44 protein-coding genes (1 of these 44 running past the window's edge) are annotated in these 57,671 nt (G+C 46.9%); 42 read left to right on the forward strand and 2 right to left on the reverse strand.

The features are described 5' to 3' along the window. Positions 1 to 133 precede the first annotated feature (133 nt). From MUB35_RS21230 to MUB35_RS21410, 37 genes are all read left to right on the forward strand, one after another. Entirely contained in the window at positions 134 to 1,297 is a 1,164-nt protein-coding gene (locus tag MUB35_RS21230; protein ID WP_244806793.1) for an NAD(P)/FAD-dependent oxidoreductase, read from the forward strand. Between the two features lie 64 nt (positions 1,298 to 1,361). Further along, a complete protein-coding gene (locus MUB35_RS21235; protein WP_033139952.1) occupies positions 1,362 to 3,170 on the forward strand; it encodes an aryl-sulfate sulfotransferase in 1,809 nt (602 codons plus the stop codon). 83 nt (positions 3,171 to 3,253) lie between these two features. Continuing rightward, positions 3,254 to 3,925 carry a Crp/Fnr family transcriptional regulator gene (locus MUB35_RS21240; protein WP_033139951.1) on the forward strand — a complete coding sequence of 224 codons (672 nt, stop codon included), beginning with the start codon at positions 3,254 to 3,256 and terminating at the stop codon, positions 3,923 to 3,925. A 229-nt stretch (positions 3,926 to 4,154) separates the two neighbouring features. Further along, positions 4,155 to 7,997 carry a DNA-directed RNA polymerase subunit beta gene (gene rpoB / locus MUB35_RS21245; RefSeq protein WP_033139950.1) on the forward strand — a complete coding sequence of 1,281 codons (3,843 nt, stop codon included), beginning with the start codon at positions 4,155 to 4,157 and terminating at the stop codon, positions 7,995 to 7,997. A 15-nt stretch (positions 7,998 to 8,012) separates the two neighbouring features. Next, entirely contained in the window at positions 8,013 to 11,726 is a 3,714-nt protein-coding gene (gene rpoC / locus MUB35_RS21250; protein WP_033139949.1) for a DNA-directed RNA polymerase subunit beta', read from the forward strand. Positions 11,727 to 11,819: 93 nt separating this feature from the next. Further along, positions 11,820 to 13,118: a glycoside hydrolase family 3 protein gene (locus MUB35_RS21255; RefSeq protein ID WP_244806794.1), complete on the forward strand. Its 1,299-nt coding sequence runs from the start codon at positions 11,820 to 11,822 to the stop codon at positions 13,116 to 13,118. A 182-nt stretch (positions 13,119 to 13,300) separates the two neighbouring features. Next, positions 13,301 to 13,714 (forward strand): 30S ribosomal protein S12, encoded by a 414-nt coding sequence (gene rpsL / locus MUB35_RS21260; RefSeq protein WP_018596937.1) that lies wholly within the window; start codon positions 13,301 to 13,303, stop codon positions 13,712 to 13,714. A 206-nt stretch (positions 13,715 to 13,920) separates the two neighbouring features. After that, the gene (gene rpsG, locus MUB35_RS21265; protein ID WP_206539809.1) at positions 13,921 to 14,391 is read left to right on the forward strand and encodes a 30S ribosomal protein S7; all 471 of its coding nucleotides are present in this window, start codon (positions 13,921 to 13,923) and stop codon (positions 14,389 to 14,391) included. A 14-nt stretch (positions 14,392 to 14,405) separates the two neighbouring features. Further along, complete coding sequence (gene fusA / locus MUB35_RS21270; RefSeq protein WP_033139947.1) at positions 14,406 to 16,526, forward strand: elongation factor G; 2,121 nt, start codon at positions 14,406 to 14,408, stop codon at positions 16,524 to 16,526. 150 nt (positions 16,527 to 16,676) lie between these two features. Next, complete coding sequence (gene tuf / locus MUB35_RS21275; protein ID WP_033139946.1) at positions 16,677 to 17,870, forward strand: elongation factor Tu; 1,194 nt, start codon at positions 16,677 to 16,679, stop codon at positions 17,868 to 17,870. A gap of 322 nt (positions 17,871 to 18,192) precedes the next feature. Then, positions 18,193 to 18,528, forward strand: coding sequence for a nucleotidyltransferase domain-containing protein (locus MUB35_RS21280; RefSeq protein WP_033139945.1), 336 nt, complete (start codon positions 18,193 to 18,195; stop codon positions 18,526 to 18,528). Next, positions 18,521 to 18,928: a HEPN domain-containing protein gene (locus MUB35_RS21285; protein WP_033139944.1), complete on the forward strand. Its 408-nt coding sequence runs from the start codon at positions 18,521 to 18,523 to the stop codon at positions 18,926 to 18,928. The genes MUB35_RS21280 and MUB35_RS21285 overlap by 8 nt, the downstream gene beginning before the upstream one ends. A gap of 371 nt (positions 18,929 to 19,299) precedes the next feature. Beyond that, positions 19,300 to 19,749 carry an RNA polymerase sigma factor gene (locus MUB35_RS21290; protein WP_390425922.1) on the forward strand — a complete coding sequence of 150 codons (450 nt, stop codon included), beginning with the start codon at positions 19,300 to 19,302 and terminating at the stop codon, positions 19,747 to 19,749. After that, entirely contained in the window at positions 19,742 to 20,209 is a 468-nt protein-coding gene (locus MUB35_RS21295) for a zf-HC2 domain-containing protein (RefSeq protein WP_244806795.1), read from the forward strand. Before MUB35_RS21290 ends, MUB35_RS21295 begins: the two co-directional genes overlap by 8 nt. Before the next feature lie 258 nt (positions 20,210 to 20,467). Continuing rightward, the gene (locus tag MUB35_RS21300; RefSeq protein WP_244806796.1) at positions 20,468 to 21,847 is read left to right on the forward strand and encodes an FtsW/RodA/SpoVE family cell cycle protein; all 1,380 of its coding nucleotides are present in this window, start codon (positions 20,468 to 20,470) and stop codon (positions 21,845 to 21,847) included. Further along, entirely contained in the window at positions 21,816 to 23,153 is a 1,338-nt protein-coding gene (locus MUB35_RS21305; protein ID WP_244806797.1) for a penicillin-binding transpeptidase domain-containing protein, read from the forward strand. Before MUB35_RS21300 ends, MUB35_RS21305 begins: the two co-directional genes overlap by 32 nt. 103 nt (positions 23,154 to 23,256) lie before the next feature. Continuing rightward, entirely contained in the window at positions 23,257 to 25,953 is a 2,697-nt protein-coding gene (locus tag MUB35_RS21310) for a protein kinase domain-containing protein (RefSeq protein WP_244806798.1), read from the forward strand. Between the two features lie 131 nt (positions 25,954 to 26,084). Further along, a complete protein-coding gene (locus MUB35_RS21315) occupies positions 26,085 to 26,651 on the forward strand; it encodes an FHA domain-containing protein (RefSeq protein WP_244806799.1) in 567 nt (188 codons plus the stop codon). Positions 26,652 to 26,702: 51 nt separating this feature from the next. Then, a complete protein-coding gene (locus MUB35_RS21320) occupies positions 26,703 to 27,467 on the forward strand; it encodes a PP2C family protein-serine/threonine phosphatase (RefSeq protein ID WP_033139938.1) in 765 nt (254 codons plus the stop codon). Positions 27,468 to 27,589: 122 nt separating this feature from the next. Then, positions 27,590 to 28,933 carry a protein kinase domain-containing protein gene (locus MUB35_RS21325; RefSeq protein ID WP_052099051.1) on the forward strand — a complete coding sequence of 448 codons (1,344 nt, stop codon included), beginning with the start codon at positions 27,590 to 27,592 and terminating at the stop codon, positions 28,931 to 28,933. A gap of 17 nt (positions 28,934 to 28,950) precedes the next feature. Next, on the forward strand, positions 28,951 to 32,313 hold the full coding sequence (locus MUB35_RS21330; protein WP_244806800.1) for an AAA family ATPase: 3,363 nt from the start codon (positions 28,951 to 28,953) through the stop codon (positions 32,311 to 32,313). A 36-nt stretch (positions 32,314 to 32,349) separates the two neighbouring features. Next, positions 32,350 to 33,126 carry a PP2C family protein-serine/threonine phosphatase gene (locus MUB35_RS21335; RefSeq protein WP_244806801.1) on the forward strand — a complete coding sequence of 259 codons (777 nt, stop codon included), beginning with the start codon at positions 32,350 to 32,352 and terminating at the stop codon, positions 33,124 to 33,126. 36 nt (positions 33,127 to 33,162) lie between these two features. Next, positions 33,163 to 34,296 (forward strand): hypothetical protein, encoded by a 1,134-nt coding sequence (locus MUB35_RS21340; RefSeq protein ID WP_033139936.1) that lies wholly within the window; start codon positions 33,163 to 33,165, stop codon positions 34,294 to 34,296. A gap of 37 nt (positions 34,297 to 34,333) precedes the next feature. Continuing rightward, positions 34,334 to 35,707: a protein kinase domain-containing protein gene (locus tag MUB35_RS21345; RefSeq protein ID WP_244806802.1), complete on the forward strand. Its 1,374-nt coding sequence runs from the start codon at positions 34,334 to 34,336 to the stop codon at positions 35,705 to 35,707. A 137-nt stretch (positions 35,708 to 35,844) separates the two neighbouring features. After that, positions 35,845 to 36,414, forward strand: coding sequence for an RNA polymerase sigma factor (locus MUB35_RS21350; protein ID WP_244806803.1), 570 nt, complete (start codon positions 35,845 to 35,847; stop codon positions 36,412 to 36,414). A 1-nt stretch (position 36,415) separates the two neighbouring features. Next, positions 36,416 to 37,612 carry a DUF4179 domain-containing protein gene (locus tag MUB35_RS21355; protein WP_244806804.1) on the forward strand — a complete coding sequence of 399 codons (1,197 nt, stop codon included), beginning with the start codon at positions 36,416 to 36,418 and terminating at the stop codon, positions 37,610 to 37,612. A gap of 108 nt (positions 37,613 to 37,720) precedes the next feature. Then, positions 37,721 to 38,959 (forward strand): MFS transporter, encoded by a 1,239-nt coding sequence (locus tag MUB35_RS21360; protein WP_227209649.1) that lies wholly within the window; start codon positions 37,721 to 37,723, stop codon positions 38,957 to 38,959. Positions 38,960 to 39,029: 70 nt separating this feature from the next. Next, on the forward strand, positions 39,030 to 39,575 hold the full coding sequence (locus MUB35_RS21365) for an FmdE family protein (RefSeq protein ID WP_227246029.1): 546 nt from the start codon (positions 39,030 to 39,032) through the stop codon (positions 39,573 to 39,575). Between the two features lie 474 nt (positions 39,576 to 40,049). Then, entirely contained in the window at positions 40,050 to 41,969 is a 1,920-nt protein-coding gene (locus tag MUB35_RS21370; protein ID WP_148391875.1) for an endonuclease MutS2, read from the forward strand. A 93-nt stretch (positions 41,970 to 42,062) separates the two neighbouring features. Then, entirely contained in the window at positions 42,063 to 42,749 is a 687-nt protein-coding gene (locus MUB35_RS21375) for a response regulator transcription factor (protein ID WP_033139929.1), read from the forward strand. Between the two features lie 105 nt (positions 42,750 to 42,854). Continuing rightward, positions 42,855 to 43,781 carry an ABC transporter ATP-binding protein gene (locus MUB35_RS21380; RefSeq protein WP_033139928.1) on the forward strand — a complete coding sequence of 309 codons (927 nt, stop codon included), beginning with the start codon at positions 42,855 to 42,857 and terminating at the stop codon, positions 43,779 to 43,781. Beyond that, the gene (locus MUB35_RS21385) at positions 43,774 to 44,550 is read left to right on the forward strand and encodes an ABC transporter permease (RefSeq protein WP_244806805.1); all 777 of its coding nucleotides are present in this window, start codon (positions 43,774 to 43,776) and stop codon (positions 44,548 to 44,550) included. The genes MUB35_RS21380 and MUB35_RS21385 overlap by 8 nt, the downstream gene beginning before the upstream one ends. 31 nt (positions 44,551 to 44,581) lie before the next feature. Next, positions 44,582 to 45,484, forward strand: coding sequence for a sensor histidine kinase (locus MUB35_RS21390; RefSeq protein WP_244806806.1), 903 nt, complete (start codon positions 44,582 to 44,584; stop codon positions 45,482 to 45,484). 77 nt (positions 45,485 to 45,561) lie between these two features. After that, entirely contained in the window at positions 45,562 to 46,242 is a 681-nt protein-coding gene (locus tag MUB35_RS21395) for a response regulator transcription factor (protein WP_033139926.1), read from the forward strand. Next, complete coding sequence (locus tag MUB35_RS21400) at positions 46,239 to 47,153, forward strand: sensor histidine kinase (RefSeq protein ID WP_033139925.1); 915 nt, start codon at positions 46,239 to 46,241, stop codon at positions 47,151 to 47,153. Before MUB35_RS21395 ends, MUB35_RS21400 begins: the two co-directional genes overlap by 4 nt. Positions 47,154 to 47,255: 102 nt before the next feature. After that, positions 47,256 to 47,933, forward strand: a complete 678-nt coding sequence (locus MUB35_RS21405) for an ABC transporter ATP-binding protein (protein ID WP_244806807.1) — start codon at positions 47,256 to 47,258, stop codon at positions 47,931 to 47,933. Continuing rightward, on the forward strand, positions 47,930 to 50,491 hold the full coding sequence (locus tag MUB35_RS21410) for an ABC transporter permease (RefSeq protein ID WP_244806808.1): 2,562 nt from the start codon (positions 47,930 to 47,932) through the stop codon (positions 50,489 to 50,491). The genes MUB35_RS21405 and MUB35_RS21410 overlap by 4 nt, the downstream gene beginning before the upstream one ends. Here MUB35_RS21410 and MUB35_RS21415 read toward each other — a convergent pair whose 3' ends face one another. Together MUB35_RS21415 and MUB35_RS21420 are read right to left on the reverse strand one after the other, a co-directional pair. Further along, positions 50,492 to 51,784 (reverse strand): sensor histidine kinase, encoded by a 1,293-nt coding sequence (locus MUB35_RS21415; RefSeq protein ID WP_244806809.1) that lies wholly within the window; start codon positions 51,782 to 51,784, stop codon positions 50,492 to 50,494. An 18-nt stretch (positions 51,785 to 51,802) separates the two neighbouring features. Next, entirely contained in the window at positions 51,803 to 52,504 is a 702-nt protein-coding gene (locus MUB35_RS21420) for a LytR/AlgR family response regulator transcription factor (protein ID WP_244806810.1), read from the reverse strand. Positions 52,505 to 52,694: 190 nt separating this feature from the next. Here MUB35_RS21420 and MUB35_RS21425 point away from each other — a divergent pair, with 190 nt between their 5' ends. The 5 genes from MUB35_RS21425 to MUB35_RS21445 form a co-directional block, all read left to right on the forward strand. Further along, a complete protein-coding gene (locus MUB35_RS21425; RefSeq protein WP_244806811.1) occupies positions 52,695 to 53,450 on the forward strand; it encodes an ABC transporter ATP-binding protein in 756 nt (251 codons plus the stop codon). Continuing rightward, complete coding sequence (locus MUB35_RS21430) at positions 53,437 to 55,506, forward strand: FtsX-like permease family protein (protein ID WP_244806812.1); 2,070 nt, start codon at positions 53,437 to 53,439, stop codon at positions 55,504 to 55,506. Before MUB35_RS21425 ends, MUB35_RS21430 begins: the two co-directional genes overlap by 14 nt. 233 nt (positions 55,507 to 55,739) lie before the next feature. Then, positions 55,740 to 56,696: a winged helix-turn-helix transcriptional regulator gene (locus tag MUB35_RS21435; protein ID WP_331477603.1), complete on the forward strand. Its 957-nt coding sequence runs from the start codon at positions 55,740 to 55,742 to the stop codon at positions 56,694 to 56,696. A gap of 422 nt (positions 56,697 to 57,118) precedes the next feature. Beyond that, a complete protein-coding gene (locus MUB35_RS21440) occupies positions 57,119 to 57,595 on the forward strand; it encodes an RNA polymerase sigma factor (protein WP_054351407.1) in 477 nt (158 codons plus the stop codon). A 4-nt stretch (positions 57,596 to 57,599) separates the two neighbouring features. Further along, on the forward strand, positions 57,600 to 57,671 hold the start of the coding sequence (locus MUB35_RS21445; protein ID WP_244806813.1) for an anti-sigma factor family protein. Its footprint extends 888 nt past the window's final position; only the first 72 of its 960 coding nucleotides appear in the window; the start codon lies at positions 57,600 to 57,602; its stop codon lies beyond the right edge, outside the window.

A 57,671-nucleotide genomic window follows, 5' to 3' on the forward strand; every position in this document is an offset into this window, starting at 1 on the left:
CTAACACATTTATCTCCGGGCGTGGTATCCCAATTAGAAATTCCGTTAGCCAATCACCTTCAGTATAAAAGAAAAGTGAAGGCTGTTAAAACCCTCACTTATATATTACGAATTAGAATAGGAGATGAAAATTATGGAATCTATTTATGATCTGATTATCGTGGGCGGCGGGCCTGCCGGTCTTGCGGCTGCTATTTACGCAGGCAGGTCGGAGCGGAAAACGCTTCTTCTGGAAAAGGGAAGCTATGGCGGACGTATCAATGATACCTATGAAGTCCGGAATTATCCCGGCACGATCGTGGACAGCGGCCAGCACCTGATGGAGCGGTTCCGGGAGCACGCATCCAGCCATCCCACAGTGGAGCTGAAACGGACCACAGCGACGGCGATCAGCAAAGAAGACAATCTTTTCATTGTCAGCACAAAGAGAAGAGGAGATTTCAAGGCACGCAGTGTGATCCTGGATCTGGGCACCCGTCCAAGAGAACTGGGGATTCCCGGAGAGAAAGAGTTTGTGGGCCATGGTGTTGCCTACTGCGCCACCTGTGATGCGGAATTTTTCAAAGGCAAGGAGATCTACGTGCTGGGCGCAGGAGACCAGGCTGTTGAGGAAGCGGATTATCTGACCGGGTTTGCCTCTAAAGTCACGATCATTGTGCTCCATGAGAAAGGCCATCTTGACTGCAACGAGGTGTCCGCAGAACATGCCTATAAAAATCCTAAAATTGATTTCTGCTGGAGCTCCACTGTCCAGGAGATCAAAGGAAAAGACCATGTGGAAGCTCTTGTGCTGAAAAACGTTGAGACCGGTGAGGTCAGAGAAGTTAAAGCGGACGGACTGTTTTTCTTTGTGGGTATGGTGCCTCAGACAGAGCCCGTGCGCCATATGGTCACTTGTGACAGAAGCGGGTACATCAAGGTCAATGACAAGATGGAAACCAGCATCCCGGGGCTTTATGCAGTGGGCGACTGCAGGCAGACATTTTTGCGCCAGGTTGTCACCTCCGCGGCAGACGGCGCAGTGGCTGCGGTGGCTTCTGAGCGTTACGTGAAGGAGCTTGAGCAGATTGAGGGCATTTTAAGCCCGGATTCAGGAAAAATTGCCTTTGTGTTCTACAATCCATACAGCAATGAAGAGATTCAGGCAGTATCAGACCTGGAACAGCAGCTCAGGGGAGAGTGGAAGGTTTACCGTCAGGACATTACACGCCAGAACCTTCTCTATCAGAATCTGAAGATAGAGCACACGGTATCCACTGCGTTTTATGAAAACGGAAAATTATTGGAAGTAAAGTAAGTATTATCAACAGACAGGAACCTATTTAAAAAATATAATGATTAACTTCAGGAGGTAATTGATTATGGGTCAGCCACTTGTTTTTCCACACGGAGTCACTGTTTATAATCCGGAGAAATGCTGGAGCGGATATACGATCGTTCCGCTTATCAACGACGGCGTTCTGCTGTTCGACATGAACGGAAATGAGATCAGACGCTGGAATATGCATGCCATGCCGCCGAAACTTCTTCCGGGCGGGTATGTGATGGGTCTGTCAGGATACCGTCATCCTGATTACGGTATGCAGGACGGTGTCAACCTGATCGAGATTGACTATGACGGAAATATTGTCTGGGAATTTGACCACTTTGAGAACATTGATGACCCGGGCAGGGACCATCGCTGGATGGCGCGTCAGCACCATGACTATCAGAGGGAGGGAAATCCCGTCGGATACTATGTTCCGGGTATGGATGCAAAGCCCCTGGAAGGCAACACACTGATCCTGGTACACCAGACGATCAGAAACCCGAAGATATCCGATAAAAAGCTTCTGGATGATGCCATGATCGAAGTGGACTGGGAGGGCAACATCCTCTGGAAATGGTCCATCAGTGAACACTTTGACGAACTGGGATTTGACGAGGCCGCCAAAAACGCACTGTTCAGAGATCCGAACATGCGCTCCTCAGACGGCGGTGTAGGCGACTATCTTCATGTAAACTGCATGAGCTACCTTGGCCCGAACAAATGGTACGACCAGGGTGATATGCGGTTTAAACCGGAAAATATTATTTTTGACTGCAGGGAGGCCAATATTCTGGCTATCCTTGATAAAGAGACAGGAAAGATCGTATGGCGCATCGGACCTGACTTCAATGCCACACCGGAACTGAAAAAGCTGGGCTGGATCATCGGCCAGCATCATTTCCATATGATTCCGAAAGGGCTGCCGGGTGAAGGCAATCTGATGGTGTTTGACAACGGCGGCTGGGGCGGCTACGGGGTTCCCAATCCATCTGCTCCCATTGGCGTTAAGAACGCTCTGCGCGATTACAGCCGTGTGCTGGAGTTTAACCCGGTAACCCTGGAGGTTGTCTGGAAGCTGACACCAAAGGAACTGGGCCATGCGGTTCCCACCGACGCCAGCAAATTCTACAGCCCCTATGTCAGCAGCGCACAGCGCCTGCCAAATGGAAATACCATGGTTACGGAAGGCTCAGACGGCCGTGTCATTGAAGTGACACCGGATCATGAGATCGTGTGGGAATGGATTTCACCGTATTATACACACAATGAAAAAGGACCGAAGAACAATATGATCTACCGCGCGTACCGTTATCCGTACAGCTATGTGCCGCAGGAGCCGGTTCCCACGGAGGTTCCCATCGCACCCATTGACAATGTGACATACCGGGTACCGGGTGCCGGAGCGTTTGGTGCAAAAAAAGTCATTGATATTGAAGGAACTTTGCCGTATTATCAAGATGTGGCACTTTGTGTGGCCACAGACGACGAAGAAGATGTGACACAGAGGGAGAAAGTCTTTGAGGTGAACAAAGATTTCTTCAAACCGGTGACCATGTCGAGCTGGAATGACGATGTCCTTAAAGTAGAAGGAAAACCGGTGCTTGTGCTCTTCGGTGCAGAGCGCTGTGTACACTGCAAGGCACTTCATCCTGTTCTGGAGGAAGCCCTCACAGAAGAGTATGAGGGAATGTACGAGGTGCGCTATGTGGATGTGGATTCCAACCAGGATCTGCTGGATGCGTGCCATATCGGAGGAATTCCCGTCGTTGTGATCTACAAAAACGGGGAAGAGGTCCAGAGATTTAATGGCGAGAAGGATTATGATGATTTGTGTGATATTTTGGACAGACCATTGGAATAAGCAGAATAAGACGCAGGGAGGAGCTGTTTTGACAGCCCCTCTTTGCGTTTCTTTTTTTGCGGGGAATGTTGGGAGGGGTATAAATGCATAGATTTTTTGAAGATCCGAAGATAAGCTGTCCGGTACCCTTTGCAGATCTCTGTGTGGGAAGCTGCATTTACCGGCCGTATATGAACCGAAAGACATATCAGAGGTCAGAAATCATATATCCTCAGGGCAGTAAGATCAACTCTTTTGGGATTGTGCTGGACGGCATTCTGAAGGCAGTAAGCCATACTGTCAATGGGGATGAGCTCTGCAATGCTTACTTTGAAAAGAATGATATTTTCCCGGAGCTTCTCTACTTTTCCGGTAAAAGGTATTACACCTATACCCTGGTGGCTGCCAAAAAATCCACGGTGGCCTGGATTCCCGTGGAGATTCTGGAGGAGATGCTGGAGCGTGATAATCTGCTGATGTATTCCCTTTTACTCTATATATCACAGCGGGGGCTGAAAGACCAGCTTTATCTCAACTGTCTGAATTACCAGACGATCCGTGAGAGAATTGCCTACTGGATCGTGGGAATGAATGATATTGTGGCGGGGGCGGCCATTCCCATGCCGGTTTCTCAGTCTGTAATGGCTAATATGCTCCATGTGAGCCGGTCATCACTGAACCAGGAATTAAAACTGATGGAAAAAGAGGGATTTTTCAGCATACAGGGCCAGGAAATGCATATCAAAGATGTGGAAAGGCTGCAGGAAATGTTGTGAAATTCGACAGAATATATAAGACAATTGTTCCCAAAAAGCGGGAAAATATTTTAACAAAAAATGGTTGACAGGCTTGACAGGGTGTGTTATAGTGAGAAATGCACTATTATGGCAAGTTATGCCTGTCGTTCTATTTATGATTGAAATTAACCTTATTAAAGGAAACTTTCGGTCAGGGGGCTCAGGTATAAGCATAATAAAATTAAAACATACAAGGGGTGAAACGTCAATGGAGAAAAATAGAATCCGTCCCATTACAACCGGTAAGAGCATGAGAATGACCTACCAGCGCCAGAAAGAGGTACTGGAAATGCCGAACCTCATTGAAGTACAGAAAGACTCTTACCAGTGGTTTCTGGACGAAGGTCTAAAAGAAGTTTTTGAAGATATCTCTCCAATCGCCGACTACAGCGGTAAATTGAGCTTGGAATTTGTTGACTTTACTTTGTGTGAAGATGAGGTAAAATACTCCATCGAAGAATGCAAGGAGAGGGATGCTACTTTTGCAGCTCCTCTGAAAGTAAGGGTAAAATTATACAACAGAGAGAATGACGAAATCAGTGAACATGAAATATTCATGGGTGATCTGCCGTTAATGACTGCAACCGGTACCTTCGTAATCAACGGCGCTGAACGAGTTATTGTCAGCCAGCTTGTACGTTCTCCGGGTATTTACTACGCTATCGCTCACGACAAACTGGGCAAAACCCTTTATTCCTGTACCGTTATCCCGAACAGGGGTGCATGGCTGGAATATGAGACCGACTCCAATGACGTATTCTATGTACGTGTAGACAGAACTAGAAAAGTCCCTATTACAGTTTTGATTCGTGCTTTAGGTATCGGCACGAATGCAGAAATTATAGAGTTATTCGGTGAAGAACCGAAGATTTTAGCCAGCTTTACAAAAGACACTGCTGAGAGTTATCAGGAAGGTCTGCTGGAGTTATACAAGAAAATCCGTCCGGGTGAGCCGCTGGCTGTGGAAAGCGCAGAGAGCCTGATTACCAGCATGTTCTTTGACCCAAGACGCTACGACCTGGCAAAAGTAGGCCGTTACAAATTCAACAAAAAGTTACTGCTGAGAAACCGTATCTCAGGCCATATGCTGGCTGAGGAGGTTGTGGACACCACAACAGGTGAGATCATGGCAGAGGCCGGCACAGTTGTAACAAAAGAACTGGCTGACCAGATCCAGAACGCGGCAGTTCCTTATGTATGGATTCAGGGTGAGGAGCGCAACATCAAAGTCCTTTCAAGCATGATGGTGGATATCACCAACTATGTGGACATTGATCCTTCTTCCGTGGGAGTGACAGAACTTGTTTACTATCCAGTTCTGGCTAAGATCCTGGAAGAGAATGAGGATATTGAGGATATCAAGGACGCAATCCGCCGTGAGATCCATGAGCTGATTCCAAAGCACATTACAAAAGAAGATATCCTTGCTTCTATTAACTATAACATGCATCTGGAGTATGGTCTGGGCAATGATGACGATATCGACCATCTGGGCAACAGACGTATCCGTGCAGTGGGTGAATTGCTGCAGAACCAGTACAGGATCGGTCTTTCCAGACTGGAGCGTGTGGTTCGCGAGAGAATGACAACACAGGATATGGAAGGTATCTCTCCCCAGTCCCTGATCAATATCAAACCGGTTACAGCAGCCGTGAAGGAATTCTTCGGTTCCTCCCAGCTGTCACAGTTCATGGACCAGAACAACCCGCTGGGTGAGCTGACCCATAAGAGACGTCTTTCCGCACTGGGCCCCGGCGGTCTGTCACGAGACCGTGCAGGTTTCGAGGTTCGAGATGTACATTATTCCCACTACGGAAGAATGTGCCCCATCGAGACTCCTGAGGGTCCTAACATCGGTCTGATCAACTCCCTGGCATCCTATGCCAGGATTAACCAGTACGGTTTTGTGGAAGCGCCGTACCGTAAGATTGACAAATCAGATCCGAAGAATCCGCGGGTTACAGATGAAGTTGTCTATATGACAGCAGATGAAGAGGATAATTATCATGTGGCACAGGCCAATGAGCCGCTGGATGAAGAAGGACACTTTATCCATAAAAACGTTTCCGGACGTTATCTGGATGAAACACAGGAGTATGAACGTAATATGTTTGACTACATGGACGTGTCTCCTAAGATGGTGTTCTCTGTAGCTACGGCCCTGATTCCCTTCCTGCAGAATGACGATGCCAACCGTGCGCTGATGGGATCCAACATGCAGCGTCAGGCTGTGCCTCTTCTCACCACGGAGGCTCCTGTTGTAGGAACCGGTATGGAAGTGAAGGCAGCCGTTGACTCCGGCGTCTGCGTAGTGGCGAAAAAAGCCGGTACCATAGAATGCGCAGCGTCAAAAGAGATTGTTATGCGCAATGATGACGGTACAAAAGATACTTACCGCCTGACCAAGTTCATGAGAAGTAACCAGAGCAACTGCTACAACCAGAGGCCTATCGTGACCAAAGGCGAGCATGTGGAAGCAGGACAGGTGATCGCTGACGGTCCGTCCACCTCAAACGGTGAGCTGGCGCTGGGCAAGAACCCGCTGATCGGCTTCATGACCTGGGAAGGTTACAATTACGAGGATGCCGTCCTGTTAAGTGAAAGACTGGTACAGGATGATGTCTATACTTCTGTCCATATTGAAGAATATGAGGCGGAAGCCAGAGATACAAAGTTAGGGCCGGAAGAGATCACACGTGATGTTCCGGGTGTTGGTGATGATGCGTTAAAAGACCTGGACGAGCGCGGTATTATCCGTATCGGTGCTGAAGTCCGCGCAGGTGATATCCTGGTCGGCAAAGTAACTCCCAAGGGAGAGACAGAGCTGACTGCAGAGGAGAGACTGCTCCGTGCTATTTTCGGTGAGAAGGCCCGTGAAGTGCGTGACACTTCCCTGAAGGTTCCTCACGGTGAGTACGGTATCGTTGTGGACGCAAAAGTATTTACGAGAGAGAACGGCGATGAGCTGTCTCCGGGCGTAAATCAGGCAGTCCGTATCTATATTGCCCAGAAGAGAAAAATCTCTGTTGGTGACAAGATGGCCGGCCGTCATGGTAACAAGGGTGTTGTTTCCCGTGTGCTTCCTGTTGAGGATATGCCGTTCCTTCCGAACGGACGTGCACTGGACATCGTACTGAACCCTCTGGGCGTGCCTTCCCGTATGAATATTGGACAGGTGCTGGAGATTCATCTGAGTCTTGCGGCAAAAGCCCTTGGATTCAACATTGCCACACCGGTATTTGACGGTGCCAACGAGAATGATATCCAGGATACTCTGGATCTTGCAAATGATTATGTGAACATGGAATGGGAAGACTTTGAGGCGAAGCATAAAGATACGCTGCGTCCGGAAGTTTTACAGTTCCTTTACGATAACAGAGCTCACAGAGAACTGTGGAAAGGCGTGCCGATCTCCCGTGACGGTAAAGTAAGGCTACGTGACGGACGTACAGGTGAATATTTTGACAGCCCTGTAACCATCGGACACATGCACTACCTGAAGCTGCATCATCTGGTAGATGATAAGATCCACGCACGTTCCACAGGCCCATACTCCCTGGTAACACAGCAGCCTCTGGGTGGTAAAGCTCAGTTCGGTGGTCAGCGTTTCGGAGAGATGGAGGTTTGGGCACTGGAGGCATATGGTGCTTCCTACACACTGCAGGAGATCCTGACAGTGAAATCCGATGATGTGATCGGACGTGTGAAAACTTATGAAGCGATTATCAAGGGCGACAATATTCCGGAGCCTGGTATTCCGGAGTCCTTCAAGGTACTTTTGAAGGAGCTGCAGTCCTTGGGTCTGGATGTCAGAGTCCTCAGAGAAGACATGACAGAAGTGGAAATCATGGAGAATATCGACTATGGCGAGACAGATATGCGCTCCATCATTGAAGGTGATTCCAAACACCGCGGCGAAGAAGATTACGGAGACTACGGATTCTCAAAACAGGAATTCGAGGGTGAAGAATTAGTAGACGTGGAGGATGAGCCGGAAGAGGATGAAGAAGCATTCTTGAGCTTAGATGATGATACTCTTGTCGAGGAGTAAGGAAAGGAGTCCACAATGCCAGAAACAGCAAATAAAGAGGCATATCAGCCAATGACCTTTGATGCCATCAAAATCGGATTGGCGTCCCCGGAGAAAATCCGGGACTGGTCCAGAGGCGAGGTTAAAAAACCGGAAACCATTAACTATAGAACCCTGAAACCGGAAAAAGACGGCCTGTTCTGCGAGAGGATTTTCGGACCGAGCAAGGACTGGGAATGTCACTGCGGTAAATACAAGAAGATCCGTTATAAAGGCGTTGTCTGCGACCGATGCGGCGTTGAAGTAACAAAAGCCAGTGTCCGCAGGGAGCGTATGGGCCATATTGAACTGGCAGCACCGGTCTCCCACATCTGGTACTTCAAGGGTATCCCGTCCAGAATGGGACTGATCCTGGATCTTTCCCCAAGGTCCCTGGAGAAAGTTCTGTACTTTGCCAACTATATTGTTCTGGATGCAGGCACCACGGAGCTGCAGTACAAACAGGTACTGACAGAGAAAGAGTTCCAGGATGCCAGAGAAAAATACGGCGACGGTGCGTTCCGCGTAGGAATGGGCGCGGAGTCCATTATGGAACTGCTGGAAGCCATTGACCTGGAAAGAGAATCCAAGGAGCTGAAAGCCGGCCTCAAGGATTCCACAGGACAGAAGCGTGCTCGTATTGTAAAACGTCTTGAGGTTGTGGAAGCCTTCCGTGAATCCGGAAACCGTCCGGAGTGGATGATCATGACAGTGGTACCTGTCATTCCGCCGGACCTTCGTCCTATGGTTCAGTTAGACGGCGGACGTTTCGCAACATCTGACTTAAATGATTTATATAGAAGGATCATCAACAGAAATAACCGTCTGAAGAGACTGCTTGAACTGGGCGCTCCTGATATCATTGTCCGCAATGAAAAGAGAATGCTTCAGGAAGCTGTGGATGCCCTGATCGACAACGGACGCCGCGGCCGTCCGGTCACAGGACCGGGTAACCGTGCACTGAAATCCCTTTCCGATATGCTGAAAGGTAAATCAGGACGTTTCCGTCAGAACCTTCTGGGTAAACGAGTTGACTACTCAGGCCGTTCCGTTATTGTAGTTGGACCTGAACTGAAGATCTTCCAGTGCGGTCTGCCGAAAGAGATGGCAATTGAGCTGTTCAAGCCCTTCGTTATGAAAGAGCTGGTAAGCAACGGTACTGCTCATAACATTAAGAATGCCAAGAAGATGGTGGAGAAGCTGGAACCGGAAGTATGGGATGTACTGGAAGATGTCATCAAAGAGCATCCGGTCATGTTAAACCGTGCTCCTACCCTGCATCGTCTGGGTATCCAGGCATTTGAGCCTATTCTGGTTGAGGGTAAAGCGATCAAGCTGCATCCCCTTGTATGTACCGCGTTCAACGCCGACTTCGATGGTGACCAGATGGCGGTTCATCTTCCTCTGTCCGTTGAGGCGCAGGCAGAGTGCCGTTTCCTGCTTCTGTCTCCGAACAACCTGCTGAAACCGTCTGACGGTGGTCCGGTGGCTGTTCCTTCACAGGATATGGTTCTCGGTATCTACTATCTGACACAGGAGAGACCGGGCGTTAAGGGTGAAGGCAAGTATTTCAAGAGTGTAAACGAAGCCATTCTGGCTTATGAGAACGGATATATCACACTGCAGACCAGAATCCATGTACTCTGCAGCAAGACTCAGCCGGATGGCACAGTATTGGAAGACATTGTGGATTCCACACTGGGACGTTTCCTGTTCAATGAGATCATTCCGCAGGATTTAGGTTTTGTGGACCGTTCCGTTCCGGGCAATGAGCTGAAGCTGGAGGTTGACTTCCTGGTAGGCAAGAAACAGCTCAAACAGATTCTGGAGAAAGTAATCAATACCCATGGCGCTACCAGAACCGCAGAGGTGCTGGATAAGATCAAAGCCACAGGATACAAATACTCAACCAGAGCTGCCATGACCGTATCTATCTCCGACATGACTGTGCCGCCTCAGAAACCTGAGATGATCCAGAAGGCACAGGATACGGTTGACCTTATCACCAAGAACTTCAAACGTGGTCTTATCACGGAAGAAGAGAGATATAAAGAAGTCGTTGAGACATGGAAGAAGACTGACGATGAGCTTACCAAAGCCCTGCTGACAGGACTTGATAAGTACAACAACATCTTCATGATGGCTGACTCCGGTGCCCGTGGTTCTGATAAGCAGATCAAACAGCTTGCCGGTATGCGTGGTCTGATGGCCGATACAACAGGTCACACCATCGAGCTGCCCATCAAGTCCAATTTCCGTGAAGGTCTGGACGTACTGGAATACTTCATGTCCGCCCATGGTGCTCGTAAAGGTCTGTCCGATACAGCTCTGCGTACCGCTGACTCCGGTTACCTGACAAGACGTCTGGTTGACGTTTCCCAGGATCTGATCGTCCGTCAGGTGGACTGCTGTGAAGACAAAGGCGAGATTCCGGGTATGTGGGTGAAAGCCTTCATGGACGGAAGGGAAGAGATTGAAAGCCTTCAGGAGCGTATTACAGGACGTTTCTCCTGCGAGACCATCAAGAACGCCAAAGGCGAAGTGATCGTCAAAGCAAACCATATGATTACTCCGAAACGTGCCGCACGTGTGGTAAAAGAAGGGGTAAAAGAGAATGGGAAACCATATGATTCCGTTAAGATCCGTACGATCCTCACATGTAAATGCCACATCGGTGTCTGCGCCAAGTGTTATGGTGCCAACATGGCAACCGGTGAGCCGGTACAGGTGGGTGAGTCCGTAGGTATCATTGCAGCCCAGTCTATCGGTGAACCAGGTACACAGCTTACCATGCGTACCTTCCATACCGGTGGTGTTGCCGGCGGCGATATCACACAGGGTCTTCCCCGTGTGGAGGAGCTTTTTGAGGCAAGGAAGCCGAAAGGTCTTGCCATCATCACAGAGATCAAAGGTGTCGCCACACTGAAGGATACAAAGAAGAAACGTGAGATCATCGTCACAGACAATGAGGACGGCAACTCCAAGACTTACCTGATCCCTTACGGTTCCCGTATCAAGGTTCAGGACGGACAGTATCTGGAGGCCGGTGATGAGCTGACAGAAGGTAGTGTCAATCCTCATGACATTCTGAAGATCAAGGGCGTCCGCGCTGTTCAGGATTATATGATCCAGGAAGTACAGCGTGTATACCGTCTGCAGGGTGTTGAGATCAACGATAAGCATATCGAAGTTATTGTCCGCCAGATGCTGAAGAAGATCCGCATCGAGGACAACGGAGATACAGAATTCCTGCCGGGAACCCTGGTTGACGTTCTGGACTATGAGGAAGAGAACGAGAGACTGATCAAAGAGGGCAAAGAGCCGGCAGATGGAAAACAGGTTATGCTTGGTATCACCAAGGCATCCCTGGCGACCAACTCCTTCCTGTCCGCAGCTTCCTTCCAGGAGACCACAAAGGTTCTGACAGAAGCTGCCATCAAGGGCAAGATCGACCCGCTGATCGGTCTGAAGGAGAACGTAATCATCGGTAAACTGATTCCTGCAGGAACAGGCATGAAGTGCTACTCCAACATTAAGCTGGATACAGATCTGGCTGAGGATGAAGAGGAGTACGAGGATGAACTTGAACTTGCTGAAGCCCTGGAAGAACTTCCGGCGGAGGATGAAGAGGAAGCTGTTCAGCTGACAGATGAGGTTGATGAGGTGGAACTTTCCGAGGAGGAAGAGGAAGCCGAACTGACAGAAGAATAATGCTATAACATACAAAAGACCGCTTTTCCGGAAAATGACCGGAGGAGCGGTTTTGTATATTCAGGTTATGCAGTCTTTTAAAGGAGGACAAGTATGAACAAAAAAAGAAAGTCACCTTTATGGATGCTGGTTCCCATGGGAGTCATCATCGTCGTTTTATCCATTGTCTTGATCGTCATTACCTTAAAGTCAGGAAACCAGAGAACAGAGACAGCATCTGCCTCCCATACCCAAAGCGGGGAAAAGGAGGAAGAGCCTGTAAACGCGGCAGATACGGTACAGGAGAACCCCAAAGAGACGGATACAGGGCCGTCCCAGGTCTATGTATCACCTGATATCTCCCGTGAGGTTAAGGATAAAGTGAAGAGCATGAGCCTTGAGGAGAAGGCAGCGCAGCTTTTCTTTGTCACACCTGAGGACATCACCCAGGTGGATGCGGCTACCGTTGCCGGTGAGGATACAAAGAAAGCCTATGAGCAGTACCCTGTGGGCGGGATCGTATATTTTTCCCGTAATATCCAGGGACCGGATCAGTTGAAGGAAATGCTGTCAAAGACCCAGAGCTACGCGGAGGAGATTGCGGGGGTTCCGGTATTTCTGGGGGTGGATGAGGAGGGCGGAGAAGTGTCCCGGGTAGCGGGAAACAAAAATTTCTCTGTCACCAGATATGAGAGTATGCGGGCCATAGGGGACAGTAAGGATACTTCCCGTGCCTACGATGTGGGAAAAAACTTAGCATCCTATTTGAAAGAATTAGGATTTAATATAGATTTTGCTCCTGATGCGGATGTAATTACCAATTCTGGCAATACTGTTATAGGGAACCGTTCCTTTGGGGAAGACCCCCGTCTGGTTGGTGCTATGGCGTCACAGGTGGTTAAGGGGCTGCAGGACAATGGAGTCTCCGCCTGCCTGAAGCATTTTCCGGGGCATGGGGGCACTGTGGAGGACAGCCATGAAGGGCGGGCTTACACGGACAAGACCCTGGAGGAGATGGAGGCAGAAGAACTGGTTCCTTTTCAGGAAGGAATCAAGGCAGAGCCTGATTTCATCATGGCAGGGCATATCTCCATACCGAAATCCCTGGGGGATGATACGCCCGCGTCACTCTCAGAGCAGGTTCTGACAGGACTTCTCAGGGACAAGTACGGATATGACGGCCTTATTATCACGGATGCCCTGAATATGAAGGCGGTATCCGGGGTGTACAGTCCGGCTGAAGCTTCTGTGAAAGCGCTTCTGGCGGGTGCGGACATGCTTTTGATGCCGGATGATTTCAGGGCCGCCTACCATGGTGTGCTGGATGCCGTGGAGGAGGGAGATTTGAGCGAAGCGAGAATCGACGCCTCTGTGGAGCGCATTCTGCGTTTGAAAATGAAGAAATACCCGTAAAATTGTATTTTTTTGAAAAATTTCCTTGACAGCACGATTTTCCATGGATATAATGAGAGAGCGTGCATGGAGACGCAGTTTTTTTGCGCGTAAAATCATTTATTCATGATAATGAATAACTGGCAGCCACTCATTTCTTCTATAATAATATAGAAGAGAAATAATACAGGAGGTGAAATGGAATGCCAACATTCAATCAGTTAGTAAGAAAAGGACGTCAGACTTCCGTAAAGAAGTCCACAGCTCCGGCGCTTCAGAAGAGTTTTAACTCTTTACAGAAGAAGACCACAGATATGTCTTCTCCGCAGAAGAGGGGTGTGTGTACAGCGGTTAAAACTGCTACACCGAAAAAGCCTAACTCTGCTCTTAGAAAAATCGCCAGAGTTCGTCTTTCCAACGGAATCGAGGTAACAAGCTACATTCCAGGTGAAGGACATAACCTTCAGGAACATAGTGTTGTTCTTATCCGTGGCGGCAGGGTAAAAGACTTACCAGGTACAAGATACCACATCATCCGTGGTACACTTGATACAGCAGGCGTTGCTAACAGACGTCAGGCCCGTTCTAAATACGGCGCTAAGAGACCGAAAAAATAATTAATTAGAATCATTTGAAGTCACAGATATAACTATTAAGACTGATTTTGTACCGGGATTCCATAGACCCAGGTTGTGGCTGCGGGTTTCTATATAGGATTTACCGAGTACGGACATACAAAATAGTTGTGTGAGTACCGATGATCTAATCGTTAAGGGCAATGACCGTTGTCCGAATTTTGATAATGATTAAGGAGGGAAGTAACGTGCCACGTAAAGGACATACTCAAAAAAGAGACGTTTTAGCAGATCCGTTATACGGAAATAAAGTGGTTACCAAACTTGTCAATAACATTATGTTAGATGGTAAGAAGGGTGTAGCTCAGAAGATCGTATACGGTGCGTTCGCTAAAATGGAGGAAAAGGCCGGCAAACCGGCAATCGAAGTTTTTGAAGAAGCAATGAACAACATCATGCCGGTTCTGGAAGTAAAAGCCAGACGTATCGGTGGTGCTACCTATCAGGTGCCGATCGAGGTTAGACCGGAAAGACGTCAGGCATTAGCTCTTCGTTGGTTAACTCTGTATTCTCGTAAAAGAGGAGAGAAGACAATGGAGGACAGACTGGCTAATGAGTTATTAGATGCTATGAATAACACAGGTGCATCTGTTAAGAAGAAAGAAGACATGCATAAGATGGCTGAGGCAAATAAAGCATTTGCTCACTATCGATTCTAGAGGAGGAAAATCCATTGGCTGGAAGAGAATATCCGTTAGATAGAACCAGAAACATTGGTATTATGGCTCACATCGATGCCGGTAAGACCACTCTTACAGAGCGTATCTTATACTATACTGGTGTTAATTATAAAATTGGTGATACTCACGAAGGAACTGCTACCATGGACTGGATGGAGCAGGAACAGGAGAGAGGTATCACAATTACTTCCGCCGCTACCACCTGTCACTGGACTTTACAGGAAAACTGTAAAAGCAAACCAGGCGCACTGGAACATCGTATCAATATCATCGATACCCCAGGTCACGTTGACTTTACCGTAGAGGTAGAGCGTTCCTTACGTGTACTTGACGGTGCTGTTGGTGTATTCTGTGCAAAAGGCGGCGTTGAGCCTCAGTCTGAAAATGTATGGCGTCAGGCAGATACCTACAATGTACCACGTATGGCATTCATCAATAAGATGGATATCCTGGGTGCAGATTTCTATGGTGCCGTAGAACAGATTAAGACTCGTTTAGGTAAAAATGCAATTTGTCTTCAGCTCCCAATCGGTAAAGAGGATGAATTCAAAGGAATCATCGACCTGTTTGAAATGAAAGCCTACATCTACAATGATGAAAAAGGCGAGGACATTTCCATCACAGATATCCCGGAGGATATGGCTGATGACGCAGAACTGTATCACACAGAGTTAGTTGAGAAGATCTGCGAGTTAGATGATGACTTAATGATGGAATATCTGGAAGGTGAAGAACCTTCTGTTGAAGCTCTGAAAGCAGCCCTGAGAAAAGGAACCTGCGAATGTGCAGCCATTCCTGTATGCTGTGGTACTGCTTACAGAAACAAAGGTGTTCAGAAATTACTGGATGCCATTCTGGAATATATGCCTGCTCCTACAGATATCCCGGCTATCAAAGGTCAGGATATGGACGGAAACGAAGTTGAGAAGCATTCTTCTGACGACGAACCGTTCGCAGCACTGGCATTCAAGATCATGACTGACCCGTTCGTTGGTAAGCTGGCATTCTTCAGAGTTTACTCCGGTACCATGAACTCCGGTTCTTATGTGCTGAATGCAACAAAAGGCAAAAAAGAGCGTGTTGGACGTATCCTGCAGATGCATGCTAACAAGAGACAGGAACTGGATAAGGTTTACGCCGGCGATATCGCTGCTGCCATCGGATTCAAATTCACCACAACAGGTGATACAATCTGTGATGACCAGCATCCGGTAATCCTGGAATCCATGGAGTTCCCGGAACCTGTTATCGAGCTGGCTATTGAGCCTAAGACAAAAGCAGGACAGGGCAAACTGGGTGAGGCTCTGGCAAAACTTGCCGAAGAAGACCCGACCTTCCGTGCGCATACAGATAAAGAAACAGGTCAGACAATCATCGCCGGTATGGGTGAGCTGCATCTGGAGATCATCGTTGACCGTCTGCTTCGTGAATTCAAGGTAGAAGCTAACGTTGGTGCTCCTCAGGTTGCTTACAAAGAGACCTTTACCAAGAACGCTGATGTTGACAGCAAGTACGCAAAACAGTCCGGTGGTCGTGGACAGTACGGTCACTGTAAAGTTAAATTCGAGCCTATGGATGCCAACGGTGAAGAACTGTTCAAGTTTGAATCCACAGTTGTTGGTGGTGCTATTCCTAAGGAATACATCCCGGCTGTCGGCGAAGGTATCGAGGAAGCTATGAAGGCTGGTATCCTGGGAGGATTCCCGGTTGTTGGTATCCACGCAAACGTATATGATGGTTCTTACCATGAGGTCGACTCCTCCGAGATGGCATTCCACATTGCAGGTTCTCTTGCATTCAAGGAAGCTATGGCGAAGGCAGCACCGGTTCTCCTGGAGCCTATCATGCGTGTAGAGGTTACTACTCCGGAAGACTACATGGGTGATGTTATCGGTGATATCAACTCCCGTCGTGGACGTATCGAGGGTATGGATGATATCGGCGGAGGCAAGATGATCCGCGGATTCGTTCCTCTGGCTGAGATGTTCGGTTACGCAACAGACCTGCGTTCCAGAACACAGGGCCGTGGTAACTACTCCATGTTCTTCGAGAAATACGAGCCGGTTCCGAAATCCGTACAGGAAAAAGTACTTTCAGTAAAAACAGGAAAATAATAATTAAAAACTTGCAAATATCCTTGATTTGCAATATAATCAAGGATAGCAGGTTGAATATATTGATATTCCAACCGCCTCGTTATGAGGCAACAAAAAAATAATAAAATTGCCCAGACGGGGCGCATGTGAATAAGGAGGAAATTCAAAATGGCAAAAGCTAAATTTGAAAGAAGCAAACCGCATTGTAACATTGGTACCATCGGACACGTTGACCATGGTAAAACAACTCTGACAGCTGCTATCACAAAAACTCTTTCTGAGAGAGTTGCAGGTAACGCAGCAGTAGATTTCGCTAATATCGATAAAGCTCCGGAGGAGAGAGAACGTGGTATCACAATCTCTACTGCTCACGTTGAATATGAAACAGAAAACAGACATTACGCACACGTTGACTGCCCAGGCCATGCTGACTACGTTAAAAACATGATCACTGGTGCTGCTCAGATGGATGGCGCTATCCTGGTTGTTGCTGCAACTGATGGTGTTATGGCTCAGACAAAAGAGCATATCCTTCTGTCCCGTCAGGTAGGCGTTCCTTACATCGTTGTATTCATGAACAAATGTGATATGGTTGACGATGAAGAGCTGCTTGAGCTGGTTGACATGGAGATCCGTGAGCTGTTAAGCGAGTATGACTTCCCGGGCGATGACACACCGATCATCCAGGGTTCTGCTCTGAAAGCTCTGGAAGATCCCAGCAGCGAGTGGGGCGACAAGATCATGGAACTGATGGCTGCAGTTGACAGCTGGATTCCGGATCCTCAGCGTGACACAGACAAACCGTTCATCATGCCTGTAGAGGACGTATTCTCTATCACAGGTCGTGGTACAGTTGCTACCGGTAGAGTAGAGGCTGGTGTTCTTCACGTATCTGAAGAAGTTGAGATCGTTGGTCTGAAAGAAGAGACACGTAAAGTAGTTGTAACAGGTATCGAGATGTTCCGTAAACTGTTAGACGAGGCTCAGGCTGGTGATAACATCGGTGCACTGCTTCGTGGTGTTCAGAGAAACGAGATCGAAAGAGGACAGGTTCTGGCTAAACCAGGTTCCATCACCTGCCATACAAAATTCACAGCTCAGGTTTACGTTCTGACAAAAGACGAGGGTGGCCGTCATACACCGTTCTTCAACAACTATCGTCCGCAGTTCTACTTCAGAACAACAGACGTTACAGGTGTCTGCAACTTACCGGAAGGCACAGAGATGTGCATGCCTGGTGATAACGTAGAGATGACAATCGAGCTGATCCACCCGATCGCTATGAGCCAGGGTCTTACTTTCGCTATCCGTGAAGGTGGACGTACTGTTGGTTCAGGCCGTGTTGCTACAATCATCGAGTAATTAAATCTAAATATAGATTCGTACCGTATGGTACATTGTGTCCAAGCATAAGATGCCCCGGAACCGTAAGGTTTCCGGGGTTTTTCTGTTGTGTAAAAGAATAAAAGATACGGCAGTCAGTGTTTGCAGCAGAGCAGTGTGTGGGCGACAGAACGTAAGGCGTGGTTCTGTTTTGGTTCTATTTTTGATAGCTGATGTGGATTCAGCATGTTTTAATGGCAAATTGTTATTGTTGGACAAGCGGCATTAGTAAGATGATCATATATTCTTGTATACAAAGGAAATTGGATGGGATATAATAAAAATGAAAGGAGGATGTGATATGCCAGATGATGTAAGGAATGTAGTATATAAGTTTTCTTTGCAGTTGAGAAAGCTGTTGGGCAGCAGCTTATCGAAGGTGATTCTTTATGGTTCCTATGCTCGGGGGGATAATCATGATTTTTCCGATGTGGATTTAATGATATTGGTTAAAATGAGTGATTCGGAAATTAAGCGGATTGAAAATGATGTGTATGATATAGCCTTTGAAATAGAAATCGAGACGGGCATAGATATTTCTCCGATAATAAAGAATGAAGCACAGTATGAATATTGGGTGGACACTTTGCCTTTCTACAGAAATGTAAGAGATGAAGGGGTAGTGATAAATGGATAGCAAAGCGGAAGATTTATGCATATACAGGTATCGGACCGCGTTGGAGACTTTAGAAACAGCAAAATTGTGTATGGAAAACCGACATTATAAGGATGCTATTAATCGGGGCTATTATGCTGCATTTTATGCAATAAAGGCAGTATTAGCTTTGGGGGAGGTTGATTTTAAAAGACACAAAGATGCGGTTGCATATTTTAATCAGTATTTTGTGGCTACAGATATTTTTCCTAGAGAGATTGGGAGAAAGCTGGGGCGCCTAAAACGGAAAAGAGAAGCCAGCGATTATGATGATTTCTACATTGCTTCATTAGATGAGACTGCGGAGCAATTACATTCTGCTGAGGACATTGTGGTTAGTGTAAGGATTTATCTGGAGCAGAACAGAGGTATAGTGATATAAGCCGTGGTTCTAATATGGTTCTAAAAAAATTGCGGTGGCACATTATAATTCGTAAAAATAGCGGTAATAGCAGCGATTAGGATAAAAACTGTCCTTAAAGGTCCGCGTTTTGGGTCAGATTAAAATGTGAAGGTGGACGTACTGTTGGTTCAGGCCGTGTTGCTGCAATCATCGAGTAATATAATCTAAATATAGATTCGTATCTATGGTACATTGTGTCCAAGCATAAGATGCCCCGGAACCGTAAGGTTTCCGGGGTTTTTCTGTTGTGTAAAAATATAATATAAGGTTGTAACAAAATAGGAGAATTTGGTACTAACGAGTAGAAGGAGGGGAGGGTAAACGTGCAGTCGATAGAAGAAATATACGAGATGTATTCAAAAAAAGTATTTTTGTTTTTATTGAGTAAGACAAATAATGAACATCTTGCAGAAGAGCTTACGCAGGAGACTTTTTTTCAAGCTGTTCAATGTATTGACCGGTTTAAGGGGAATAGCTCCATATTGACATGGTTGTGTGGAATCGCTAAAAATGTTTGGCTGAAATATGTAAGAAAACATCAGGAGGTTTTATCCATAGAGGATGATATCCTGGAAATAGAAGATAAAAAAGATATAAATGTTCAATGGGAACAAAAAGAGATTTTACAGTTGATACATGATTTGAATGAGCCGGTGCGTGAAGTCATGTATCTGAGGTTGATCAGTAATTTATCTTTTGCTGAAATCGGTGAGATTATCGGCAAAACAGAAAACTGGACAAGGGTCACTTTCTTTAGGGGAAAACAAAAAATTGTAAAGGAGATTTTGAAAGATGAATAAAGAGCTTCCATGTTATATTATTTCGGATCTATTACCGCTGTATCAGGATGATATATTATCGGAACAAACGAAAAAGGATATTGATAGACATTTAAGCCAATGCAAAGATTGTAAAAAAAAGATGGATGATATGAAAATGCAGATAGATGTTCTAACTTCTGATGTTGAATTAAAAAATAATCCTTTAAAAAAAGTTAGATTTTATCAAAAAGCGCTGACGGCTTTGGGGGCAATTATAGCTTTTATTTTGGGTGCATGTTTTCCAATTGCTGTATTAGGGCTTACGGTTCTCGAACGGGGAGAGATAGCCAATTATCAAATTCAAAGAGTAAAAAGTCTTTGGTATGTATTGGCGTCATGGAGTTGTGTTGCGGGGATTATAGTATGTGCAGTTTATTTTTTGCTCATACTGCTTATCAGAAAGATAATCAGAAAGAATACCGCAAAAAAAATGTTTTAAAAGAATTTACTGACATTTTATCACATAGAGTACCATATGGTATATTGTATCCGAGCATAATATGCCCGTAGAACTTAGGTTCTGCGGGCTTTTTGTTGTGTAAAAATATCCTTCCCCCTGTTCCGTACCTATTCAGAGTACAGTGCATAAACATGCGCCGGGTAAAGTGGTCAAATAAAAACAGAACCTCAAAATAAATTATATATAATAAATATAAAGGAAATGAAAACACAGGCAATGAGGCCGGGAGGTTGCAATATGAGAAGAAAAATAGAATCCGCAGTAAGAAATCCAGCATTTAGCAGAATAATGCTGTCCCTGTTAGGCGCAGAAACGGTAACGTTTTTTTTTGTGAAAGCAAGAGGAGGAAGCCTGGAGCATTATCTGGCGTTGTTTCTGCCTATGCTGGCAGTGACAGCTCTTGCCCTTATATTTTCATTTTATCATAAAACAAGTTTCAAATTTCCTGTTTTCTGCATTTTACTGCTGTATATGGGAATTGCCATGCAGTGTATCATCCAGAATGAATCTTCATCTTATGCGGTAAAAGAACAGATTATATTTCTTGCATCAGTGGCGGCAGCAGGAATTATGATATTTACCCATTACAAATGGCTCAGTATCTGGAAACCTGAAAAAATACTTGTGTCTGCTGTGCTTGCCACAGTGATGATTTATCTTGTACTGCTGATTTTGGGAACAGATGCCCAGGGAACGCGGGCATGGATTACATTTGGAGCGTTTTCCATCCAGCCAACAGAATTTATAAAAATACTGTTTGTGTATGTGAATACAATGATTTTCTGTTGTATGGAGTGGAAAGACTGGATGAAACTGCTGGTCTCCGGAGGATATCTGGGCATCAATTTATTATTTTCCGTAGGTATCAGCGAGATGGGATCTTTTCTGCTCATGCTTCTGGTTTATGGTGTTTTTTGCATTTTGTTTTTAAAATCGTGGCGTTTTTTATTGGGTCTTTTGGTTTCTTTTGCAGGTGTGGGAATTACAGGAGCAGGTATTGGTGCAGGGATTCTCTGGTATGCCAATGGCAGGGCAGATATCTCTGCGTTTTTACAAAAGTGCTGTAGCATGGTCATAAAAGTCCAGTCCAGAATTACTATATGGCTGCATCCGGAGAATGATCCTCTGGGGACCGGATACCAGGGAATGAAAGCCAGAGAAGCCATGGCTCTGGGCGGTTGGTTTGGCAGTGATTATCCGGTTAAGATACCTGTGGAGGATTCTGATTACATTTTTACATCCATATTGCTGCATATGGGACTGGCAGTTGGAATTCTTATGGTTTTGTTGTTTTTGGCATTGTTGGTGGAAGGTATTAAACTTTATCTGGGGGCAGAATCAGGGAAAAATACCGGTATTGTGGTTGGATGTGTCTATTATTTGTTTGCAGAATCTATGCTCATGATTCTGGGCTCCACAGGTTTCTTCCTGATGACAGGAGTTCCGATTGCATTTGTCAGTAATGGGGGAACAGCACTTATGGCAGCATTTATGATGGCAGCGCTGATTTTGTACCTGGGGTGTGGCAGTACAGACCACAGAAGGTTTGGAAAAAAAGCAAATGGAAAAGAGGAGAGGGAAAGATATGGAGAAGAAAAAGTTATTAGAGAGAACTAAAGTATTGCTGGCAGTTATCCTGGCCTTGGTGGTGGTATTCTGCTATTTTCTTATGGGAAGAACCTCTGCAGTTAAAGGGCTCAACACCGGCACAGATGAACTAAAGAAGAGTACATTAAAAAATATGTATCGTCAGGAGACCATAGAAGGTGCGATTTGGGATAGCAGCAAAACTATTCTTTCCGAGGGAACAGAGCCGGGGAAAAGCGGTACTTTGTTTTATCCGGAATCTTACTCCTGGCTTCTTGGGTATAATGATCCGGTTTATGGCAAATATGGGCTGCGGGGAAGATATGAGAGCTATCTTTATATGCAGGGGGAAAATAAAAAGGGAGCAGATATAACACTTACCTTAAACCATCAGATTCAGGAAAAGGCATACAGCCTCATTGAAGGGATGGAAGGTTCTATGATAGTTCTGGATATCCGTACCGGCAGAATACTTGCTTTAGCTTCCTCAAAAACAGTAGAATTTAATGCGAATCAGATTGCTGACCACATGGAGGAGTGGAATCAGACGGAGGGGTTTTTCCTCCCAAATGGGTTTAAGGATGCAGCAGAACCGGGGAGTACGTTTAAAATGGTTACCGCTGCTGCCCTTTTAGAGCAAGGGCTTGAAAAAGATATCATAGAAGATAAGGGAAATACGGTCCTTGGAGGTCATGTGGTGAAAAACAGTGGAAATGCGGCTTTTGGTACCATTGCATTGCAGGAAGCTTTAGGTAATTCCTCAAATGTATATTTCGGCACTATGGCTCTCAGGATTGGGGGAAGCACTTTGGAGAGGAAAGCGTCTCAGTATCTGATCGGGCAGGATATAGAACTGGATTTTACTACGCTGGAATCACATCTGGATATGGGAGATTACAGTGAGGCCCTGATCGCAGATACCGGTTACGGTCAGGGAAAAACTCTGGTGACGCCTCTTCATCTGGCAATGATAGCCCAGAGTATTGGAAACGGAGGTGTCATGCTGCGCCCCTACCTGGTTGACGAGATTACTCTGGACGGAAAGACACTGTATAAGGGAAAGGAAGAAGAACTGGCGATTCCCCTTCGTAAAGAAAACGCTGAAACATTAAAAAATCTTATGCAGGTAACAGCAGGTCAGTATTACGGAATGACAGAATACGGAATTTGTGCAAAGAGCGGGACGGCAGAAGTGGCCGGTGATAAAAACAAGTGCTATCTGGTCACATTCAATGAGGATTATGTAGTGGCTGCCTGTAAACTGGAGGAGAGCGGATACGGAATCCAATTAAAAGGGGCAGTCATGAATATGTATGATAAATTGTATAGCAGATAATAGAAATATATGGAACAGGCGTGAAAAATATAGTATGATTAAAAAAAGTTTTAGATGTACCATAGAACATTGCACGTTGAGACAGTGTGAGGGGGAAAAAGTGTTGGATGAAGCTATACTGGGAAGATTGCCATTGGGAACCGTTGTGAATGAAAAATATGAGATTCAGAAAGTGATCGGTTCCGGTGGTTTTGGGACTACATATCTGGCGCAGGATTTGGTTCTGAAGATGCCGGTAGCAGTCAAAGAATATAAAAAGCAGAGTTATGTTTCGGAAAAAGAGAAACAGAGATTTTTGGAGGAAGCCAGAACCATGGCCAGACTTGCCGGTAATCCGGGTATTGTAAATGTAAGAGATTATTTTGAAGCCAATCAGACAGTCTATATTGTCATGGAGTATCTGGATGGTATTACCTTAGAAAAATATATAGAAAAGTACGGAAGTCTGCCCGTTTTTCTGGCTCTTGATTACATGAAACCGGTAATGCGGGTTTTGGAGAAGATTCACAAAAAAGGGTTGATACACAGGGATATCAGTCCGGACAATATTATGGTGCTGGAAGGAAATGAGATAAAACTGCTGGACTTTGGGGCGGCCAGGGATGTGGAAAATGCAGAGGGGACGCTCAGTATCATTTATAAACCGGGTTATGCTCCGGAAGAGCAGTGCAGAGGTGGTCACGATCAGGGACCATGGACCGATGTATATGCAATGTGTGCCACAATCTATAAATGCATAACCGGGGTTACCCCCCAATACAGCCTGCAGCGCTTGCACGAGGACCGGATTTCCAGGCCTTCTGACCTTGGCGTGGAGATTGCTCCCGCACTGGAAGAGGTGCTGATGAAAGGAATGGCAGTCCGCAGGGAGGACCGTATACAGTCCATGGAGGAACTGCTTGACAAAATACAAACTGCTTTGGGGGAACAGGAAAGAACTGCCGGGGAAAGAGGAGCGGAGAAATTTTCAGAAAATCTGGCTACAGTAGGAGGAGAGGGATGGGAGAATGAGAAAGAAAAGAGTGCAGAAGCAGAGGTCATAGAAGCAAAAAACGAAGAGAGCTCAGAAGCGGATACTAAAGTATACGAAGTAAAAAGAAAGGAAAAAAGAGAGAAAACAGGAATATTTAGAAATAAGAAATTTCTTTTAATGGGAACAGCAGGGCTTATACTATTTATAATACTGATCAGTATTATCACTGCGTGGAGAGCCAATCCTTATAAGTATACAGATATGTCATCTCTCATACGGGATATGACAGTAACACCGGAGATACTGAAACAAGTGGGAAAAGACAAGAAAAGGACATCTCTGTATCTTGAATCCTGCAGGCTGGATGATCAGGCAATCCAAGGGATGGCTGCTATGGAGAATCTGGAGCAGATCAGGATCAGAGACTGTATCGGATTTACTTCGCTGAAACCCCTGGAGAAGCTGGAGAATCTGAAATATCTGGAGATAATCGGAGACCGGGAAAATTTTCAGAGTCTTAACGGGCAGATATTTGCGGACGGCAGTTATCCTCAGATTGAAAAATTGAGGATAAATTATGCTGATTTATCGGAGGTTGGTGCTTCTCTTGCGGGATTTACCGGCCTGGATACATTGGTTTTGTCCGATACAAAGGGGATTCGTACCCTGGAATTTTTGAAAGGGATGGGAAATCTTCGCACTCTGGAGCTGGACAATACATTTATACAGGGGTGTGACTGGTCCTTCATAGGATATTGTACGAATCTTACCAGGTTTAGCGGAGAAAACTCAGGCATAGATGATCTGTCAGCATTGGAGGCATGTGGAAAATTAAACGAATTAAATGTAAGCCATACAGAAGAGACAGGCCAGGCCGGAATTACAGACATTACCCCTTTGACGTTCTGTCAGGACCTCAGCTCAGTGCGGCTGAGAGGCAATCAGGTCTCGGATATGTCACCATTGAACGGATGCAGGGAATTGCGGCTGCTGGATTTAGGGGAAAACCAGATTCAGGATGTTTCCGTCCTTTCGGAAATGACAAGACTTGTGAACCTGGAACTTGACAGGAACCGGATTACGGATATCAGCCCGATCAGAAGCTGCAGTAAGTTAGAATATTTGAATCTGGAAAAAAACCGGATTGCGGATATCTCCGCCTTAGATAATTCCTTTACTGAGCTTATGACCCTGAGAATTTCGGATAATCAGATTACGACTTTGGAACCTTTGGCAGAATGTCAGAAGCTGTCCGAAATAAGGGCAGATAACAATCAGCTTTCGTCCCTTGCAGGACTTGAGAAGAAATGGAATCTGAAGATACTGTCTGTCCGGGGAAATCAGATAGAAGATATCACAGCGGTGAAGGACAGCAAGGAACTGTCTTATATGGATTTGGGAGGAAATCGGATACAGGATATTACGGTTTTGAGCGCACTTGGAACAGACGTGGAGGGGCTTCTGCTGGATCAGAACCGGATAACGGATATTTCCGGACTTCCCGCAGGCATCGAGTATAAAGTGCTTGCCCTTCAGGGCAATCCAATAGCTGACTATACTCCCCTCATTAGTCTTCAAAAGGTGAATAGCAGTCAGGACAGAGTAATTATCAGTTATACGGAGGATCTGGATTACTCAGCGATCATGGAATCCTCTTATACAAAGGGGCTTTGGTTTGTGGGAGTGCCTGTGGAGCAGCAGGCAAATTACTCCAAAGCATTTGAAGAGAAACACAAAGAGGCTTCTTATATGCAGCTTCCCTTTTGGAGCGAAGAGGAAATGAAGGAAAAGATGGAGGAAATCAGGGAGTTAAATAAAAAAAATTAAGGAACAATCACGGAAAAGAGGCTGCCGGGGGGCGCCTCTTTTTTTAGGTGGTTATTTATAAATAAAGTCCTGTAATCAAAAGAGATATAATGAGGATAGTTAAAAAATAATCCACACAGGAGGTAAGGAGCATGTCAAGTTTATTAGGTCAGATAACCGTTATTTTAATATTGGGAGTGATTATTTTTGTGATCACCCGGGTATGCGGTGGGCTGGGAAAAATTCCGCCGGAGATGGGAGAGCTCGGGGAGGAGTTTCAGGAAGTAAAAGACAGAATGATGGAGACACACATTATGGGGTTCTGGAAAATAGAAGTGTTGGATTCGAAGGGAAATGTGGTAAAGCGAAAGGAAATCGGTGATGTGGGAACGAAAGGGTTCTATATAGGAAGGGGGAGGATGTGTGACCTGAGAATCAGGAGTTCCTATGTGTCAGAAAAGCATGCGGTTATTGCCAGTGATGAAAAAGGTTTTTTTCTAAAAGACTGCGGTTCCAGGAATGGTGTATATTATAAGAATAAGAAAGTATATCAGATAGATTTGGAAGACAGGATGACACTTTATCTTGGAAATGTAGCCTGCAAGATATCCAGGGTAAATATCATGGATGATTTTTCCCGAAACGATGAAGGCCACACACGAGTATGGAGAAGTGGTACGCAGGTAAAAGGCGGTAAGTCTGAAATAAAAAGAGATTGAATCAGAAGAATCCATAGAAACAGTCAGTGATAAGAAAGGACAGGCGGAATTATGAAGATGAAAAAACAATGCGGAGTATTGGCGGCTGTAAGAACAGATATAGGAAAAGTAAGAACAGAAAACCAGGACAGGATTCTTTGTTCCCGGGCGGCAGAATTTTTTGCGGTGGCGGATGGAATGGGAGGCGTTTTGTATGGGACGCTTACAGCAGAATTAGCAGTTAAGACAATGCTTGTGGTGGCAAAAGAGGTACGGAAAAACTATATAGAACACCAGGATGTGAACCGGGCAGCAGAAGAACTCAGACAGGGATTGGAGGAGGTCAGCAATAAAATTTATGAAAAGGGGAATTGCCATGGAGCTATCCAGTACGGTGCCACTTTTACAGGTGTCATGCTTCTGGGTGGGAAGGCCATCTGGATTCACATGGGTGACAGCAGGGGATATAAAATTGTCCGCTATGATACGAAAATGCGTCAGGTTACAGTAGACCATAATTTTGCACAGGCTGCCCGGGAGCATGGAGATATGTCTGAAACAGAGATAAAAAGAGAGCATTTCTCTTCCATGCTTACACGATATGTGGGGATGCAGAGTCCGGCCACAGCAGACGTAACTGTTACGGATACCAAACCGGGAGAGACCATTCTACTCTGCAGTGACGGCCTTCATGGGCTTGTGAAGGACTCCCGGATGCTTAAAATAATCAGAAACAGAAAGAAGCCGGAAAAAATATGTACAGGTTTGATTCAGGCAGCAAATTCTGCCGGAGGAAGAGATAATATATCCGTGATCTGCCTGAAAGTAATGATATGAGTAAATTTGTATATGGTACAATAATAGTTACTATTCAGCAGCGGTAAAAATTCCATCGCCAAAGGCGGGAGTACGGAACAGTTACCAATAAGATAACAAACAGATATGGAGGAGGAAGAATCATGAGTGATATGGTAACCATCAAATGTATAGAAGGAAGTCTGAAGGGACAGACATGGACATTTCATTGCGTAGATACAGCAATCATCGGAAGAACGGCAAAAGAAGACAGAACCATTGTAAATAAAATAAATGTAACAGGTAATGACAGGATTTCCAGGTTTAATACATTTTTCAAAATTGACCCTCCATATGTCGTTGTCAGAGATATGGGAAGCCTTAACGGAACCTATGTAAACGGCAGGATCATCGGAAAAAGAGAGGACGGCATGTCAGCGGAGGAGGGAAGAAGAGGCTCCTACCGTGAGGTCAGGCTTAAGGACAGTGACGTGATAGGTATGGGAACTGCAGGGCACAGGGAACAGTTCATCGTGAATATCGAAGAAGAGAAGCCGGACGGAAAAATGCAGATTTCCGATATAGTCAATGAAGCCATTAAAAAACAGGAAGAAGCAGAACGGGAGTATGCCAACGCAGTTGTGGGTCTCAGAATACTGAAAACGCTGGGGCATGGAGGGTTTGCCAGTGTACAGTTAGTGGAGGATGTAAAAACCCATAAACAGATGGCATTAAAGCTCATGCATCCCGCTGCGCAGACGAATCCCCAGAAACGCTTCTGGTTCATGCGGGAAGCATCTGTTATGATGCAGCTGAAGCATCCAAACATTGTAACAACCCATCAGCTGCTTTTCAGCGGCAGGGATTTTCACATTCTTATGGAATACTGCAAAGGGGGCAGCCTGGAGGATCTGTGTGCAAACAATGGAGGCAAATTGGGGCTGCGTCTTGCAACGGAAATCATATGCCAGATATTAGATGCCCTGGATTATGCTCATAATGCGCAGATTATCATGGAATCAAAGGGAGGTAAAAGGCAGGTAAGAGGTGTGGTGCACAGAGACATTAAACCTCAGAATATACTGCTGGCAGAGGACGGCACGGTTAAACTTTCTGACTTTGGTCTTGCCAAAGCCTTTGAACTTGCAGGACAGACTGCAGGGGGATTACCTACATTGTCAGGACAGTACTGCGGCTCCGCCTTATTCTGCTCCAGAAAGCAGCTTAATCACTATCGGGACGCAAAGCCTGAGGTGGATGTATGGTCAGCAGCAGCTACATATTATTATCTTCTTACAGGAAGGTATGTGCGCGACCAAAACGGCTGTAAAGATATTTATGAATATATCTATAAAAATGATGTTCAGCCTATCCTGACCAGAAACCCCGGAATCCCGGTCAGACTGGCAAAGGTAATTGATAAAGTGCTCAAAGAGGAAGAGAAAGAGAGCAGTACCTATACAACAGCCAGAGAATTTAAAAATCAGATTCTGGAGGCTTTGAAATAAAATTAAGGGGGAATATTATGAAATATTCAAAAGTTTTTCTTTATGCCATCAAAATGGCGGAAAATCATAAAAGAGAAAATGCCGGGTTCAGTGGAGAGGACCGGATCCTTCTGGAAATTATTAAAGCTGCAGGAATGCCTGTAGAGCTTATGGCCGGATATCTGCATTTGGCACCGGATGATGCGATGCTGCAGGAAGTTTTTGATTTGAACAGTGTATTGAAGGAAGTACCGGCTGAGGATATTATTCGCTATATCAGGCATCACGGAAATCAGGAGACAGCAGATGACAAAAGGGCAGAGGAGAGCTGCAAGCTTTTTCTGGCCCTGTGTATTGCAGGTGCGGAACGGCGTGGGGAGAGAGTGCTGACTTCGGTGAGAGTGTTGAAAACATATATAAACCATACAACCCCCCTGAGTGAGGTGGAAATACACAGGAAAGAGCAGATACAACACCTTGTGGATAAAGTAGGCAGACTCAGGGAAACACTTCTTGCACGGGTACATGGGCAGGAACATGCGGTAAATGCTTTTGCAGACGGAATCTGGAACGCCGGCATAACAGAGGCTGTCAACCCGGAGCGGAGAAAACCCAGCGGTATTTTCCTATTCGCAGGTCCTCCGGGGGTCGGTAAGACATTCCTTGCAGAGGAAGCGGCAAAAGAAATGGAACTGCCATTTTTACGTCTGGATATGAGTGGTTATTCACACAAGGATTCCGAATGCGATTTGGCAGGATTTGCAAAAACGTACAATAATGCGAAAAAAGGTATTCTGACCGAATTCGTAGAAAAAAATCCCAGGTGTGTTTTGCTCTTTGATGAAGTGGAAAAGGCTTCCAGGGGAGTTATTCATCTTTTTCTTCAAATTCTGGATGCAGGAAGTCTGACAGATTTATATGAAGGAAATAAGATCTCCTTCAAAGACACTATCATTATCTTTACCACGAATGCGGGCAGGACCATATATGAGGCGGAGGATGCTCCGGATGCGGCAGATTTATCACCAAAGAAAATACTGGATGCTTTGGGCGCAGATGTGGATCCGGCAACCGGTATTCCCTACTTTCCTCAGGCAGTCTGTTCCAGAATGAGTACAGGGTATGTACTGATGTTCCGTCATTTGCAGGCAAAAGACCTGGAAAATATATGCGAACAATCCTTTGTCAAAGCTGCCAAGCAGTTTGAAGATACATATCAGATAAAAGTTGTGGGAGAAAAGAGCATTTTTACAAGTCTTCTTTTTGCCCAGGGAGGTCAGCCGGATGCCAGGAACCTGTCCGCAAAAGCAGGAAACTTTCTGCGGGATGAGCTGCGCAAAGTGTTTGAATTGTTTACAAAAGAAAATATAGAGAAGTCCCTTTCCGCGCTTCAGACCGTGAAATTTGTCACCGAGATTCCGGAAGATAAGAAAGAGATTCGGCGGCTTTACAAGAATCCCGGACAGACGGACATGCTGCTTCTGGGCACAGGGGAAAAGGAACTGGAAAAGGAACTGAAAGAGCTGCGCATCCATACAGCGAAAGATGAAGAGGAAGCTGCGGGTATCGTAGAGGCGCAGAATATACAGTTTGCTGTACTGCAGATGAAGCCTCTTTGCAGAAGCGGCCGGGATGCAGATATGTCCAAAACAATATGCTGTTTTGACCATGTACCATTGGGTGCTTCCGATTTGGCAGAAATAAGGGGATGGATCCGGATGCTCCACAGACAGATACCGGAACTTCCCATTTATTTGATGGAAGGAGAAGTGGAAGGAGCCGGGCAGAAAGCTGTCATAGATAAAGAGCTGGAGCGCAGGCTTGCAGCAGAAGGCGTGTGCGGGGTGATACGCGGAGGACAGAAAAGCGGGGATGGTGCAGCAGAACAGATACGCAGAATAGCGAAAGCCACATATATGCAGAGAATGGCCAGGCAGCTGAAGGAACAGGCTAAAATTCTTACTTTTGACACGGCGCCGATTATTGAGGAAGGCGGAAAAACCATAAAAATCCGGCTTCGGGATTTTGCCCTGGAGCAGGTACTGTCAGCCGGAGATGAGAAGCATGTGATGACTGATGCGGAAAGACCAAAAGTCCGTTTTGAGGATGTGATTGGGGCAGATGCGGCGAAAGAAGAGCTGAAGTTTTTTGTACAGTATCTGAAGGAACCCGGAAGATTCTTGGCAGAAGGGCTGACTGCCCCAAAAGGTGTATTGCTGTACGGTCCTCCGGGTACAGGAAAGACACTTTTGGCAAAAGCTATGGCGGGAGAATCAGGAGTGACTTTTCTGGCAGCGGAGGCCAGCAGTTTTGTTAAACAGTATACGGGTACCGGTCCGGCAGCCATACGGGAACTGTTTGGAAAAGCCAGAAAATATGCGCCTTCTGTAGTTTTTATTGATGAAATAGACACGATTGGGCGGCAGCGCACCGGTGGAGAGTCCGGAAGAGCAGAGGAGGCAACACTGAATGCCCTGCTTGCAGAAATGGATGGCATAAAGACAGATCCCCGGCGCCCCATATTCGTACTGGCAGCCACAAATTATGAGGTAGACCGTTCGGCAGAGGGAATCGGTGTGATTGACCAGGCCCTGTCCCGCAGATTTGACAGGAAGATACGCGTAGGACTGCCGGACGAGGCTGCCAGATACCGGTATCTGAAACTGCAGACAGGGAAATGTCAGGCAGCGATATCAGAAGATATTTTAAAACAGATTGCGGAACGTTCTGTGGGAATGAGTCTGGCGAATCTGGAATCTGTGGTGGAGCTGGCAAAAAGAAATGCTCATAAAATGCGAACGGCTGTCACAGACAGGATTCTGGATGAAGCTTTTGAACTCACGATGCACGGAGAAAAGAAAGACTGGGGAAGGGAATATCTGGAACGCGTAGCCAGGCACGAAGCCGGCCATGCACTTCTGAGCTGGAAGAACGGGGAACTGCCCTGTTATCTGACTATTGCAGCCAGAGGCGGACATGGGGGTTATATGCAGAAGTCTTCCGGTGAAAGGCCTATCCGTACCTATGAGGAGATGCTGGGCATGATTCGCACGGCACTGGGAGGAAAAGCGGCAGAAATCGTTTATTACGGGAAAAAAGACGGTAATTCCACCGGAGCATCAGGTGATCTGCGCCAGGCTACCGGCATTGCCAGGAGTATTATCTGCAGTTACGGAATGGATGAGGAATTCGGATTGGCCGTGTATTCAGAGAAAGAAATGCAGCATGGAACACTGGGCGATGAAGTAAGGCAGAAAGTTAATGAGATGCTGAAACAGGAGCTTACAAAGGCCATCGAGATTGTCAAAGAGTCCCGGAATACCATCGACCTTCTTGTCAGGCAGCTCCTGGCTAAGAATCAGTTGGGGAAAGAAGAGCTAAAAGCTATTTTGGAACAATAAGAAGCAATGACAAGTGTGATAAAGAATGGGGAGACTATGAAGACTATTAACAGTGTTAAAATATCAGCCAGTTCCAGAGTGGGAGGCAGGTCGGAAAATCAGGATGATTTTCTGATTGATACAGAGAAAATAAGCGATCAGAGCAGAGAATTCTGCTATAAAGGGACATCAGAATTAACAAAACAGCAGATCTACATAGTCTGTGACGGGATGGGGGGAGAACAGTATGGGCAGGATGCGTCCCGTAAGGCAGTAGAATATTTTGAAGGACTTTTACGGGAGGCAAAGAGGCCCTTTACGCCAATGGATATTGCCGGAGAGATACGCAGGCTAAACCAGGAAATCGTGGATTATTACAGGTGCAGACAGGCCAGAGGCGGAACGACCATTGCTCTGGTGATGCTGAACCCGGACGGAACTATAGAGGCATTTAATATAGGGGACAGCCCCATATTTCTGGTGAGAAACGGTAAAATTACCATGCTGAGTGAGGAGCAGTCCATGGCGGGAATAAAACTAAAAAAAGGGACAATATCCCGGGAAGAATACAGAGAAAGCCGTGAGAGAAACCTTCTTCTCGGTTACCTGGGAGATGATTCCGGAGTGTCTGTGGACCATTTGTTTTACAGCAGAAATAAATATCAGGCAGGTGATAAAATCTTATTGTCATCAGATGGTCTTTTGGATAAGACAGAGCCGGAGGAGATTTTAGGGCTTCTGCAGCAGGATTGTGGGGCGGATGTGCTGACGGAAGAGGCAGTCAAGAAAGGGGCCGGGGATAATGTCACGGCAGTGCTGCTGGAAATTCAATAGAAATGGAATTTCTATGTATAATACAAGGAGGATTTTATGGAAGAACTTAGGACTATGGCATTCAGAGATATTCTGGAACGCTGCGAAGATAACGAGAACTTTTTGAAATTGATGGAGGAACATCAGGATGCGATGACCGTGTGGGCAGATGTATTTGCTTATTGGATGGAAGAAAAAAACGGTACGATCGCTGCACTTGCGGCTTACTGCAAAGTTACCCGCAATACTGCCAGACAGTGGAAACAGAAAATTCCCACAAAACGGGAACAGGTTGTGGGAATCGGCATGTATTGGGGATTTCAGCTGGAGCAGATTAACCGGCTGCTTACCAGAAATGCAAAATATCCCGCACTATATGTTAAGAACCCTGAAGATGCCATCTTTATTTACCTGATTCACAATAAAAAGGATTATTCCATGTATGAATTTTATATGGAGGAATACAGGAAAATGCAGGAGGAAAAGGAGCCGGAACAGAAGCATTTGGATGGGACGGAAGAGAAAACCTTTGAGCTCAATGCAGCGCTTCTTGAAGTAATGGGAGATCAGGAGTTTAAGAAGTTTTTGGAAGAACATATGGAAGTATTTGAAGGGAGAAACCGTAAGCTTTATAAGTTCCTGGAAGAGTACTTTAAACTGGAGGAGCGCAATATAAACAGTCTGGTGGATGATGAAAAGCTGAAAAATGCATATAACAATGCTTTTTCACACTTAAAGCGAAAAGGTATTGTCCCCAGAAGAAATCTTCTGATTGCCATGGGCATTCATCTGACCATGCCGGTGGAGGATATTAACCGCATGTTAGAGCTTGCCGGGATGGAAGCCCTGTGTCCAAAGGACAGGATAGAATCAGCGGTGATTTTTGTCCTGGAAGATTTGTATCTGAATGATTCTGTTCTGTTCAGTGATGCCGGCAGAAAGCTTACTGCCGGCCTGGAAGAGCTGATCGATCGGTGCTGTCCGGATATTGTATGGAATGAAGAAGCGTGCAGTTTCCAGAATATTGAAGATGTGCTGGTGCAGAAAAAGAAATCCGGTGCCCCTGATATAGAAAAGTTTTATGAAGAGGGGGAGTTAGAATCCGTAGCGGATTATGTAAAGAGAAGAATCCGTGAGTTGGAACTGAGGGAACCGGAGGAAGATTTGGAGCTGTTTCTGCAGCTGCTGTAGATGCAGCGGTTATGGTGGAAATGATTAAGGAGAATTTATGGATATTGCAATGAGAGATATGAGGGCCATGCTTTATCAGGAAGGTGTGCTGAAAGAAAATGAGAAAATGATCAGACAGATTGGATGCGGACAGTCTGCCGAGGTTTATCTTGTGCTTTCAGAAGACGGGGACATCTATGCTCTGAAAATCATGAAATTAGAAGAACATCAGATATACCAAAAGCATCTGCGGGAGGAAGCTGAGTACATGAAACTTCTGGCAGAAAATTCTCATGTGGTCAAAATATATGATTACCGGGAATTTGCCGGAAAGGAAAGCGCTTATCTGGCACTGAAAATGGAATATCTTAAAACGTTTCCCTGCTGGCTGAAGGAGGAAATCATAGGTAAAGGATACATATCCTTGAGAGATTTATGGAAGCTGGCTTCTGATATGTGTGCTGTTCTGGACGCTATGGAAAAACTCCATGTAATCCACCGGGATATTAAGCCGGAAAATATCTTTGTGACCGGATGGGAAGAACCCGAATTCAAGTTGGGAGACTTTGGAATCGCAAGGGAGCTGACCCATGCGACGGTAGTAACACAGCTTGGGAGCCTTGGCACCTGTGCCCCGGAAGTGGCTTTGGGAGGAGAAGCGGATTTTACCTGTGATATATATTCTGTGGGCGCGGTGCTATACTATGTCCTGAATGGGATGCGGTATCCCTATTCCGGTCTGAAGGCTCTGATGGAGAAAAAACAGCCGGCGCCTCCTGTTTTGGGGACTGCCGGGTGGAAAGAAATGGTGCTTAAGATGATATCCGCAGATCCAAAGAAAAGATTTCAAAATGCGGAAGAATATAGAGAAGCACTGCAGGAAGTAAAGAGAACCCAGGAACAGGCTGTAAAGAAGGAGGAGTATGGGTTTTCCTGTTATCAAAAGGCAAAAGGTTTCTTTTTTCAGGAAAACTATGAAAAAGCGGAGGAGACAGCCATGGAGGGATATGCATGCGGCAGTATTCCCTGTGCAAGACTCGCAGGCCATATCTGCAGTATAAAAAACAGAACCGAGGAGGCATATGATTATCTGGAGGAGGCGGCTCAGAAGGGGGATCCGGTATCAGCCTGTTACCTGTCACGACTTTTGTTCAGAGATGCCGGAAACCGGATGGATCTGAAGGAGGCAGCGGGTTATTTGGAGCAGGCGCAGAAAGCGGGGCTTTATATGGCTGATTATGATTATGGATTGTATTGTTACTATGGAAAATATCAATTTGAGCAGGACAGGGAAAAAGGACTTTTGCTGATTGAGAAGAGCGCAGAGGAAAATTACAGAGATGCCATAGAATTTTTAATTGAGCATTCGCAGGACAGGGAAAGCTGGAAATTTCGTAAAAGGGAACACATTTTGATACGTGATATTATATAAGAGATATCAGTGAAAATTTGCAGGCATGATTGCCTGTTTCAAAAATCAGATACCCGGGTGGACAAAATCCCCGCCTCGCCCATCTAATAAGTGTACAAAGCGAACAGGAGCTCCGGACTCCACAAAGGGGGATGAGTATGAACATATTACTGATCAAAAGGGCCAAGAAGCACGACAAAGCCGCGTTCCAGAAACTTATGGAACAGCAGGGGCCTGCTTTATATAAGGCGGCCAAAGCCATTTTGAAAAATGACGAGGATGTGGCAGATGCCATGCAGGAGACAGCCCTTACATGCTGGGAGAAGATAGATACTCTGAAAAAGGATGAGTATTTTGCAACCTGGCTGACACGAATTCTGATCAATCACTGCAATTCCATTTACCGGCAGAGGAAGAGACTGGTCTCAGAGGAATCCCTGCCGGAGGCGTGGGCGCAGGATGAAAGCTATGCAAATGTGGAGTGGAGGGATTTCCTGAACAGTCTTGATGAGAAATACCGGATCTTAGTCATTTTATACTATGTGCAGGGATTCAAGACGAGGGAGATCGCGGAAATCCTCCAGATAAACCAGAGCACAGTGAGAGGCAGACTGGCGAAAGCCAGGGAAAAGCTGGAACAGCAGTACAACATGAGCGGGGAGCCACCCCGTAGTATGCCGGATGTTCAGAAAAAAGCAGTACACTGCGGATTGGAAAGGGGTATCTGATATGAAAAATTTTGATAATATGATCGAAGGTCTCAGGGAAGACACAAAGGTTCCGGAAGAGGTATGGAAGAGATATACAGCGACACTTGCAAACCTTCCCGAGAAAGAGGGAAAACGGGAACCCGGCAAAAGAAATTGGATAAAATATACAGCGGCAGCAGCAGCAGCGGCCGTTACCGTGACAACAGTCTGCTTTGCAAATCCTGCATTTGCGGCTAGAATACCAATCCTCGGTGAAATTTTTAAACAGGTTCAGCATCAGTCCACGTTTTCGGGAGATTACAGTGATAAGGCGGAAGTCCTGTCCAGGGAGGAGGCTGACGGCACAATTCCCGCTGATTCCGGTTATACGGTTCAGGATGCAGGTGTGACAATCACCGCATCGGAGATTTACTGTGACGGGCTTTCCGTATTTGTGACGGCAGAGGTGGATGTGGAGCAGGGAGGACTGAACAAAATCCCCGGAAATATCCTGTATCTGGAGGGAGACTGGAAGCTCTCTGACAGTGCGGAAGAAATCAGGCTGATGAACAATAACCTGGAAGGAAATATTGTGGATGACAATACCTTCGTGGGCATGCTGAAGCTGGATCTGGAGGAACAGGACCTGCAGGCAGGTACTCTTGAACTTCAGCTTTCCATGGTCGGATATGATGATATCAATGAAACAGATGCGGAGGACATATCAGCTTTCCATAAGATTCAGGGTGCGTGGAGCCTGGAACTGCCGTTTGAAGTGGACACGGAGGCAGTAAAGGAGATACCTGTAAACAAAGAGGAAAACGGATACAGCCTGAATAAAGTATTTGTATCGCCGTATCAGGTGATCACATATACAGACGCGCCCTATACGGAGAGAGAGATCACCAGGGAAGAGTACGAATCTGTTATGAGGGAAAAGACAGGAGGTTCGGATGATTTCGGCATTACATATGAAGAATTTGCTGAGCAGATGGGCCGGACATACGAGCAGTGTCAAACCATCATATTTAATCAGGACGGGGAGAGACTGACACCGACGGCGGAATTTTACGGGAAATCTGTGAATGCTGTCCGGGGAATGGATATATCGGAACTTAAAATTTATGTTTTCGATGACATGGATCTGTGGGTACAGGCAGCAGAAGAGGGCGCAGACAGTGAAGCGTTGAATCAGGCGGTTTTATCAGCGGATATTGATGTAGAATCCCTTCGGTAAACTAACAAAAATCTCTCCATTTCTTTAGTTCTTTTTTCTATTGACGATTGTCAGCATTTGGTATATAAAGGGTGAAAGATGCATGATGATCGGAAGGATAAGGATGAGATGAAACGGATAAAGAGTGTGCAGGTGCGTCATCAATATACACTGCTTCAGTGTTTTTACTGGGTATCAAGCTGCGCGATCATGGGATTTGCAGCGGTGTTTCTGCAGTATAAGGGATTGTCCAACACGCTTGTGGGAATGTCCGTGGGCGGTGCGGCGTTTATCAGCATATGGATGCAGCCGTTTCTGGCCGGAGTGGTGGAAAAGGTCCGGGGGCTGAGCTTAAAGAAAATGATCCTGCTGATCATACTGGCAGTGACGGCGGGGTATCTTGTCCTGGGGACGGTACCCCTGCCGAAAATGGCCATTGTAGGGCTGTATCTTGTGCTGAACACCCTGTACAACTCAATTACGCCGCTGATCACGGCAATGGGAATGGAATACATGAACCAGGGATACGAGGTGAATTTCTGCATTTCCAGAGGGCTTGGCTCAGTCAGCTATGCTGTCAGCGCCGTGATCCTGGGGCAGCTTGTGGAACATTTTTATCCGGGGATTCTCACCTTTGCCTTTGCAGGTATGGAATTTCTGCTTTTTGTGGTGGTGCTCTCCATGCAGGACCCCAAATCTTCCGTGGTCAGGGAAGAACAGGAGCCGTCCAGCAGTGTGATGGAGATCCTCAGGGGAAACAGGCCTCTGCTGCTGTTTGTAGCCGGGTTCGGAATCTGCTATATGACAAGCTCCATCCTCGGTACCTATATGATCAATATCGTGCGTGAGCTTGGGGGAACGGATGGTACCTTCGGGATTGCAGCGTTCTTCTGTGCAGCCAGTGAGATGCCCGCCATGTTTTTGTGCAATTATCTCATCCGTAAGGTATCCTGTAAGAAACTGCTGAAGCTGAGCAGCGTGTTCTTTGTTCTTCGCCCGCTGGTGATCTTTCTGGCGCCGAATCTGGCGGTGGCATTTCTGGGATTTGCGCTGCAGTCACTGTCCTTTGGTATCTTTACGCCGGTCTCCGTGTTCTTCATCAACCAGGAATTGAAGGAGAAGGACAGGATCGTGGGACAGACCATCTTTGGTATGGTGACAGTCGGAGTGGGAAGCTGTGTGGGGAATCTGGCGGGCGGGTTTCTCATGGACAGGATCGGACTGAGACCCACGCTGGGGCTTTGCGTTGTGTTTGCCGCTGTGGGATTTTTGATCACCCAGAGGGTAAAGGTGGAGGATACAGGTCCAAGGCGGAGAATTCTTCAGGTGGAGACAGCAGGGCCGGGAAAAGAGAGAGGCAGGAGATAGCAGAGGGAGTATTTCGGCAGATAAGAGTCAGAGTACGCTTCGGTAGGATATTTCATAGAAAGGGAGAAAAATGAACGATAAAATATGGAAAAAATGTGTGGAATTTCATGGTCATGAGTGCGGCGGCCTTACCATTGGCTATAAGGCAGCTCTTTACGCCATGGAACTTTTGGACATTAAGATGGGGAAAGACTGCTGTGTCTCCCGGGATGAACAGCTTGTGTGTATTTCAGAAAATGACGCCTGCGGCGTGGATGCCATTCAGGTAATACTGGGATGCAGTGTGGGAAAGGGGAATCTGCTCTTTCATATGTGCGGAAAGCAGGCATTTTCCTTCTATAACAGAGATACCGGCAAATCCGTACGCCTGGTTCTGAAGCCACGCCCGGAAGGCCTGAGCAAAGGGGAATCCTTCCGGTATTATCAGGCGTGCAGTTTCGAGGAAATGTTTGATGTAAAGGAGACAAAGATTGCACTGCCGGAAAATGCAAGGATCTTCAAATCCATCTGCTGTTCCCGCTGCGGGGAGACTGCATCGGAAAATATGATGCATCTGCAGGGGGATGAGATTCTCTGCAGGGACTGTTATCGTGAATATAACAGATTTCAGGTTTGACAAAGCCGCGTCCGGCGGTTATAATGCAGGAAGAACCGTAACGATTCAGCAGGTCTGCCCGTAACTGTAAGGCCGCTGAACAGTTACAGTAAATAAATATCAATTTAGAAATGAGGTGTCTTTGTGCTGAGGGTTTCCGTAGTGGAGATTACAGAATAATCGAATAATCTGTAGGGATAGTATATCATTTTTTCTGATACCCTATCCTTGTATCAGTGTACCCTGATGGCTGATACATTCGCTTACGAACCCTTATCATACACTTCAAATATATTGGAATGATGGAGAGAATACAGTGCTTGGCTGCTTTGAAGGCGGCTTGTTTTTGCGCTGCTGTATGGATTTTTCTCATGGAAGACCACAGAAGTCGTATACCCGTTCGGGGCGATGTATCTGTGGTCTTTTTGTAATAGTTCAGACGGGTCTGTGTTCAGCTTGTCGGAACGGTTACGTCTTTTTTAGAGAGGAAAAAACATGAGCAGAAAATCATTGGAAACAATCGGATATTATCATATATTAGAAAAATTAAAAGAATGCGCCGCCACAGAGAATGCGGGAAACAGAATCATGGAAATGGTTCCCATCCTGTCAGAGACGGAATTGAGAAAGCAGCAGCGGGATACCACCCAGGCGAGAGCTATGATAGAGCTGGCGGGAACTCCGCCCATACCGGCCATGGAGCATGTGGAGGAATATCTGCAGAAGGCGGTCAGAGGGGATATGCTCCTGCCGGAACAGCTTGAGGAGACCGGCATGTTCCTGAGTGCCGTGCGGCGGCTGAAATCCTATCTGCTAAGAGGTGAGGAGGGACGGATCAGCCTTGCCTATTATAACCAAAACCTGGCCTTTCCTGAGGAACTGCAGGAAGAGATAGAGCGCTGTATCAGAGGCGGAAGAGTGGATGATTATGCCTCCGCCTATTTAAAAGATATCAAAAAACAGATTCAGATTCTGGAGGAAAAAGTAAGTGAGAGGGCAGAGAGGGCACTGAAAACCAACAGGCAGTATCTGAACGACTCCTTTGTAGTCACCAGAAACGGAAGATTCTGTATCCCTGTGAAGAAAGAGTGCAGGTCCATGGTTCCGGGCAGCGTTGTGGAGCAGTCTTCCACAGGCGCCACACTGTTCATAGAACCGGAGGCAGTGGCAAACCTTCGGGAGGAGCTGGAAATATACAGGATCGAGGAGGACGCGGAGGAGCGGAAAATCCTGTACACTCTCACCAATATGACTGCTGAGAGGGAAGCAGAGCTGATGGAGGACATCCGGGTCATCCAAAAGCTGGACTTCATGTTTGCCAAGGGAAAACTGAGCCTGGAAATGGATGCCGTGGAGCCGAAGATCAACCTGGAACAGTATATGGAGCTGAAAGGCGCCAGACATCCCATGCTGGAGAAGGAGAGCTGTGTACCGCTGGACTTTCAGATCGGCAGGGGAATCCGCGGCGTGATCATTACGGGGCCGAATACCGGAGGTAAGACGGTGGCTATCAAGACAGTGGCGCTGATGAGTGCTATGGCCTGCTCGGGCCTGCACGTTCCCTGCAGGGAAGCCGATATATGTATGCAGAACCAGATCCTGTGTGATATCGGTGACGGGCAGAATATTTCGGATAATCTGTCAACCTTCTCAGCCCACATTAAAAATGTGCTGGACATTTTAAAACGGGTAAGACCGGACAGCCTTGTGATCATGGACGAACTGGGTTCCGGAACAGATCCTCAGGAGGGAATGGGAATCGCCATTTCCATACTGGAGGAACTGCGCAGGAGCGGTGCCCTCTTTCTGGTCACCACCCACTATCCTGAGGTGAAAGAATACGCGGACAGGTACGGGGACGTGCAGAATGCCAGAATGGAGTTTGACAGAGACAGCCTGAAGCCTTTGTATCGGCTGAAAGTCGGAGAGGCGGGGGAGAGCTGTGCCCTGTATATTGCAAAGAGACTGGGATTTCCGGACAAAATGCTGGCTTCTGCAGCCAGGGAGGCATATGGGGAGAGAAGTGAGGCTCTGATTCAAAATATGCACCTGCACGGCGGCAGCAGCAGGCTGGAAAAGCTTCACGCGCCGCGTATTGAAAAAGCAGCCGTGGTCAGGGACAGCATGGACGCTGTGCGTAAATTTACCAGAGGCGACAGTGTGACCATACTGCCGGATGAAAAGATCGGAATTGTGGTGAAACCGGCAGATAAGAACGGAAATGTCCTGGTACAGCTCAGAAATGAAAAGATGCTCATCAGCCATAAACGGCTTAGGCTGAAGGTGGCGGCTGCGGAACTCTACCCTGAGGACTATGATTTCTCCATTATATTTGACACTGTGGAGGTCAGAAAGGCACGTCACAAGATGGGAAAACACCACATGGAGGGCCTGGAAATAGAAGTGGAGGAATAGGGAATAGGCTGCAAACCGGAGGGAAGTTTCTTTGATGTTTACTGAGGAATCTGTTATAATCCTTGATAAAGTATAAAGTACCGGGAGATTTTTATGCAGAGAATACTAGTGATAGAGGATGACACGGATATAAACAGGCTGCTGTGCCGGATTCTTGCGAAGGCGGGATATGAGACAACGGCCGCGTATTCGGGAACAGAGGCACAGCTGAGGCTTGAGAGGGAAACGCCGGACATGATCATGCTGGACCTGATGCTTCCTGGAATCAGCGGGGAGGAGATTATCAAAATGGCGCGTACGGAGATGGGACTGCAGATTCCAATCCTTGTCCTGTCTGCCAGGACTGCCCTTAAGAACAAGGTGGAGACCATCACGCTTGGGGCAGATGATTATATAACAAAGCCCTTTGAGCCGGAGGAGGTGCTGGTACGCGTCATGGCTGCTTTCCGGCGCTGCGGCAGTCCGGGTGCCGGAACGGAATCTGAACGATACACGTATAAAGACCTGATACTGGATCAGGCATCCAGAACCGTCACGGTAAAGCAGAGGGAGATTTCCCTGACCAGATACGAATATGAGATTCTGTGCATTCTGATACAGCAGCCCCGGAAGGTATTTTCCAGGGAAAGCCTCTATGAACAGGTATGGAAAAACGGGTATTACGGGGAGGATAACACCGTCAATGTCCATGTGAGTAATATCAGGAAAAAGATAGCAGCCATAGACCCGGAGGCGGAATATATCCGTACAGTCTGGGGTATCGGATTTAAAATGGCGTGAATCCGTCTTTACGATTTCTTTAAAGTTTCTTGAAGACTTATTAAAAAGCGGCCGATTATAATATAGCCACATGAAGAGATAAGTTCAGGAAAGGATGAAAAAGATATGACAGCATATGCAGCGGAAGCGAGAAAAGTCACCAAGCGGTACGGCAGTTTTACTGCACTGGATAAGGTTGACATAACTGTAAAAAGAGGAGCCGTTTACGGATTGGTAGGGGACAACGGGGCAGGAAAAACTACATTTCTGAAACTGTTGTCAGGCCATATTTATGCGGATGAAGGGGAACTTACCTTATTCGGCTGCCACAGCCGGAAGGATATGGAGGAACAGAGGAGAAGGACCGGAGCTGTCATAGAGGCGCCGGGATTCTATCCCCAGATTTCCGTGGAGAAGAATCTGGAGTATTACCGGATATTAAAAGGGGTTCCGGGCAAAAGGGCAGTGGATGAAGTCCTGGAGCTGGTGGGGCTTGCAGACCGGAAAAAGAAGCGGTGCAGGGATTTATCCCTGGGCATGAAGCAGCGGCTTGGCCTTGCCATTGCCCTGATCGGTGAACCGGAGCTGCTGATCCTGGATGAACCGATCAACGGCCTGGACCCAAGCGGGATCATAGAGATCAGGAATCTGCTGCAGCGGCTCAGCCGGGAGAAGAATATTACCATTATCCTGTCCAGCCACATACTCACAGAGCTGGAGCAGCTTGCCACAGTCTATGGGTTCCTTACGGACGGAAAACTGGCTGAGCAGATCACTGCGGAGGAGATAAAAGAAAAGTGTTCGGACTACATTGAGATCAATGTGTCAGAACCGGAGCGGTATACTGCTGTTTTGGAAAAGAAATTTCACACGGAAAGCTACAAGGTCCTTCCGGACAAGACCATTCATATTGTCAATCCCATGATGGATATCGGCGCGTACAGCCGCCTTGCCAGCGAGAACCGGATGGATATCTCAAGGCTGGAGAGAAGACAGGTGACGCTGGAGGAGTATTATATGGATTTGAAGAACGGAGGGCGGAAATATGCTTAATTATATAAAAGGTGAGGGATACCGCATTACACACAGCAGGGGAATGTACGTGGCAGCAGGAATCGCATCAGGGCTGCTGGTGCTGATGAATCTGGTGCTGTATATAAGCAATCAGAATATTACAAATTTTCCATACGGCCTTATGAGCTTTTCACTGAATAATCTGATCGCTAATCTGCAGATTCTGTTTATATCGGGTTTTGTCGTAGCGGCGCTGCTGTTTGGTGATGAGAGAAAAAACGGTACTTTGAAGAACGTGGTGGCTTATGGGATTCCAAGGACACATATTTTTATCGGAAAATGTGTTGTCAGTATCGCCACAGCTCTCTGCTGTATGGCAGTTATCCTGGTCTTTTACGTGGGAAGTGCCTATCTGCTGCTGGGTGGTCCCGCGGCCGAGCCTTTGGGAAAGATGGCAGGGGGAATCGGAGCGGCAATGCCCAGTGCCTTTGCGTCTGTGATTCTGGGTGTGGCTTTACTCACCCTTTTTGAGAAGGATGTGGTGGCAGCAATCGTCTGGTTTGCGGTTATGAATGTGATTCCTGTCATCTGTTATTATGCGGGGTTTAAGGTGGAAATTCTGCGTAAGATCGCCGGATGGATGCCCTGGAACATCTTCCGCTTTGAGGTGAGTGCCAATATGTCGGGGTACCACTGTCTGTGGGATACTCCCTCCGGACTGGCAAAATGCATCATAGCAGGGGCTGCCGGGATTCTTATCTTTGGCGCAGCGGGTATTTTAGTAAGCAGGAAAAAGGAAATCGGATAGAGTTTGTCCGAACCGTGTGAAGGAAAGGGGTGTGGAAAGTTTGCTGTATTTCGTGTTGGGTCTGCTGAGCCTGACTTCTCTGTATTTTTTCCTGCGATGCAGAACCATGGCAGGAGCAGTCAGACGGACCAATCGTGCGCTGAAGGAAATCAGCGGCGAACTGGAGGCCAACCGGGTGCTGAAACTGCCTGCGCCTGACCGAGAGATGGAGGAGCTTCTTGTAACCATCAATAAGGCGCTCAGGAAGATACGGGAGCAGCACCTGGAATATGCCAAAAGAGAGCAGGAATTCCAGAGACAGATTGAAAATATCAGCCATGACCTGCGCACGCCTCTTACCTCCATGATCGGATATCTGGATATTATGGACAAAACAGCTCTGGACCCGGAGGACCGGGAGGCACTGGAGGTGGTAAAACGAAAAGCCCGCTTTCTGCAGCAGCTTATGGGCCAGTTCTATGAGTTATCCAGGTTCTCCGGGGAAGACTACACCCCCAGGGTGGAACATGTGGATATTGCACGTCTTCTCAGAGAGACCATTGTGGATTACTATCCGGAATTGACTGCCAGGAATCTTCTGGTTGACATAAATATTATGGAGGGGCCGGTGAATGTCCGGGCAGACAAGGACGGGTTAGAGCGCGTGTTCCAGAATCTTCTGCAGAATGTATGCAGATATGCCGGAAGAGAGCTGTCCGTCCGCCTGGATAGAGAGGGCGGCAGGGCAGTCATATCTTTTACGAACGATGCGGAGGGAATGTCAGAGGAGACAGCGGGAAGGCTGTTTGAGCGTTTTTACACTGCGGACAGTTCCAGAAACCAGGGAAGCACAGGGCTGGGACTCACCATCGCCAAATGTCTGACAGAGAAAATGGGAGGTACGCTGACGGCTGCAAAAGAAGGAAAGTATTTAAAATTTATATTGACGTTATAAAGGTATGCGATTCTTTCGTGTACCTTTTTGGCGGCTGAGACAGCAGACATTCTGCCATAAGAAAGGAGAGAAAAAACTTGAAATATATTCTCATACTGGAAGACGACGCAGATCTGGCAGCTGGGATGGAGATGGCACTCATGAGTGATGACTTTTCCTTCACGATCTGCAGTACCATAAAAGAGGCAGAGGAAAAGTTCCGTCAGCAGACATTTGATCTGCTCATACTGGATGTGAACCTGCCGGACGGCAGCGGCTTTGAACTGTGCCGGAAGATAAGGAAGAGCAGCAAGGTATCCATTATCCTCCTCACTGCCAGGGATATGGAGCTGGATATTGTGCGGGGGCTGGAATGCGGCGCGGATGACTATATCACAAAACCATTTTCAACCATGGTCCTGCGGGCAAGGATACGGGCGCTTCTTCGGAGGACGGCCCCGGAACAGGAGACGGATTATGCACAGGGACCATTCCGTTTTCAGTTTGCAACCATGGAGTTTTTAAAGAACGGGATACCCGTAGATTTGAGCAGGACAGAACAGCGCATTTTATATCTGCTGGTCTTTCATCCGGGACAGATTCTGACCCGGGAACGTCTGATGGAGTGGGTGTGGCCGGACGGCACGGAGTATGTGGAGGACAATGCTCTTTCTGTCGGGATCCGCCGCCTCAGGGATAAGCTGGAGGATAATCCCTCCAAACCGGAGCATATCAAGACCGTATATGGAAAAGGATATCAGTGGGAGAACTCCTTATGAGCGGGGCGCTGATATCTGCCGTCGTCCTTTCCTGCGCTGCATTTGCGGGGGCTGCCGGTTATACTTTCCGGTACCGGAGGCGTATCAGAAGGCAGATGGACACAGTGTTGGAGCAGCTTGACCGGGCAATCGGCGGAACCATCCAAGAGTGCAGTTATGATGAATCTATGGATTCTGCTGTCATACAGCGGCTGAACCAGCTTGTGGAGATGTCACGGATGAACTGTGAACAGGCGGACAGGGAACGGAATCTGGTAAAGGCACTGATCTCAGACATTTCCCATCAGGTACGTACGCCTCTGACGAATATTATGCTCTATGCAGGTCTTCTGGAGGAACAGGAGCTTCCGGAACAGGCGGGGAAAATGGCTTCCCAGATTCACAGACAGGCCGATAAGCTGGACTTTTTTATGAAGGAACTGGTGCGTTCCTCCTATCTGGAAACAGAGATGATCGCCGTACATGTGGAGAAATCTTCCGTGGATGAGCTGATCGCCAGGGCATGTCAGGCTGTGGAGATGCAGGCACTGAAAAAGGGGATTGTCATAGAGGCGGAGTCTTCCCCGGAAAGCGCATTCTTTGATATGAAATGGACTGTGGAGGCACTGGTCAACCTTCTGGACAATGCGGTGAAGTATTCACCGGCCCAGTCTGTGATCCGTGTCCTGTCGGTCCCCTATGAATCCTTTTTGTGTGTTCGTGTGAAGGATGAGGGAATCGGCATCCGTGAGGAAGAACAGGGACTGATCTTCCAGAGATTCTACCGATCCCCGGAAGTATCCGGGGAAAAAGGCCTTGGAATCGGTCTGTATCTTGTGCGGGAAATCATAAAAAAGCAGGGAGGTTACATCAAGGTAAAATCAGAACCGGGCAGCGGAGCGGAATTTTCTGTTTATCTGAGAAGGAATTGAGAATAAATTGAGAATATTACAATCTTGTCATATTTGAGAAAGGATGTGGAAAGCTTTCTCTGTTATATTGTAGGAGAACCAAGAACGAGGAGGACTTTTCATATGGAAATACTGGTTACGGAAAATCTGAGGAAATATTATCAGTTGGGAGATGCAACGGTCAGGGCATTGGACGGAATCAGCCTTACTGTGGAAAAAGGTGAATTTATAGCCATTGTAGGCAGATCCGGGAGCGGAAAATCTACTTTACTCCACATGCTGGGCGGTCTGGATGTGCCCACATCCGGAACGGTGATCGTGGACGGCAGGGACATATCCGGTATGACAAAGGATGAGCTGACCATATTCAGGCGCAGGAAGATCGGGTTTGTATTTCAGAACTACAATCTGCTCCCGCTTATGAATGTATACGAGAATATCATACTTCCCATCCAGCTTGACGGCATCAAGCCCGACAGGAAATTTGTGGAGAATATTCTGGAGATGCTGGGTCTGGGAGAGAAAAAGTTTGCCATGCCGAATCAACTCTCCGGCGGGCAGCAGCAGAGGGTAGCCCTTGCCAGGGCGCTGGCAGCAAAGCCGGCCATTATCCTGGATGACGAACCAACCGGCAACCTGGACAGCAGCACCAGCCAGGACGTCCTGGGACTCATTAAGGTATCCGGCGAGCAGTTGGGCCAGACGGTGGTCATGATCACCCACAACGAGGAAATCGCCCAGATGGCAGGCAGGATCATACGTCTGGAGGATGGAAGAATCTGCGGAGGTGATGCTGTATGATGAAGGTGAACAATAGGAAAATCATCGCCTCTGTGGCAATGAGGACTTACAGGGCAAATAAGAAACGGAATGCGCTCACTGTTTTTGCGGTTATCCTCACTACATTTCTGATAACGGCAGTGCTGGGAATCGGTATCAGTTACTGGGATGCCGTATCCCAGCGCGCTATCCGCATGAACGGAATGGATTTTGACATGGAACTGACGGAACCCCGCGCTGACCAGGTGGAGCTGGTAAGGGATATGGAATCCGTAAAGTATGCGGGAGTCGCTGTCAAATGTGCCATTGCTGAGACATACCGGGATGTATCCCTTGATAAAACAAGGCTTTACTGGGTGGACGATACCTGCTGGGAAAAGCAGTGCATTCCGGCATACGAGTTTTTTAAAGGGAGTTATCCGAAAAAAGAGGAGGAACTGGTACTTTCCACTGCAGCTCTGGAGGACATGGGAATCAAGGAGCCGGAGATCGGAATGGAATTACCCCTCACCTACTATTCTTTAGCCGAGGACCCCGAGAGACAGGAGCTGGAAGATCCGGTGTCTGCACAGCAAAATATCAGCAAAACGTTTATTTTAAGCGGATATTACAGGGATTATTCCGGAAAACAGTATGGCTATGTGTCACAGGCGTTTTATGAGACGACAGGTGTGAAGCAGACAGATTTTACCCAGGGAGCGCTGAAGATCACCTTAAAGAAATCTCTTTATTCCGCGAAAGATATTATGAACATACAGAAACCCCTGGATTTGCAGGACAGGCAGATGCTCATAGCAGATGACCATATTATGCAGAATTTTATCAGGATGGCAGTGGGTGTTGGGGGACTGCTTGTGATGATCCTTATAAGCGGCTATCTCTTTGTCTATAATACGCTTTATATCTCTGTCTCAAAGGACATTCGGTATTACGGGCAGCTTAAGACTCTGGGCATGACCTCTGTGCAGTTAAAACGTCTGGTCTATCTTCAGGCGCTTTGGAATTCCTGTATGGGCATACCGGTGGGGATGGCGCTTGGAGCAGCGGTTTCGGCCGGACTCATCCCCACGGCGCTAAGATTGATAGATCCCGGAATGTCAGGAATGAAGATTGTCACGGTACATCCTCTTATTTACGTGGGAGCGGCCCTGTTTTCGTCAGCTACAGTCATTGCCGGCTGCCGAAAACCGGCTGTTATCACAGGGGAGTGTTCCCCCATTGAAGCTGTCAGCTACACGGGGCTTACAAAAGGCAGGGAGAAGCAGAAGGAGCGGGAGAGAGGTCTGAAGGACATGGCCCGCAGGAATATGTTCCGGGACAGGAAGCAGGCCGCTGTGATCCTGGGCTCTTTTTTCGTAGTGCTGACTGTATTTCTCTGTGTCAATGCAGTGATCAGGGGAAATGACGCGAAAAATATCCTGAATCAGATCCGTTCGTGTGATATTACGGTTAATAATCAGACAACCCTGGAAGAAAAACTGCCTCTTATTACGGAAGAGAGACTGGATGAGATCCGCGCCATAGAGGGCGTGAAGGAGATAAGGCCGGTGACTACGGCACAGATGATTGTCCCATATCAGGAGGAGTTATTAGGTCCGTATTATAAAAGACTATATCAGAGCAGATACTCACCGGGGGACTATGAAAAAGATATAGAGGAATACAAAAAAGATCCGCGTGCGTTAAACTGCATATTCGACGGGCGTTTCGTGGGAATCAGTCCCGAGGAATTCCGGAAGATAAATGATACTCTGGGAGGGGATTTAGACGAGGAAGCCTTTGAAAAGGGAGAGACTGCCATCGCAGTGCCATTCTGGGCATCTGCAGAGGAGGCAGTAGGAAAAAAATTTCGTTTTTTCCTTCCGGATGGTCAGGAGCCGGAGAAAGAGCATGAGATAACTGTTGCAGCAACTGGAGAAAGCAGTATGGACGGAGGAAATGTAATAGATGACCCGTCTGAATATTCCGGAGGCTATTGCCCGAATCTGCTGGTCAGCAATACTTTGGCGAAGGAACTTATGGGGGATAATATTTTAACTGAAGTGGTACGGATAGAGTATGAGAAGCCGTATGACAAAGAGACGGAGAAAGCAGTAAAAAGTGTCTTCCGGGATGAAAAACAAATTTCCTTTGATTCAAAATTGACCCGGTACCAGGAGATGAAGTCATCGGAGCAGCAGGTGAAAGTCCTGGGCGGCGGACTGGGCATAATCCTGGCAGTGCTCGCCATTCTGAATTATATCAACATGATGGCAGCCGGTGTCCAGAACCGGGCAAAGGAGTTTGCCACTCTGGAGAGCCTGGGCATGACGCCGGGGCAGATAAGGAAGGTATTGGTCCAGGAGGGACTTGGTTACGGAATACTGTCTATCCTGCTCTCCATGGCCGTGGGACTGCCCCTTAGTTATATAGTCTTCCAGAGTGTAAAGGTGTACAATATGGGGTACTCTCTGCCTGTCCTCTATAACCTGATCTTATTTGCGGTCATCATCGCGGTATGTGTTATGGTTCCGCCTCTTATTTATCAGATGACACAGAAGGAAAGCGTGATTGAGAGGCTGCGGGCGGATGTGGATTAGCTACAGAGCGTTTCCGATGAGTATGACCACGGTAAAAGAGGTATCATCATAGGAAATGTGCAGTGTTCCATTGTATTTTTCCACAGTCCTCTGTACATTGGAGAGACCCAGGCCGTGTTCGGATTTGTTTTTCTTATCCGAGATATAGTTTCCTTTTTCCATGAGGACTTTATTTCGCTTTTCATTTTTGATCTCATAGCTGAAGAATCCGTTGTCCGCTATTCTGGCCTTGACGGAAATGCTGCGCTTTTCCGGTTCAGGTATTTTCCGTGAGGCCTCAATGGCGTTGTCCAGTGTGTTGGCGAATATGGAACACAGGCTGACCTGGTCAATGGCTGTGACTTCCGGCAGATCAATGTGGAAAAAGCAGTCAATGCCGCTGTCTTCAGCCTGGCTGTATTTGGCATTCAGTACGGCATTCAGAACGCTGTTTTTACAGAAGCACCGGTTTTTGGGCGTTATCTGGGATTCCAGTTCCCGAAAATAGGCATGGGCGGCCTCCCTGTCTTCCCGGTCAAACAAATCCCGGATGACCAGCAGGTGGTGGTTCATATCATGGCGGAATCTGCGTATTTCTGTCTGGTTTCTCTCCAGTTCTTCATAATAAACACGCTGAAGTTTCAAGTTGTCCTGCTCCATTTCCTGCTGAATGGTATTCACAAAATACCCTGCCAGATAGAGGCTGCCTATATTGGTTGCCATGCAGGCAATGGCGCAGGGCCATATTTTATAGGTCTCCTCCGGGGGATAATAAATATACCCTGTGATGCTCACAAGGGAGGCAAGGCAGATGATTCCCAGAAGAATCCAGGTATTGCGGCTGTACAGTCGGCTGGCCTGCCGGACCCTGCTGACAAAGGTTCTGTAGATCAGATACCAGAAGAGAATATGAATACAGCCGTCCAGGAGAGTGACTGCCAGATCTACCGGGAAACTCTTCCCGCTGGCAAGCCAGATGCTCAGGGAAATGTCGGATACCAGGAAGTTCAGGGCAATGATTAGAGGATAGATGACAGCTGTCACAGATAACTTGGAGACTACAGAGCCTTTAAAGCAAAAAAGCGTCAGAAGCAGCAGCCAGACCAGATCCAGTGTGACATTGAACATGTCCTTAGGGTCAATGACCATGCCGGGAATGAAAATGCCGGATATAAAAATGAGAATATTATAGAAACGTCCCTCTTTTTGAGGGAGGATACAACAGAGCATACGGCAGAAGAAAAACGACGTGACCACATACAGCCCCATGCTTATGAGCCGCCCTGCGCTTTCCATGATGATTTGACTGTCCATACTTTTTCCCTCCCTGTTTTATTTCAGCATTGCCCTGGCAAAGGCCGTTTCCAGTTCCTGCCGGAAGGCCCTGCTGACCGGAAAGGAACGGCTGCCCAGTATGCACCGGTCCTTCTCCAGCGTAGTCACATAATTCAGATTTACGATATACCGGTTATGGATCCGTATAAAGCAGGAGGGAAGTTCCCGGCATACTTCATCTATCCTGCCGTAAAAGGCAACAAAGTCTTCCTCCAAAAGGGCCTCCACCTTCCTGCGGTCGCTCTGAAAGGCAATGGTCTGACTGAGGGGGATGCGGATGACTCTTGCTTTCTGTTCTATTACGAAATACTGTTCCTTTGACAGATCCAGCTCATGCAGGGCCTGTCTGAGAACCTCTTCTATTTTTTCTTTCCGGTAAGGTTTCAGAATGTAATGAAAGGCATGGACTTCATAGCCCTGGAAGACAAAATCCGGGTAAGCGGTTACGAATATGATAATGCTTTTCATCCCCTTTTTGCGCAGCAGTTTGGCTGTCTCTATGCCGTCCAGGCTCCTCATTTCAATATCCAGAAAGAGAATATCAATATCAAGACAGGAGATTCCGGCAGTGAGTTCCTCACCGGATTCCGATTCAGAGATCAGATATTCCACGCCCTGAAGCTGTAAGACCTGTTCCAGTATTTGACGGAGAGGTTTTCTCATCTCCGATTCATCATCACAGATCCCTATTTTTACCATAGCAAGTCACTCCTTTATAATCCTGTTATCTGCATTTTACAGGAAGTCCGGGCGGTTGTCGATTCTTTCCCGGAACTTTACAAAATCAGTGTCAAACTTTACAATGGGCCGAATGCGGGTTTTTCCTTTCTGTATTACCATTTAAAGTGTAGACAGACAGCAGTTTTTTTATCAGTGAAAGGAGAATATTATGCTGCAGGTGGAACATTTGTCAAAGAGCTACAGGATTGGTAACCAGGTATACCCGGTTCTGAAGGATATATCCATAGAGGTGGAGAAGGGGGAATTTGTGGCTGTCATGGGGCCTTCCGGCAGCGGAAAGACGACTCTTTTAAACTGCATTTCCAGGTTCATTCCTTATGATGAGGGGGCAGTTCTTCTGGGAGGGGAGGATATATCCAGACTGAAGGAGGATGAACTGGCTAAGGTGAGAAACAGGAAGATGGGGTTTGTCTTCCAGGATTTTATGCTGCTGGACGGCCTCACTGTCTTTGAAAATATCTGTCTTCCCCAAATCATTGATGAGCGCCCGGTTGCCCAGATGGAGTCAAAGGCGGAGAATATCTGCCGGATATTCGGGATTGATAAGATCATGCAGAAGTATCCGGCTGAGATATCCGGAGGGGAGAAGCAGAGGACCGCTGTGGCAAGGGCGCTTATGAACCATCCGCTGGTGATTCTGGCGGATGAGCCAACGGGAAATCTGGACAGCAAATCCTGCAGGGCAGTGATAGATGCGTTTCTCAAAGCAAGGGATACCATGCAGGCAACCGTATTTATGGTGACCCACGACAGCTTCGCGGCTTCCTTCTGCGACAGGGTCATTATCCTGAAGGACGGACAGGTCAGCGGAATACGGGAGAACAGAGGAGACAGAAAAGTGTTTATGGATGAGCTTTTGGATACGATACGTGTATTGGGAGGGGACTTTGATGACAATGAATAAAATTATGGGGAAACTGCGGCGGCACAATAAGAATCAGTATACCCTGCTGGGAATATGCGTGTTTCTCTCCGTGCTGCTGGTGACTTCCTTTACACTTATGTATTTTTCCCCCACCGTGCAGGGGCTGCTGCCGGAGGGAGGAGATACCAGAAAGCTGTCATGGCTTATGATGGGAGTCACATTTGTGGGGTGTACGGTTTTTACGGTCTACGGTGCAAATCTGTTTTTCCGGCATAAGAGCAGAGAAATCGGAGTGCTTTTAGCCCTGGGCGAGAGAAAAAGAAAATTGGGAAAATGCCTTGCCGTGGAAGTGGGGATAGTGACGGCCCGGTACGCGCTCGGGGGGCTTGTGCTGTCGGTTCCCCTCTCTTTTCTTATATGGAAGGGATTTGAGGCACTGATCCTCACCCAGGCAGGGATGAAATACCGGGTGGGGCCTGGCGGACTGGTTATCGGCATTGTATTTGCACTTTTTCTGGTCCTGTGCATTTTTTTGCTGGGTCTGCGATTTATCCGGCGGGTCAATCTTATAGATATATTAAATGAACAGAGGAAGACAGAAATGGTGAGAGAGATAAAGCCATGGACAGGCAGGGCCGGCATCTTACTCATCCTTACAGGGCTTGTGCTGGCAATGGCAGTGCCTGCAGTCTGCATGAGATGGTTTCTGTTTGTCATGCCCTCTTTCTGGAATGTCACTTACTGTATCAGCGCGGCCGGATTGTATCTCTTTATGCTTAGTGCGATAGGGCGCACAGGCAAGGGCAGGAACCCGGAAAAATATTATAAGAATATTGTGTCTGCCAATCTGATGCGTTTTACGGCAAGACAGACGACAAAAAATATGTGTGTGATCACACTTCTGGTGTTTGTCCTGCTCTTGTCCGCGTTTTGGGGAGCCATGTATTACCGTTCTGCCTATGCCGGGGGAGAGGACGCGCCGTATGACTATTCCATGCATTATCCCGCAGAAGAAAAGCAGATCACCAGGGATGATATTTTCGGGCTGGCGAAAAAGTATAACGTGGATATAGAGACATATGAGGAGGCAGAAGCAGTGGTGCTGTATGTGGATTACTGGATGCGGGATCTGACAGACAGCGGGAAATATGTGGATCTGAATTCCGGGAAACTGGCCTCGTTTGTCCGGGCATCTGATTTTTCCAGGATTGCCGGGCGCGGGACAGAGCTTAAACCCGGGGAATACAAGACCATCGTTCCCAGCGGATACCACCCGTCCATATGGGTGAAACCGGACTGTCTGCTGTCTGTAGAGAACAGGGAACTGTCCTATCAGGGGACGGAGGAGTTCGATAACCTGACAAATACCAGTGAGCCTTTTACTTTTATCCTTTCCGATGAGGATTACCGGAGCTTTGCGGAAGCGGGTAAAACCGACAGGGAGAAGCTGGTCTTCTTCCGTGTGAAGGATGTATACAGCACATATGAGTTTGCCGGGGAACTGAAAAAGGAATACATTGCCCATGCGGGAGCACTGTCGGACCACCTGGCGCTGTACGATGCCTATGAGGAAAAATGCGCCGAACAGGAGGGACAGGAATACTTTTACAGCGGAGAAGCCGGTCTTTCCGTGGATAATCCGGAGCTTATGAGTGACTGGAAATACGCACCCTTTTTTAAGGTTTTGATAAAGGCTGACGCCATGCAGATGGTTGCTGTTTTTGTGCTGCTGAGTGTGTATTTTGCGGTGATCTCCCTGGCAGCCGTGGGTGTTATGACCTATGTGAGAAGCGTGACTATCGCAATGGACAACAGGCAGCTCTTCAGCGATCTGGGAAGACTTGGAGCGGACAGGAATTATATAGAAAGGGTGATTCGCCGACAACTGCGGAAGATCTTCACATATCCGACGGCTGCCGGGAGCACGATTGTTCTTGTGTTTTCCATGCTGCTGATTTATTTTAATGATATGCACCTGGATGCAGCGGAGGTACAGTTGTTTGTGATGGAACTGGGGCTGATTTTTGGAGTGGCACTGTTTATGTATGTGATGTACAGGGTGTCACTGCGGAGGATGGAGAGGATTGTATTGTGACGGACTGTTCCGTATTGACCGGAGATGAACAGAAATATATAATGTACTTGTAGGTATATTGCCATGTCATAACAGGGAAGGCGGTACAGGGAGTGTCAAAGGAAAAGAAATGGCAGTTTGAACTGGAAAATTATATTCGGCAGGGAGAACCTGATAAGGCAGAGAAAAGTGAGTCCTGGCAGACTGCTATTGGTCTTCAGGATGTAGACGGACTTAAGATATCGGAATATTTGTTGGAAACAGCAAAAGAACATATTGAGGGAAAAATAAATATTGATGCAGCGCAAAAGAGAATTCAAAGCTACTATGAAGAGCGGGACGAACGCAGAGACTTAGAAGATGATACAAAAGAGGCGGATATTGTTTCAACACGGATCACAAGAATTTTGGGCGAGCATACTTTTCAGTTTTCACCTGCTGAATGGCTGACGATACATCGACGTCTATTTGAAGGTGTATTTGATCATGCCGGGAAAATCCGACCATATAATATTACAAAAAAAGAATGGGTGCTAAAAGGAGAGACGGTATTTTATGCATCATGTGACAGTATAAAAGATACATTGGACTATGATTTTAATATGGAAAAACGGTTTTCTTATGAGGGAATGACGGTATCAGATGCAGTGAAACATGTTGCAAAGTTTACATCTGATATTTGGCAGATTCATCCCTTCTGCGAGGGAAATACCCGGGCAACAGCAGTATTTATTATAAAGTATCTAAAGACTCTGGGATTTGAGGTAAGTAATGAAGCATTTGCCGAACACTCATGGTATTTCCGCAATGCTTTAGTGCGGGCTAATTATAATGATTTAAAAAATGATATCCATGCAACAACGAAGTATTTGGAATTGTTTTTTGAGAATTTTCTGATGGACAGGCATCATCAATTAAAAAATCGTTATCTTCATGTAGATTATTCAGATGAAAAGGAAATCAAAAGTGCAGCAGAAGAGATTTCAAAGTGCAAAAATTGCACTTTGGATTGCACTTTGGATGAATTTGAAATTCTCAAAAACATTTCTAAGAATCCTGTTATAACGCAGAAGCAGTTAGCTGAAAAGCTTGGAAAGTCAGAACGAACCGTGAAGAACAGGACAAAAGTGCTGCAGGAAAAGGGTTATATCAAACGGCTGGGCGGAAAGCGGAATGGCAGATGGGAATTGCTGGTGGAACTGCAAAGATAAATATCCTGCAGCTTGTCAGTATGAATTTTCAAACACGCTCTTGTACATTGAAGCACTTTGTATCAAAAGATACAGAGTGCTTTTTAGTGCGCCCGGCGGGCGCGCGTTCTATAGGGTGAAAGTCTCGAAATCCGCCCGGTAGTGGGAAGGATGCAGTTGAACACCAAGGGCGTCGTGGGTAACTGCGAGTCTGAAGGAAGGTGTGGACGAATCTCCGGTTTGACGAACAGAATAATAGCCCAGCTGGGATATATCTCCATGTAGGACTATTATCTGAAAGTCTGTGAAAACTAGAGAACCCCCTTGGTACCGAACGGGATGCCATTAATGGTATATGGTATAATCAAAAAGAAAAAATTTCACGTTTTCTGTAACGAAAACTCTATTTCCCGGATATATGAGTAAAGAGAGGTGAGGAAGAGATGTTAGACATGGATGTCATTTACAGGGAATACGCAGATTCGGTGTTCCGTTTCCTGATGACCCTGTGCCGCGAGGAGTGTACCGCGGAGGAGCTGACCCAGGAGACATTTTACCGGGCAGTGCGCTCAGCCCATAAATATGACGGAACCTGTAAGGTGTCTACCTGGCTCTGCCAGATCGCCAAGCATTTATGGTATCAGGAGCTGGACAAACGAAAGAGAAAGGGTACATCCATGCTGGAGGAAAGTATGGTCTCCGACAAGGCCGGACCGGAGGATGAGCTCTGTATCAGAGAAGAGAAGATGGATGTGTTTAAAAAGGTGCATATATTGGACGAGACTGCAAAGGAAGTGGTGCTTCTGCGCATAACAGGTGCATTTTCTTTTAAGGAAATAGGGGAGATATTCGGTAAAAATGAAAACTGGGCCCGCGTGACTTTTTACAGGGCAAAGCAGAAAATTGTGAAAGGAAGGTAAGACTATGAAGTGCGAAATTATCAGGGATTTGCTTCCCAGCTATGTGGACGGGCTGACCAGCAGAGAGAGTGACAGG

This window comes from Blautia sp. NSJ-175 (genome assembly GCF_022867815.1).
Classification (GTDB): Bacteria; Bacillota; Clostridia; order Lachnospirales; family Lachnospiraceae; genus Blautia; species Blautia celeris.

What these genes read in the sequence shown, in the direction of transcription:
- MUB35_RS21230 (WP_244806793.1), top strand. Translation starts at nt 134, where the DNA reads ATGGAATCTATTTATGATCTGATTATCGTGGGCGGCGGGCCTGCCGGT.
- MUB35_RS21235 (WP_033139952.1), top strand. Translation starts at nt 1,362, where the DNA reads ATGGGTCAGCCACTTGTTTTTCCACACGGAGTCACTGTTTATAATCCG.
- MUB35_RS21240 (WP_033139951.1), top strand. Translation starts at nt 3,254, where the DNA reads ATGCATAGATTTTTTGAAGATCCGAAGATAAGCTGTCCGGTACCCTTT.
- rpoB (WP_033139950.1), top strand. Translation starts at nt 4,155, where the DNA reads ATGGAGAAAAATAGAATCCGTCCCATTACAACCGGTAAGAGCATGAGA.
- rpoC (WP_033139949.1), top strand. Translation starts at nt 8,013, where the DNA reads ATGCCAGAAACAGCAAATAAAGAGGCATATCAGCCAATGACCTTTGAT.
- MUB35_RS21255 (WP_244806794.1), top strand. Translation starts at nt 11,820, where the DNA reads ATGAACAAAAAAAGAAAGTCACCTTTATGGATGCTGGTTCCCATGGGA.
- rpsL (WP_018596937.1), top strand. Translation starts at nt 13,301, where the DNA reads ATGCCAACATTCAATCAGTTAGTAAGAAAAGGACGTCAGACTTCCGTA.
- tuf (WP_033139946.1), top strand. Translation starts at nt 16,677, where the DNA reads ATGGCAAAAGCTAAATTTGAAAGAAGCAAACCGCATTGTAACATTGGT.
- MUB35_RS21280 (WP_033139945.1), top strand. Translation starts at nt 18,193, where the DNA reads ATGCCAGATGATGTAAGGAATGTAGTATATAAGTTTTCTTTGCAGTTG.
- MUB35_RS21285 (WP_033139944.1), top strand. Translation starts at nt 18,521, where the DNA reads ATGGATAGCAAAGCGGAAGATTTATGCATATACAGGTATCGGACCGCG.
- MUB35_RS21290 (WP_390425922.1), top strand. Translation starts at nt 19,300, where the DNA reads ATGTATTCAAAAAAAGTATTTTTGTTTTTATTGAGTAAGACAAATAAT.
- MUB35_RS21295 (WP_244806795.1), top strand. Translation starts at nt 19,742, where the DNA reads ATGAATAAAGAGCTTCCATGTTATATTATTTCGGATCTATTACCGCTG.
- MUB35_RS21300 (WP_244806796.1), top strand. Translation starts at nt 20,468, where the DNA reads ATGAGAAGAAAAATAGAATCCGCAGTAAGAAATCCAGCATTTAGCAGA.
- MUB35_RS21305 (WP_244806797.1), top strand. Translation starts at nt 21,816, where the DNA reads ATGGAGAAGAAAAAGTTATTAGAGAGAACTAAAGTATTGCTGGCAGTT.
- MUB35_RS21315 (WP_244806799.1), top strand. Translation starts at nt 26,085, where the DNA reads ATGTCAAGTTTATTAGGTCAGATAACCGTTATTTTAATATTGGGAGTG.
- MUB35_RS21320 (WP_033139938.1), top strand. Translation starts at nt 26,703, where the DNA reads ATGAAGATGAAAAAACAATGCGGAGTATTGGCGGCTGTAAGAACAGAT.
- MUB35_RS21325 (WP_052099051.1), top strand. Translation starts at nt 27,590, where the DNA reads ATGAGTGATATGGTAACCATCAAATGTATAGAAGGAAGTCTGAAGGGA.
- MUB35_RS21330 (WP_244806800.1), top strand. Translation starts at nt 28,951, where the DNA reads ATGAAATATTCAAAAGTTTTTCTTTATGCCATCAAAATGGCGGAAAAT.
- MUB35_RS21335 (WP_244806801.1), top strand. Translation starts at nt 32,350, where the DNA reads ATGAAGACTATTAACAGTGTTAAAATATCAGCCAGTTCCAGAGTGGGA.
- MUB35_RS21340 (WP_033139936.1), top strand. Translation starts at nt 33,163, where the DNA reads ATGGAAGAACTTAGGACTATGGCATTCAGAGATATTCTGGAACGCTGC.
- MUB35_RS21345 (WP_244806802.1), top strand. Translation starts at nt 34,334, where the DNA reads ATGGATATTGCAATGAGAGATATGAGGGCCATGCTTTATCAGGAAGGT.
- MUB35_RS21350 (WP_244806803.1), top strand. Translation starts at nt 35,845, where the DNA reads ATGAACATATTACTGATCAAAAGGGCCAAGAAGCACGACAAAGCCGCG.
- MUB35_RS21355 (WP_244806804.1), top strand. Translation starts at nt 36,416, where the DNA reads ATGAAAAATTTTGATAATATGATCGAAGGTCTCAGGGAAGACACAAAG.
- MUB35_RS21360 (WP_227209649.1), top strand. Translation starts at nt 37,721, where the DNA reads ATGAAACGGATAAAGAGTGTGCAGGTGCGTCATCAATATACACTGCTT.
- MUB35_RS21365 (WP_227246029.1), top strand. Translation starts at nt 39,030, where the DNA reads ATGAACGATAAAATATGGAAAAAATGTGTGGAATTTCATGGTCATGAG.
- MUB35_RS21370 (WP_148391875.1), top strand. Translation starts at nt 40,050, where the DNA reads ATGAGCAGAAAATCATTGGAAACAATCGGATATTATCATATATTAGAA.
- MUB35_RS21375 (WP_033139929.1), top strand. Translation starts at nt 42,063, where the DNA reads ATGCAGAGAATACTAGTGATAGAGGATGACACGGATATAAACAGGCTG.
- MUB35_RS21380 (WP_033139928.1), top strand. Translation starts at nt 42,855, where the DNA reads ATGACAGCATATGCAGCGGAAGCGAGAAAAGTCACCAAGCGGTACGGC.
- MUB35_RS21385 (WP_244806805.1), top strand. Translation starts at nt 43,774, where the DNA reads ATGCTTAATTATATAAAAGGTGAGGGATACCGCATTACACACAGCAGG.
- MUB35_RS21400 (WP_033139925.1), top strand. Translation starts at nt 46,239, where the DNA reads ATGAGCGGGGCGCTGATATCTGCCGTCGTCCTTTCCTGCGCTGCATTT.
- MUB35_RS21405 (WP_244806807.1), top strand. Translation starts at nt 47,256, where the DNA reads ATGGAAATACTGGTTACGGAAAATCTGAGGAAATATTATCAGTTGGGA.
- MUB35_RS21410 (WP_244806808.1), top strand. Translation starts at nt 47,930, where the DNA reads ATGATGAAGGTGAACAATAGGAAAATCATCGCCTCTGTGGCAATGAGG.
- MUB35_RS21415 (WP_244806809.1), bottom strand. Translation starts at nt 51,784, where the DNA reads ATGGACAGTCAAATCATCATGGAAAGCGCAGGGCGGCTCATAAGCATG.
- MUB35_RS21420 (WP_244806810.1), bottom strand. Translation starts at nt 52,504, where the DNA reads ATGGTAAAAATAGGGATCTGTGATGATGAATCGGAGATGAGAAAACCT.
- MUB35_RS21425 (WP_244806811.1), top strand. Translation starts at nt 52,695, where the DNA reads ATGCTGCAGGTGGAACATTTGTCAAAGAGCTACAGGATTGGTAACCAG.
- MUB35_RS21430 (WP_244806812.1), top strand. Translation starts at nt 53,437, where the DNA reads ATGACAATGAATAAAATTATGGGGAAACTGCGGCGGCACAATAAGAAT.
- MUB35_RS21440 (WP_054351407.1), top strand. Translation starts at nt 57,119, where the DNA reads ATGTTAGACATGGATGTCATTTACAGGGAATACGCAGATTCGGTGTTC.